Raw genomic sequence first — 57,378 nt, forward strand, 5'->3', positions numbered from 1 at the left:
ACCCTGTTATTCCGCAAAGAGGTGCATAAAAAACACCGGATGCGTTTTGGTTTAAAATAAGGGGGATGAATGAATACCGATCCGGATTCTTTTTCCCGCCGGGTGATCAGTTATCTGCTGTGGTGTATTCCGGTCAGCGTGGTGTTTTTCACGGTTTACCCGCTGATGAATGCATATACGGCCGGGCGCGACAGCCTGTATAGCCTGTGGTTTCCGGCTGAACTTCACATCCCGTTTGTGCCCGGTTTTATCTGGGTGTACTGCTCGTTTTACCTGATTATTCTGATGCCGGTTTTGTTTCTGCCGCGCCGGGAGCACCGGCAACTGGCACTCACCTTTATGGTGATGACATTACTGGGCGGCGTGATCTTTTTTCTGTTTCCGGCACAGCTCGGTTTTGTCCGCCAGGTACCGGAATCGCCGCTGTACCGGACGATGTACACGACACTGTTTGCGCTGGATCATCCGCATAATCTGGTGCCGTCCCTGCATGTGGCCTGGTCGTGCGCGGCGGTGCTGGCCATTATCCGCCATACCGGACGCGGGCTGACACTGTTGTTTCTGTTGTGGCTGGTGCTGATTGTACTGTCTGTGCTGCTGGTTCATCAGCACCATGTGGCGGATGTGGTCACCGGCCTGCTGTTGGCGGTAACGGTTTCATATATGATGAGGAAATAATGATGAAAAGGATAATTATCAGTGCGTTAATGATATTCAGTTTTTCGGTGTATGCACAGCCCGGAGAAGAGGACGGCGCTATCCATGATGAACTGCGGCAGGTGATCGGTACCGTGGAAAATGCTATCAACAGCGGTGATTATGACAAAATGCTGCCGGTGATGAGTGAAAATCTGCGTGCCACGCCCATCACCCAGGAGTTTATCTCCGGCAAAGCAGCAATAAAACCGTATTTTGAATCCTGGTTCGGGCCGGATAAATTCCTGAAAAAACTGAATATCAGTTTTAATGCTGATGTGGTGACGGAGTTATCCCCGGATAAAACCTGGGGTGTCGCCTACGGTAAAGGGATGGAAAAATATCAGCTGAGTGACGGCCGTACCTACGATTTTCCGACCCGCTGGACAGCGACGGTTGCGCTTGAGGACGGCGCCTGGAAAATCCGCACTATCCATATCGGTACCGATTTCACGGATAACCCGCTGCTGAATGAAACCCGCAATGCCTTACAGGGCATGATGTACGGAGCGGGTGGTCTGGTGATTGGTTTGCTGGCCGGTATTGTGCTGTTTCGCCGTAAAAGTGCGGTAAAACCGGAAATGGCTACAGATAAGAAATAAAACCGGCATTTCTTTGCGGAACCGGAGGCGGCTGATAACGGGCAAAACGAAAAGACGCTGTAAATACATCCCTGTAAGCTCAGCCGCGCCATCCATGGCGCGGATGCTTTTCGTTATTCTGCCCGTTATCACCGTTGTACTTAACCGGCAGATTTATTAATAAAATAATGAAAACAGTTTATTTTTCCGGCGGAAACAGAAAATCCAGATCCGCTGCCGCACCCATCTGCGGGGCAGGGCGTACACCATAGCGCCACATAGTGAAATAGACACGCCAGAAGGTCGGACGCGGCTGGTCATCCACCAGCGACGGCAGTTCATACCACGGTGCCTGCGGGTGCTGGTGGTGCGCGAGATGGCAGTGATAATTCAGCGCCAGCCAGCGGGAGATCGGCAGTACTTTCAGGTTCCACGCACCGTTCATCACATCGCGGCGGCTCCAGGCGTGATCCGCATATTGCAGGGCCGACCAGTGCAGCGCAAAAGCCCACAGGCAGAGCAGATAACCGGCCGCACTTAAGTCCAGCGCCCAAAACAGCAGTGCCTGCCAGAGAAATGCACCGAGCAGTTCACTCCAGATGGTCAGCGGCGGCAGTTTTGCCAGTTCCTGCACCTGTGACCCGAACCCCAGTGCCGGGGCGATTTTGGTGACAAACACCCGTGAACGGTACACGCCCGGAGCAATAAACCAGAGAAGATTGCCCAGCAGTACGCAAAAATAGTACAGGCCGAGCAGATTGCCGCCGTACATCCAGATATTGCGCAGCCAGCGCGGCTGGTCTGGCAGGTAATAATCATACAGCTCTTTATCTGTCCGGTTATTTTTATGGTGATTCAGATGCGCACGGCGCTGCAGGGTAAAAGAAGTCGGAAACGCCCACGCGGCAATAATCCCGATGGCGCGGTTACCGGCGGCAGTGCGGGCGGCCACGCCATGTACCGCTTCATGCAGAATAGCGAACGGCATGTTATTAATCAGCATAAAACCGATCAGGGCAGGCAGAGCATAATACCAGGCGAGATGGCTCACTCCCCATAAACAGGCCGCTGCCGCAGTCATCGAAAAAACCAGCAGAATACTGTTGAGTAAAAGACGCATCAGTCTGTTTTCCTTGTGTTATTCGTCACTATTGCTGGGTTGAACAGCCCGCTTTTTTCATGGCGTAACCGGCGGGCGTACAGCCGGAAGCCGAGATTGGCCGCCAGGCGGATAAAACGGCTGCCCGGACGGTGTAATACCCGGCGCAGAATGGCCGTCAGACGGTATGTTTCCCGCCAGGCCTCGTGCAGTAAGGATTGCAGGGTTTCCGGTGACATATTTTGCGGCTGAAAAACCACATGCTCGTTGTCATACAGGCTCAGGTCCTGTGTGATTAAGCGGCCGTTTTCCGCCATTCGCTGCCACAGTCGTGTACCCGGCAGCGGAGTGAGGACAGAAAAACGCACCAGATCCAGCCCGAGAGACGGGATCTGCCGTATCGTATCGCGGATGCTCTCCGGGGTGTCTTGATCAAACCCGAGCACAAAACAGCCGAGTGCGGCAATCCGGTTATCGCGCAGCCGCCGGATCTGACGGCGGTATTCGCTGACCTGGTTACAATTCTTGCCGGTGGCTGTCATGGTCTGCTGACTGAGGTTTTCCAGCCCGATAAGCAGCCCTTCGCAGCCGCTGTCACACATCGCCCGGAAAACCTCGTCGTCATCCGTCACATTGAGGGTCGCCAGTCCCGACCAGCGGATTTTCAGCGGGATCAGTGCCCGGAACAGTTCCAGACTGTACTGCCGGTCGGCGTACAGATTAGGGTCGAGGAATATCCAGCGCTGTCTGCCGCTCTGTTTTATCTCGTTAATCACATCTGCCACCGGACGTGCGGTGCCTTTTCGTCCCCACTGATGCTGCACTGAACAGAATTCACAGGCAAGCGGACAACCACGGTCGGCAATAATAGTGGCGATATTCATATAGGCGCGGGACGGCAGCAGATCATGGCGCGGCACCGGCATCGGCAGAAAGCCGCGCTCAGAGCGGTGCTGATAACGCGGCTGCGGATGTCCGTCAGCCATATCCTGCAGAAACCGGGGCCAGATGAGTTCACCGGCGCCGATAAGGACGGTATCGGCATGCTGTGCGGCTTCATCCGGCTGCAGTGTGACGTGTGCGCCGCCCATTGCGGTTCTTGCCCCGCGTTCGCGCCAGTAGCGGCACAGCGCATAGGCGCGGGGGGAAGAGGAGGCGGTGGCGGTGATCACCACCAGATCAAAATCCCCGGCAGTGACCGGCGGGGAAACGCCTTCATCACAAAGGGTCAGTTCGGCATTCAGATGCGGGGGAACCAGGGCGGCGAGGGTGATAAGGGTCAGCGGGGCATAGCTGATCGCCACGGAAAACGCGCTTTTCCGGTAGCGGTAAGTCCTGTCAAACGGCAAAATCAGTAATATTCTCACCGGTGCTTCCTGCTCCGCAGCTGACATAAGGACTTTTACAATGGCACAGTACGTCCGGGAACGCACTGTGCCGGATCAAAGATCAGGCCGCAACCACTTCAAGCACAGAGATATAGCATTCAGTCGGGATAAGGCGGTTTATTTTCAGTCCTGCTTCAGCCAGCAGAGCCTCAAACTCCGGAATAGTCCGCTCACCGCCGCCGGGCAGAATCGCCATACAGAGAATACCCATACCATAATGCGCCGCCGGATTGGTTTCCGGATGCACAACGGATTCGATGATCAGCAGTTTACTGTCCGGTTTCATGGCCTTGCAGCAGTTTTTCAGTACAGCGAGGGCGTTGGCATCATCCTGATTAAAAATGACTTTTTTCAGCAGATACATATCCGCCTGCGGCACGGATTTAAAGAAGTCACCGCCGTCCAGCGACCAGCGGGAATCGTCACCCAGCTGAGACAGGTATTTGTCTGATATCACATGCGGGCTGTCGAACAGGGTGGCGGTCAGTGTCGGGTCGCTGCGCAAAATCCGCAGCAGCAGTGAGCCTTCGCCGCCGCCGATATCGGCAATATGGCACGATGACGGGAAGTTATAAGCCCGGGTGACAAAATAGTTTTCCATCTCTGACAGGGCGGACATCCCGGACGGAAAATTATAGCTGTCGTTGCGGTTGGGTTTGGTGGCCTGATATTCGTAGAAGGTTTTACCGAACAGCTTTTTAAAGTTCAGTTCACCGCGAACGGATTCATTAAGCTGACCAATGGTTGACCAGTAAGTATTATCGGTCAGTGTCAGAACGGCATCCCGCTGTGAGCAGGGGTGATCACGGCGGAGAAACTCCGCATCAGGAGAGAGCCGGTAACTGTCATCATCCGTACCGGTGAAAATACCGTTCAGTGCCAGCATCCGCAGAATGCGGCGCAGGTTATCCGGATCCGAGCCGGTGCGTTCTGCCAGTGCGGTAACAGAGAGCGGCCCGTCAGCCAGATGGTCGGCAATATTCAGCTCTGCCGCAACCCGCAGACAACCGGGCAGCGCCAGCCCGAGAGTCACATTCAGGATACGGATGACAGATTGCTCTTCCGCCGGACTCATCAAATCCGGTTCAGTATAAGACATAGCGGTAACTCCTTTCTGACATGAATAACAGGGCTGGTCAGAGTGCCTGATGCGGCATACAGCACTCTCTATGTTAAATAAAACTAAACAATAGAGGGAGGGTAGCTCAGCAGCAGAAAATTACCGTATCGGAATATGAAGTATTATTAATTAATGATAAGTGAATCAAATATTCACTGATGAATGAGCCTGTTTCTGCTGATCTTCAGGCCGCGCATCATACACAGCCAGGCGCAGGCGGAAACACCAATCAGCAGCAGCCACAGGGTATTTGGCGGGAAATAGGTCAGCACACCGCCGGTCATCAGCGGGTTAAAGGCACCGCCGAGCCAGCCGAGGGATTGAGCGGAAAAGTAGCTGGATTTCATGCCGTCCGGCGCAATGTTGTCGATCAGCATATATTCACCCGGCGCATAAATCAGTTCACCGAGGGTAAAAACAAAGGCGGCTATTCCCCAGAACACAAGATTGCTGCCTGACATCATAAATCCGGCCAGTCCGGCCATAAAAAAGAGTGTACCGAGAGTCATCAGCTTTTGCAGATTGTCTGTGCTGATCCGGCGGCCGACCATATATTGCAGTGAAACCACTACTGCAGCATTGACCGGCAGTACCACACCAATCACTTTTTCTGCCAGTGTGGTATCTGCCACCGTCAGGACATACTGGGAAATACAGGCGGAAAACGAACCAAACACCAGCGATCCCAGAAAGGCGGATAATGTGAACCAGAGCAGGGCTTTATCATGCAGCATGACAGAAGGCTGCCAGGTGGTACTGTTGCTGCCGGAGGCAGAAGGCGGCACGCTGCGGACAAAACGCTGAATAAAGAATATCGGGAATGAGGCGGTGCAGGCCGCCAGCCAGAACGGCAGATCCGCGCTGTACATCAGCAGGCCGGTACCAATCGGCGGCCCGACAGTCCAGCCCATATTGACGAAGGTATAGTTCAGGGAAAAGACTTTGGTTTTGCGCGCCGGTGGCAGTGTATCGGCGAAATAGGCTTTCAGCACCGTAGCAAAAACGGAGTAGGCGCAGTTAATGAGTGAAAAGAAGACAACGACGAGCGCGATATTATGAGTCAGCGGAATAGCGATAAATCCGGCGATATAAACCAGAATTGCCATCAGCATGTAGCGTTTTTTATCAAATTTATCCGCAATGATGCCGAAGCCGAGGCTGAATAACACGCCGGTTGTCAGTGCGACCGTCAGTGCCACCCCGACCTGATCCACCGCCATGTCATACTGACGGCTGAGATAAATCGCCATAAACGGGATAGTGGCACCCCGTCCGATAGTAATTAAGAATGAGGAAGCGAGCAGTGCAATGGTGGAACGGGTGGCGGCTTGCATGGTGACATTCTCAGTATTTTTATTTTATTTTTTATATTCACGTAATCAATATCACGCAAATCAGGCGCTGTACAGCGCCTTCCGGTTACGGCAGCACGGCGTGAGCTTCGATTTCAATCAGCCATTCCGGCAGCGATAATCCGCTGACAATAATCCATGATGAGGCAGGGGCATCATCTGCAAATTTTTCTTTCAGCACATCCGCAATTGCCATTTGTTCATCGTGTGAATCCGCACCGGCACGGATATAAATCCGCAGCATAACCACATCAGACAGAGAACCGCCGGCTGCCGCGAGGGCACGGGCGATATTGTCCACCGATTGTGCGGCTTGTTCCCGCATACCGCCTGCGACTGTCACTTCATTATGATCGACGCCGACCTGTCCTGACAGAAATAACTGCCGGGTGCCGGTTGTTTCTGTGGCCTGACTGAAACCGTATTGCAGGGAATTAAACAGTGAGGGCGGATTAATCCGTTTTATAGTCATAACAGCCTTTTCAGCAGTGAAATAAAAGAAAATGTCGTTTTATCATAGATTATTTCAGACGCTGTAAATTAACTGATTATTAACAGCATTCTTTATTTTCAGTCTCTGTTGCAGGAGCTGAATAAAAGGGGGCTCAGTGAGTTTCTGAGATATACAGGGGGAATATTTTTATATCAGAAAAGGATATTCAACACTTACAGGACCGGCGTCGGAGATTTTTACAACACCGGCTTAATTTTTCTTTACTTAATATAAGAATCCAGCACCTTCAGGACAATATCCAGATCACCCTGACGTTTTTCCTCATCTTCCTCATGAACTACGTGTTCAATCAGGTGACCCTTAATCACTTCCCGCATTAACCCGTTTACCGCGCCACGGATAGCCGCAATCTGTTGCAGCACGGCGGAGCACTCATGCGGTTCATCGAGCATTTTTTTCAGTGAGTTGACCTGCCCCTGAATTTTACTGGCGCGGTTCTGAAGTTTCTGTCTGTCCCTGATGGTATGTGACATGGCAACCCCGTGAAATAAGGTGAAAAGAAAGTGACGGGCAAAATAGTAGCATCTTCGTGATACAAAGAGGTAGTGTAATTATACTGGGGGGGAGTATACTCAATTCACGCTTTCTTCATTCTGAAAACAGGGATCACACGTCATGACCGATTTTGCCTCTTTACTGCAGCAGGGAAATGCCTGGTTTTTTATCCCGGGCGCGATTGCACTGGGTGCGCTGCACGGCCTGGAGCCGGGTCACTCAAAAACCATGATGGCGGCTTTTATTATTGCGGTGAAAGGGACGGTCAGACAGGCAGTAATGCTGGGACTGGCGGCGACGTTGTCGCATACTCTGATAGTCTGGCTGATTGCCCTCGGGGGGATGTATATCAGTACCCGGTTCACGCCGGAAGCCGTAGAGCCGTGGTTACAAATGGTGTCGGCGGTGATTATTCTGGCAACCGCGTTCTGGATGTTTATGCGGACATACCGCGGTGAAAAAAATTGGCTGACAGAAATGCAGCAGGAAAGCCATACACACAGTGACCATCATCATGAGCATGATCATCATCACAGCCATGAACATGACCACGATCATCATCACCATCATGCAGAGCATCACCATGATCACCATGATGACGAATATCAGGATGCGCATGCCAGAGCACATGCGCATGAAATCAAAACCCGGTTTACCGGCGGCAAAGCCACCAACAGCCAGGTGTTACTGTTCGGCCTGACCGGCGGGTTAATTCCGTGTCCGGCTGCGATTACTGTTTTGCTTATCTGTCTGCAGCTGAAAGCTTTTACCCTGGGGGCAACCATGGTGCTCAGTTTCAGTATCGGGTTGGCACTGACACTGGTCACAGTCGGTGTGGTAACCGCGGTGGGGTTGCGCCAGGTCAGCCGCCGCTGGCAGGGGCTGGGTGATATTGCCAAAAAAGCACCGTACTTTTCGGCGGCGCTGATAGCGCTGGTCGGGCTTTATATGGGGATCCACGGCTATATGGGGCTGGCAAACTGATACCATTTGCCGGTGTGGTAGTTTGAGGTGAATCAAAAAGAGCTTGCCGGATAACAAAATATATGGCTTAATATTGGCATTGGTTTGGAAGTACAGACCTATTTATGTCAGTCCGATTTTAAGTTGTTCTCCGTCAAGCGTTATCCAAGATACCACTTCATAGCGAATTCCTTCTGATAGTTCCCATAAGTAAAAACGTAATCAAACCGCTTATATGCCTTATGGCAACAAAATCAATTTAAAGGAAATTCATATGTCCGCAACAATTACCGGTACTGTAAAATGGTTTAACGATGATAAAGGTTTTGGCTTTATCACTCCTGCTGACGGCAGCAAAGACGTGTTCGTTCACTTCTCTGCAATCCAGAGCGACAGCTTCAAATCTCTGGCAGAAGGCCAGCAGGTTTCTTTCACCATCGAAAATGGTATGAAAGGCCCGGCTGCAGCTAACGTGGTTGCTCTGTAATCACCGCTGTCAGTAACAGATTTTAAAAACCTCACTCCGGTGAGGTTTTTTTATGCCTGCAGAACAGAATCGTGGCGGAAACCGGCAAACTATGAATATAATTTGCTCGTTATTTAAGGAGTAAGTTATGTCTCAGAATATTTATGATAATCCTGATTTCTTTGCCGGTTATGCCACGCTGCCCCGCTCAGCAGAAGGACTGGACGGCGCGCCGGAGTGGACTGCCATGCAGACATTGCTGCCGTCACTGGCCGGGAAGTCAGTGATCGACCTGGGGTGCGGATATGGCTGGTTTTGCCGCTGGGCAAAAGAGCAGGGTGCTGACCGGGTGACCGGTTTTGATCTGTCTGAGAAAATGCTGGCGAAAGCCGCATCGATGACCACGGATCCGGATATTACCTGGCTGCGTGCTGATCTCGAGACACTGCAATTACCGGCGGCACAAAGTGATGTGATTTACAGCTCACTGGCACTGCATTATCTGCGTGATATCCCGGCACTGTTTGCCACGCTGTTTCAGGCGCTGGTCGCGGGCGGCAGTCTGATTTTTTCCGCAGAACACCCGATCTACACAGCTCCCGTCATTCAGAACTGGTGTACGGATAGTGCAGGTAATAAAGCCTGGCCGGTCAATCAGTATCAGCAGGAAGGCGTCAGGATCAGCAACTGGTTTGCCGACGGTGTGGAAAAGCAGCACCGGAAATTATCCACCTGGATAAATGCACTGATTACAGCCGGTTTTGAAATCACCGCCATGAATGAGTGGGGACCGTCAGCGGCACAGATTGCCGCCAACCCGGCACTGGATGAAGAAAAAGAACGGCCGATGATCTTTCTGCTCAGCGCCCGCAAGCCGGAATAGTGGCTGACGGGCGGGTTTGTTCCGCAGTTTACAGCGTGAATTTATGCTTTCTTATCAGCACAAACAGACCGGCAACCGCCGCGAGGATAAGGAACCAGGCAAGGTAAGTATGCAGCGGCAGGGCAAGGATTGCCGCGCTGATAAAATACCCCGCAGAGACAATAACGCTTCCCCATAGTGCTCCGCCGAGAATATTCAGCACAAAAAATTTCAGCGGATTAATACCGGCGGCGCCGATAATAACGGGGCCGATAGTCCTTAATCCGTAAGCGAAACGTATTCCGATAATAATCAGGCTTTCACGGCGGTGAATTATCCGTTGCAGACGGGCTATTTTATCCGCATGTTTATGAATGCGGGGAAGGATCCGGTTTCCGGCAAAATAACCGGTAAAAAACAGAACATTGTCACTGATAATTCCGCCCAGTGCGGCCACCAGCATCACTTTCGGATAGGATAATAACTGATGGTGTGCAGCAATGCCGGACAAAAATGCAGCGGTTTCCCCTTCGATCATGGTACCGAAAAAGGTTGCCCAATAGCCGTATTCTGTAATCCAGTGTGTCAGTAATGTTTCCATCCGCCACTCCGTTTAAAATAAACCGGCGGAGATATTAATACATAATCCCAGTATCGCCATATTAAAAACAAAAGAGACGACGGATTGCATTAATACCGCGCGGCGCATCGGGGAGGACGCGATTTCGACATCGGCAGTCTGTGAGGCGACGGCAATCGTAAATGAGAAATACATAAAATCAGAGTAAGCAGGTTCAGCCGGTCTGTCCGGAAATAATAACCACGGTTTTTCCTGTTGCGGGTTGGTGTAATAAAGGTGCGCATAGTGCATGGTAAATCCGGCCGGTAATAACAGCCAGGAAGACACTAATGTGGATGCGGTCAGAATATATTGGAAAGCTTTATCATTACCTGTCAGATTACCGTGCCCGCCGAGGGCAAAAAAGAGCACCAGTAAACTGACACAACACCCGGCCAGCAGGAAAAACATCACCATGCGGGCGCTTTCATCCTCAATTTTAGTCAGTTTACGGATATCTTTTACTTTCTTATTAATGATCCGCTCAAAAAGAAACAGCAAATACACCCAGGAGAAGGCATTCCAGCTGAGGATCAGGCACATCAGTGCACTCTGTACGGGCAGCAGAGCAAAAAAAGTCACAAACGCGACCATCAGAGAGATAATAAAACGCGGACGCGAGTGAAAGGCGTGCCGGAAAATATGAGTAATGCGAATACCATAGCGCAACATACCAGTATCCTGTTCAGAAAGATGACATTTTATTATACCAAATATCCGGCAGCAGGGGCGGCATCACTTTTTCGGATGCGTGCTTTTTATATACTGAATATCCCTGCCATTTAAAGTGTCTTTCCATGAGCATAACATTTCTTATTGTCATGTTTTTTGTCGCCGTGGCCGCCGGATTTATCAACGTGGTGTCAGGCGGTGGTGGTTTTCTGTCGATTACCGCACTGCTGATTTCCGGGTTACCGCCTGCTAACGCACTGGCAACAAATAAGATGCAGGCACTGGGCAGTTCATTAACATCCGGTATTTATTTCTTGCGTCAGGGGCGGATTGATTTAAAGAATAATAAATGGGTATTTATTGCGACATTCTTCGGTGCCGCATCCGGCACGATTTTTGTGCAGTTTATTGATCCGACTTTTCTGAAAAAATTACTGCCGGGATTAATTATCAGTGTCACGCTGTACTTTATTTTTGCACCCGATATCACTAAATCCAAAGAAAAACAGCGTGTTTCTTTTTTCCTGTTTTCATTTATCTGCGGCGGCGGTGTCGGGTTTTATGACGGATTCTTAGGTGCCGGTGCCGGGACATTTTATACCATCAGTTATATGCTGCTGTTAGGATACCGGATAGATAAAGCACAAATTCACTCCAATTTCCTGAACCTGGCCTCCAATACCTCGTCCGTTATCTTTTTTATCGCAGGCGGTAAAATGATGTGGTCGCTGGGATTACTGATGTTTGCCGGACAAGCTATCGGGGCGCGGCTGGGGGCCGGTGTGGTACTGAGCTCCGGGCTGAAAGTCATAAAACCGATGATTATTCTGGTCTCTGCCGGGATCAGCACCAAAATGTTATTTGATATGTATTTTTGACAGGGACAAAATCACCGGAAGAGTACGACACACTTCAGCGATGATCATTAAAAATGAGAGTCAGCTGCTACCGCACCGGGTTGATCCTTTCACCGTTCTGACGGAAGTCACCCGGAAAGATAACGTGATTATCCTGAATTATCAGGTTACTGGTCTGCCGCCGGAATTATTCAGAGAAGAAAAATCGGTAAATAAAATGCAGGGCATTCTGACAGGGAAATATTGTCAGGACTCGGCCATCATGCGGTTATGGCAACTGGCGTTCCCGTCGGGGTTACAGCATAACTATTTTTCGGACGGCACCCGGGTGATGCAGATAAATATTAAACCATCAGATTACGGGGCGTAAATTTGTCAGTGTGTTTTCTGTATTTTTGGTTATTTTTACCGGATAGGCTCTTCCCGTGGTGTCTGTCCGGTAAATAAGATGAATTTCACCGTCGCCGGGCTGTCCGGCAATATCTTCAGGGGTTAACTGCCCGCTGTATTTACACTGTCCGATAGCTGTAATATCAATTTTTGCCTGTGCGGCAGACATCGTTATTAAAAGCAAAAGCAGGGAATATCTCAGCAAAATGATCTCCGTCAGCAGGGGGTAACTATATTGCCATAATCTGTTTTTTTATCCGCAGATATCCCGGTAAACCGCATCCGGACCGGATAACAGCGGAATGATTTATTTTACTGTCCAGGCTTCAGAAAATTCCCGCTCAGAAAATAGTTCAGCCAGACCGCTGATTTGCTTAAGCCGTAATACTTCATCCGGCGACATTCCCAGTTCCTCTCCGATTCTTTCATCGCTCCAGCCCAGTCGTGATAAGTCCCGGACAATATCTGACATCGCGGTAACCTGATGCTGTCCGCGGGCCCGGTTATGGCGGATAGTAACGGCCATCTGTTCAGCAACTCCGTGATTTTCCGTATCGAGCAGCGTTACCGGCAGGTATCCGTTAAGTCGTTTTTTCAGTGCATTTTTCCGGCTTAATAAATAACGATGATAGCCATCAACCACCTGCAAGTCTGAGCGGTCGTGCGGAGATGGCAGCACAACAACCGGCTGGGTATAACCGTCTTTGGTCAGAGACGTTTCCAGCAATTTTTTCTCCGAGGGTGACATCACGTTCGGATTATAATCATTTGCGGTCACCTGTGCCCGCTTTACCCACAGCACACAATCGACCGGTTCATCTTTAAACGGACTGCGCTGATGTAAAAAAAGTTTTATCCGGTTGAGTGCCTCAATTGTTTGTTCTTCATTATCCAGTCCGTTCAGATAGTTTTCCAGTAAAGAGAGTACTGTTTTCATATTTATGTTATCCGTCTGCTATATCAGTTGCCAGTCTTTGCGTTTTGCCTGTATGCGCCTGCAATACTTGTCGTAGCAATGAGATTTGGTCGGGCTGAATGCCAGTGAGCGGCACCAGAAATCATTACGTAAAAGGGTTTTGCAGATCCGTCGCCAGGACGGAATATCTTTACTGCCTGTATCACCGGATTGTTCATCCGGGATCCCGTCCGGATAATCCCGCTCTGCATACCAGTGCAGATAGACCGCAATTTTGTTCCGGTAGTGTTCTGCGGTTTTTTCCGGCAGGCTGGCCAGTAAAAAACGGGCGTAGGATTTCCAGGTATGACCGGCAGGCTTGCTGATTTGGCGGGAACCGAAAAAACCGGCTTTATTTCCGGGTCGTGTGTACAACATACCGGCATCCGCACCACTGACCCGCGCACAGGCAAGGCTCCATGTTTCCGGCTCCAGGACATGATACAGCCACAACCCTCTGCGCTGTTCCGGGCCGAAGGGTTCACAGATCCGCATTTTACTGAGACTGACACCGGCCTGATGCATCAGATCATAAATCGTATTGTAAGGAAGTCTGCTGCGGGAAATATAAGTCCAGATATCTTTCACATGCCAGTCATAAATCGGGTAACCCATATAATAGAATCCTTCCGGTGATGCGGTTGTCCACGGGATATCATCGGCATAACGCAGTTTCCGGTTATTACTGATGGCGAGAAACCGGTTTAATGATTCATCGGCGCGGATCCCCAGCAGTATGACAGAGCTGTGATGATCTCCGGTGATCCACTGATTAAATGAGGGAGTAAAATCTTCAAAAATAATCCCCGGATGATAGAAGGGAAAGAAATCAGGGTCAGTAATGGCATCTTCCGGTGGTTGCCGGACCCATTTTTTACCGGGTTCCCAGGCCGTCCAGGCCGGTTCATACTGGGAAATACCACTTTCGGTGGTGACAGGCAGCGCTATCCAGTAAAACCGCTGAGTACAGTCGGCATAGAGTGATTTCATGGCAGCAACATGGCTGATAGTAGCGGAATACTGTACTTCCCAGTCGAGAAACATGACATTGAATTTCCGGTGCCGTCTTCTGGCCTCTGCTGCAACCAGATGAAAAAGAACGGTGGAGTCTTTGCCGCCGGAAAAGGAAAGGGTGATTTGTTCAAAAGTATCAAACAGCCATTCAATCCGCTTTTGTGCTGCATCCAGCACGTTTTCTCCGAGCGGAATTTTACGTTTGCAGGACATCTCGATTACCGGAATATAGTTAGTTAATAATATTAATATCTAATCATATTTTGATGATAACAGTAAATTATGGTGTCAGGCTATTATTTAACCGGAATTTCGGTTGGCAGGTAAGAGGGTGCCTGAAGATTACGCCGGATCTCAGCCAAAGGCGTGGTCTGCGCGGGCATTGTCCTTTATACTGCGCGCTGTAATGACTCAGCAACAGATGATTAAGCAGGTGGTAACGGCGATGAACGGAACAATCACAACATGGTTTGAAGATAAAGGTTTTGGGTTTATCAAAGATGAGAACGGGGATAACCGTTATTTTCATGTGGTTAAGGTCGCCAATCCTGACCTGATTAAGAAAAATGCCGCCGTGACATTTGAGCCCGGCACCAATAATAAAGGGTTGTCAGCCTATGCGGTAAAAGTGGTGCCGGAAAGTAAATATGTTTTCATCGCCGGTGAGCGTATTAAGCTGACGGCCATTAAGTCCTTCGTGGTTTACAGTGAGGAAGAAGCGGCAGATACCGGGATTGATAAAGAGAACGCGGTACTGTCTGTCGGCGTGCTGATGAACAACATCAAACCAAAATCCGCCGGTCCGGCCGAAATGCGCACACTCAGAAAACTGGCGATCACCACACAGCACGGCACTACCCTGATTTTCTCAGAAGATGAAATCGATATCGATGAAACGGTGAAAATGCTTAAGGTGTGATGGCTTGTGGATTACAGGCACAAAAAAACCAACCCTAACAGGTTGGTTTTCTTATAAAAACAATGGTCGGCATGACAGGATTTGAACCTGCGACCCCCGACACCCCATGACGGTGCGCTACCAGGCTGCGCTACATGCCGAATGTTATCTATACTACTGTTTTGTTTGGTTAAAGCAAGACGCTACTGTATCAGTTGCGCTTTTTTTATCCCGGGCTCAGTGGGTATCGATAAAGCGTTTCTGCTCTGTCAGAACCTGGAGTAATTCCGCCATATCCGGCTTGGCGTTGCGGATCTTCTCATTATTCTCATCAAAGCGCTGGTATTTACCCTGAGCGGTCAGCAGTGATGCGGAATCCGGCTTGATAATGACCAGATTGCTGTTATCGCCGGTGAATATCCGAGGTTTACGCCGCGTGGTAGTGAACAGATCATCACCCTGAGTGTATTCTCCCGGCGGATTGCTGACGTGCAGCAGTCTCTGCATCAGGGTAGCCATAATATCCGGATGTGCGGTCAGTTTGCTGATGGTTTGTGCCGGGGTATCCGGCCAGTGAATAATCAACGGCACGCGTAACTGGTCGCGGTTAAATTTGCCGTCGGTGACCCAGTTATCCTGTAATTTGGTCATGCTGTGACCAGCACCGGCGGTGATGACAATCACTGTTTTATCCCACTCACCGCGCGCACGGATATCCTGAATCAGTGTGCCCAGCGTGTTATCAATATCTGTCATATCCGGGGCGGAATGACCATCCGGTAATGGTGTGCTGAGGTTAATTAGTGCAAACCACGGCTGATCTTTGCGGGTCTGTTTCAGCCAGAGTGACCAGCGATCTGCCACATCCGCAGAGGCGGTAGCTGTTCTGTTATTGTCCTGTCCGTCACGCAGCGGCGGCAGGCTGTAATCCGCCAGCAGGGCATAGCGGAAGAGCGGGGAGGCAAAGTGTTCTGTGGAGAAGAACCCTGACTGATAATTCTGTGCACTCAGCGCCGTCATCAGTGCGGACGGAATGCGTCCGTTGAGAATACCGTCATAATAGGTACCTGAGATGCCGTAATAGAGCCCGAACTGTGCCCGTTCCGGATTAATTTCACTGCTGTAGTGCTGTGTGAATTGCGTGCTTTCCTCTGCAAACCGGTTCAGGTTCGGCATTGCCTTATCAATATCTTCCCGGCTCAGTGAGGTGAGGGTGATAAGCAGCAAATTGTAGCCGCTGCCATTGTCTGCATAGGTCAGTTTGTTGATCGGGTACTCAACACCCTGGGCGGTCGGGTCGCCGTGCAGAAGCAGTTGCTGCTCATAACTGGTGCTGTCGAGCAGGCCGTGACGCTCCAGGAATTTGCGGGCGGTCATCGGGTAAGAGACCGGCAGGTTATAGCGCTGCATCGTCACCGGGCGGTAGAAATTGGCATCCGCCCAGATATACATAATATGAGAGGTAATAAAGGCGGTGATAAATACCACCGCAACAGGTTTACCGAATTTTTGCCGGTTCAGGCTGCGCAGTTTTTGCCAGCTCCAGGTGCCGAACAGCATTTCGATCAGGAAGATAACCGGGATCGCAATAAAGATAAACTGCCAGCGCCGCGCCATTTCCCCCTGTTCAGGGTTCACGACTAAATCCCACACCACCGGATTTAAATGCAGGCGGAACTGTTCATAGATGCCGATATCAAACAGCAGCAGTGTCAGCCCGGCCGTACCGAGGGCAGCGGATAAAAAGCGCAGAAGCCGTTGTGACATCACCACAAAGGTGAGCGGGAACACAATCAGCAGATAGAGGGCGAATGCCAGGAAACTGAAATGTCCCAGCCAGCTGGTGATGGCGTAAATGCGGCCAATCAGCGTGTCCGGCCAGTCAGAAATAAACAGGTAACGGCTGCTGAGTGCAAGACTCAGCAGGATATTAAACAGGGTGAACCAGTGTCCCCAGCTAATCATCTGGGAAACTTTGTCACCGTATTTCGGACGATACGTTACCATAGAATTTCGTCGTCAGCCGGAATGCGGTCAGTGCGCTTTATCTTCACTGACGGAAGATTGCAGGGCGCGGGCGAAGGATTCAGCAATATGAGCGCGTTGTGACGGCGCTACACTGGTATTGATGAGATTGGTCACCATATTTCCTAACACCATAAGAGAAAGGTCGGTCGGTGTCCGGTTTTTTTCCAGCACACTGACCAGCTCAGCCAGTAACTTTTCAACGTGTTCATCACTGTAGCGGGATGATTGCGGCATAAACGTAGATATCCTGATTGTACAAAGCTCTATATCATAACTGATGAGCGGCCGTATTTCTGCTTTTTGCGGAAAATTATTTCAATTATGGATCCGGTTACGCAGGGAATACGCCATTTTCAGTATGCACGCCGCTGATTATCCTGTCTTGTCACATTCTCCTGTGATTGTGACTTGCGCACAGATTACAACGGTGTTTGAATACGCGCAAACGAGGCCGAAGGAGTAAAAGATGAGTCTGGATATCATTCAGATTGCGTTGCATCAATTGATTAAACGCGACGAACAGACACTGGAAGTAGTGCTGCGGGACACACCACTGGAAAAAACCGCCATTGTTGAGGAAATGATGGCTGAACTGCACCGGGTCTACAGCGCGAAAAGCAAAGCGTACGGTGTGTTTAATGAAGAGAGTGAACTGTCAGAAGCACTGCGTCTGCAGCGGCAGGGCGAGGAAGAGTTTCACGCCTTCACCCGTGCGGCAACCGTCCGCCTGAAGGATGAGCTGGCAAAATACCCGTTTGCCCAGGGCGGCGTGGTGTTATTTGCCCATTACCGCTATCTGGCGGTGGAGTATCTGCTGGTGGCGGTACTCGACAGCTGCCAGAGCATGCTGGTCAACGAGAGCCTGGAGCTTAACAGCACCCATTATCTGGATATTCCGCATGCGGATATTATCGCCCGTATTGACCTGACCGAATGGGAAACCAATCCGGAATCCAGCCGTTACCTGACCTTCCTCAAAGGCCGTGTCGGTCGCAAAGTCTCCGATTTCTTTATGGATTTCCTCGGTGCCGCTGAAGGCTTTAATGCCAAAATCCAGAACAAAGGCCTGTTACAGGCACTGGACGATTACTGCGAGGAGGCTCAGGCGGACAAACAGGAGCGCCAGTCTTACCGCAAACAGGTGTTTGATTACTGCACAGAGCAATTACAGAGCGGTGAAGAGATTCAGCTGACAGAGCTGTCTGCGGAACTGCCGCCGCTGGGTGAGCAGAGCTTTGCGCAGTTTACTCAGGAAAAAGAGTACGGACTGGAGGATTCTTTCCCGGCGGACCGCAGCACATTACGTCAGCTGACAAAATTTGCCGGCAGCGGCGGTGGGCTGACCATTAATTTTGATGCGATGTTACTGGGGGAGCGGATTTTCTGGGATGCGGCCACGGATACCCTGACGATAAAAGGGACACCGCCGAATCTGCGGGATCAGTTACAGCGCCGTGGTAATAAAGGATAGTGAGAGCAGAAATAAATAACGCCGCAAAAGCGGCGTTATTTACTCGGCGTCCCGATTAAAGCTCGATAGGTGGCGTAATTAAGCGCGCAGGAAATCGATGTGTGTCAGTTTTGGCTTGAACGGATGACGCTGTACAGCCTGTACTTTCACTTTGGTTTCTTTACCATCGATAACCAGGTTCAGAACTTCGTAAAATTCTGGTTTAGCTTCCTGGTTGATCAGGACGTCGTGGTCCAGTTCGATGGAAACAGGTTCCTGGTTGCCACCATAAACGATAGCAGGGAACTTGTTTGCGCGACGCAGGCGGCGGCTCGCACCCTTACCCTGCTCTTTACGTAATTCAGCATTGATAGTTAACATAACTTTTCTCTTTAACAAGAGTAAAAAAAATCTTTGCTACAGGCGACCCAGCAGCAAAGTCGGTATTTGGCTTCAGCAGGGTTACCCGTGGTGAAGCGGCGTGCATTTTACCGAAAATGCGGACAAACGGCAAACGAAACCCGGTATAAAACCAAAAAAGCAGCACTCAGGGTTATGCCAGACTGTCAGATTTGCGGAATCGCCCCTGATAATCAAAGATTTTTTCGCGGATTTGCCAGTAGTTCTCTTTTTTGCGTGAGACAACAAAATCCGGGTAACGAAGCAGTACCTGCTGACGGATCACGGATTCTGCATCCTGCCACTGAAAGGGCACACCGGGTGCGCGCAGATGCTGTGCCAGAAACTGTTTTTCAAAGACAAAACGCTGTGCCGGGGTGGTCAGGCGGAAACGTTCGCTGACAGTGGTGCCGTCTTCGTCGTAATAATTGATGGTCAGCCATTCACCGCGGTTATCCTGTCCGGCAGAAAGCGCCATACCGCCGCAGCGCAGCACCAGAGCATCTTTCAGGCGCAGTGCGGCTTTCAGCATGTCGTCCGGGTCACTGAGGACTTCATCACAGTGGCAGCAGCGCCGTGCGGCAATATCATTTTCCCCGTTACAGGACGGGCAGAGTTTAAAGCGGAAACGGAAATCACACTGATGACGGGCAGATTCATCATCCGCATCAATAATTCCCTGACAGCGGCGGCCATAGTGCTCGATGATATGCCCGTCGTCGGTACATAATCCCCAGAACAGATTGGCAAAACCGCATAACGGGCAGAATACCTGCACCGGCTGGCTTTTGCTGTTGGGTTTGTGATTACCGACTTCCGGCATATAAAGGTCGTGCGGGTTTCCGGCGTAATCGAGGATCAGACACTCCGTTTTTCCGGGAGACAGGCGCAGCCCGCGGCCGGCAATTTGCTGGTAGAGGCTGACTGACTCTGTCGGGCGCAGAATGGCAATCACATCCACATGCGGGGCATCAAACCCGGTGGTGAGCACGGAAACGTTGACCAGATAATGCAGCTCCCGCGCTTTGAAATTCCGGATAATCGTTTCCCGCTCTGCGGACGGGGTATCCGCACTGACCAGTGCCGCTTCGCCCGGCGGCAGCAGTGATACAATTTCAGCCGCATGTTCCACAGTGGCGGCAAATATCATGCAACCCTGACGGGGCGCGGCATACTCAATAATCTGGCGGACAATACGCGGTGTGATCCGCTTTTGTTTTTTCACTTCCCGCGCCAGCACCTGCGTGTCAAACATCCCGGCGGCGCTGACCGGTACCTGTGAGAAATCATATTGCAGCACCGGCATATCCAGCCGCTGCGGCGGCACCAGATACTGATGGTTGACCATATAACGCAGCGGCAGTTCATAGATACAATCGCGGAAGAAGCATTCATGATCGCCGCGGATCATGCCATGATAGTGATACTGATAGATCCAGCCGCTGCCCAGCCGGTACGGCGTGGCTGTCAGGCCGAGAATGCGCAGGGCCGGGTTATTTTTCTGCAGATGCTGTATCACCTGCTGATACTGACTGTCTTCGCTGAGGCTGATACGATGGCACTCATCAATAATCAGCAGGGAAAATTTGCCGTCAAAGTCCGCTGTATTACGGGCGACAGACTGCACGCTGCCGAAAATGACTTTTTGTGAAGACTCTTTTTGCGATAATCCGGCGGAATAGATACCGGCATCTAACCCGTAAGCCTGATATTTACTGTGATTCTGCTCTACCAGCTCTTTGACATGCGCCAGCACCAGCACACGGCCGTGTGCCAGCCGCGCCAGTTCGGCGATCACCAGGCTTTTTCCCGCCCCGGTAGGCAGAACAATCACTGCAGGCGTGGTATGTTTGCGGAAATAGAGCAGGGTGGCATCAACAGCCTCCTGCTGATAAGGGCGCAGGGCAAACGTCACAGAAACTCCGGCGGAACAGACAAAATCAGGGCGTCAGCATATCACACTTTGGGCGCGACAATTGACTGCATGACGGCGGATAAACAGCGGAAGCGCCGTCAGAAAGGCGCTGTGATGTTGACGGTTTGTTGTTATAATGATTACTGTGGTTATTATCAAACAAAATTCTTTCATTTTATCTGCTTATCAGCCGGCAGTATGCTGCGGGCGCGTCAGGTTTAAGAGACATTCATGCGATTAGATAAATTTCTTGCCCATCAGATGGGCATCAGCCGGAACCTTGTGGCCAGAGAGCTGCGTGCGGGGATGGTGACTGTGGATGGTGAGGTCGTGAAAAACGGCGCACTGAAAGTCAGCGCGGAGAACGAAGTGGCGTATGACGGCAATGTGATGACACACGTCACCGGGCCGCGCTACTTTATGCTGAATAAACCGCAGGGCTATGTCTGCTCAACGGATGATCCGGTTAACCCGACTATTCTTTATTTTATCGATGAGCCGGTTGCCCATAAACTGCATGCCGCCGGACGGCTGGATATTGATACCACCGGGCTTGTGCTGATGACTGACGACGGGCAGTGGTCGCACCGCATCACCTCACCGAAACATCATTGCGAGAAAACCTACCGCGTCACCCTGGCGGAGCCGGTGGCGGACACTACCGCAGCGCTGTTTGAGCAGGGTGTGTTACTTAACGGCGAACAGCACCCGACCAAACCGGCAAAACTCGAGATTATCACCCCGCAGGATGTGCGGCTGACGATTTCCGAAGGGCGCTATCACCAGGTCAAACGTATGTTTGCCGCTGCCGGTAACCATGTGGACGAACTGCACCGCGAGCGTATCGGCGGCATTGTGCTGGATGACAGCCTGGCGCCGGGGGAATACCGCCCGCTGACTGATGAGGAAATTCAGTCGGTTCTCTGAACACCTTTTTTACTGAATCCAATACGGAGTAACAGGCGTGCAAGTGCAACGTTCGGCCTATTTCGGCCTGATTTTTATCCTGGGGCTGTTATCGATGCTGATGCCTCTGGCTATCGATATGTATCTGCCAAGCATGCCGACCATCGCCCGTGACTTTGGTGTCACTGAGGGCGATGTCCAGATGACACTCAACAGTTACCTGATCGGTTTCGCCGCCGGGCAACTGGTATACGGTCCGATGGCGGATGCGCTCGGCCGCAAGCCGGTGATCCTCGGGGGAACACTGATTTTCGCCCTGGCCTCCGCCGGGTGTGCGATGTCTCAGGATATCGGTACCTTTATCGGGATGCGCGGGCTGCACGGCTTTGCAGCGGCTGCGGCAAGTGTGGTGATCAACGCCCTGATGCGCGATATGTTCACCAAAGATGAATTCTCCCGCAGTATGTCGTTTGTGGTGCTGGTAATGACAGTGGCACCGCTGCTGGCACCGATCATGGGCGGTATGATGATGCTCTGGTTCAGCTGGCACGCGATTTTCTGGACCATCATGATTGCCGCGCTGATCGCTGCACTGCTGGTGCTGTTCTTTATCCGCGAAACCCTGCCGAAAGAGCGGCGTCAGCCGTTCCGGCTGCGGATCATGCTCGGCCAGTTTGTTACACTGTTCCGCCAGAAGCGGGTACTGTGTTATATGGTGGCATCCGGCTTTTCATTTGCCGGGATGTTTTCGTTTTTATCGGCCGGGTCATTCGTTTACATTCAGCTTTACGGGCTGACGGAGCTGGAATTCGGTTACTGCTTCGCGCTGAATATTGTTTTCCTGTTTATTATGACCACCATTAACAGCCGTTATGTCCGCCGTTTCGGCGCACTGAATATGCTGCGCACCGGACTGGTGGTGCAGTTGCTGGCCGGATGCTGGCTGGTACTGGCCGCATCCGCCGATCTCGGCTTTGTGGCTCTGATGATAGGTGTGGCCTGCTATGTGGGGAATATTGCCATGATCACATCAAATGCCATGGCGGTGATTCTGGATGATTATCCGCATATGGCCGGTACCGCCTCATCACTGGCCGGTGTGCTGCGGTTTGGTATCGGTGCGGGTGTCGGTGCGGTGGTGGCTTCATTTAACATGACAACGGTCTGGCCGATGGTCGGCGCGATGGCGCTCTGTATTCTGATTGCCGCCTCTCTGGTGCTGTACGCACGGCGTTTTGCCTGATTTCCTTTCCCTGTTGCCGGTCCGGGTGTCTCCGGGCCGGTCATTTCCCGAATATCAGTAATAGTCGAATGATTACTCCGGATAACTACTCAGTCGTCATTTGGTTGATCTGAGTCATGAAAAGTTACACTAATGTGAATTCTGTTTCACGGCAGAAAGTAACGTATAATATCGTACGCCTTTCTCTTAATTATATAATTAACTGATATTTCATCGTATTTACGGGTATACGGGTCATTACAGCGCGGAATTATATCCTTCTTCATTCAATTTAAGCTATATGATATAAAATAAATCAGTTGAGAAAATTAACAAAACAGTATACAAATAGAGGTAATTGGATTGATGATGTTAACATCCGGCGAAAGAGCACAATGTGTTTTATTACCGGATCGGGAGTAAATCACCGGCGTTTCATCATCCGTGAACACAGAATGTTCGTTAATTCCGAAGGATTGGGTCGGAAAATTTATTTCAGATGATTCACCGGCACAGTAAGACAGGATAATAGTGTGAATAGTAATGCGCTTTCAGTTGTTTCCCGCCTGCCACAGCATTACCGGCTTGCCGGTCATGATGACGGCCGCCGGTTAGAGGCGTTACCGGAATCTTTGCAGAGCAGGGAAGACAGCCTGACCGGTTTAAAATTACTGAGTCACGGCCACCATTCAACATACGACGCACTGTGCGCCATCCGGTCGCACCTGGAAGGATTACAGATTGATAGTCTGATCCTGACCTGGGAAGGGGAGCCGTGCCTGTTTTTACACAGTGATGATGAAAGTACCGCACTGTGTGCCCTGAAAACCGCAGGGGCGGCAATTGCGGAGAATATTTCTGCCCGTTACCCGTTCTGACAGGTAACACTGCCGTTCTGTGTGACGGATTCTGATAAAATGCAGACATAAAAAAAGCTTCCTGAAAAGGAAGCTTTTTCTTGTTAAATAATACACTGCAAGGGAGTGAATGTATTATTTAATTAAACGGCGTCCGTCGTAATAACGGTTGTTCCAGTATTTATCCGTCATGTTTGAGACGATAACACCGTTTGAAGTGGATGCATGGACAAATTTGTCATTGCCGACATAAATACCGACATGGCGCTGACGTTTTCCGGTTTTAAATAACACCAGGTCGCCGGCCTGTAATTTAGCGCGTTTTACGCTGGTGCCGACAGACTGCTGCTCTGCGGTTGAACGCGGCAGTTCCATACCGAACTGGTCAAGGAAAGTCTGACGGACAAATGCGGAGCAATCAATACCGGAGCGGGTGGTGCCGCCGAGGCGGTAAGCAACGCCTTTCCAGCTGGCATACTGAGACATCAGTTTGGATTTAACATCAACATTATTAACTAACTGTTCGAATTCATCCTGAGACGCTTGCAAGATAAAGCTGTTTGTACGGGTTTCAGATTGAACTTGACGGGCTGAATTTGGAGATGTACTGCATGCTGACAATGTCGCCGCGATAATCAATGCCGGAACAATCCGGGTGATATATCTCAGAATTGGTTGAGATGTGACCATGTGTGAGTTTTCCCTTGCAGTCCTTATGTGACAAACGTCACTTTAAAAAACAAAACATATCAACACTAATTAAATCTGTGTATGTGCACAATATGTTTATTCTAAAAACGTGCGGAACGGCACGTTTAATATCCATGAACAATTACTGAGGAAAAATTAATCAGTCATCCGTAAAGGCGTAATTATCGGTGAAATTAATCAATTCCTAATAATCGGACGGATTGATACTACATAAAGGTGCCGGAAATGGCGAGTGAAAAAACCTGTTATTTACAAAACATTAAATTTGTCAGCGAAACAATCAGGATGTGATGTCAAATATGTTTAACTAATGTGAAATTTTCTTTGTAATATCGGATAAACGGGGCATATGGCGTACCAGAAAATTTACACACTGATCACTCAGCGGTGTCAGTAAAATCCAGGGAACCGTGATCAGTGCCAGTGACAGCGAACCGGCCATAATATCGCTGAACCAGTGTGCACCGGCCATTATCCGCGGTAAAGAAAATATAATTGTCAGCAAAACTGCTGCCGCAAAATAACGGAATCCGGCATAACGCCAGACAAAGGCGGCAAAAATGATCAGCATCAGCCCGTGGTCGCCCGGAAAACTGCTTTTTGAGGCATCTTTTGTAAAGATCCCGGTGATATCGCTGACACGGTGAACAGCGTCCAGTTCCAGTGTCGGGCTGAGGCGGTTAAAAGGAATTGCCTGTCCGGCCTGATTAATCAGTACCGCACTTATTACCATCACCACACCTGCCATTACCAGACGGCGTTTACCGTCGCTGTCCTGTTTGCGGAAAGCCGCATAATAGATAAGTCCCATCAGCAGGAGTGCTGCCAGATCAAATGCCCGGTTGTTAATAACCGCAATAAATACAGCCAGTGAATGATTACCGGCGAGCGGGGTATTGAAAAAACGGAAAACAGCATGGTCAGGTAGCGCCCACCAGCCGTGATCAACCGGCAGGTACCAGGAAAGAAACAGCATGATACCGGCGAGGCTGATAAAAAGCGGAAGTGTGATGCGTTGTACTGCCATGACAAAACCTGATGATAATAAAATATTATTACGGAAATAGTTCCGGATAGTCTGACAGAAATACGGATAAGGGTTTATACAGAAAAAGGGAAATAACGCATGTTATTTTTATGTAAAAGTTGTTGGTTTCGTGGTGGCGTCTATAATCATAAGTGAAGAGAGTGATGTAGTTAATAAAGCCGAATGCATATCATAAAATAAGGAATTTCAGATTATAACGCTGAAGGTGTACTAAAAATACGGCTGTTTGTTATAGCGCAGTAAAGATTAGTGACCTATTGTCGATAAGGAATAAGCGAATATTTTTCATCCCGGCGGTAACGGATTGCCTCCGTGAATACTTATCTGAAGAGGTACGTTATGAAAAAGCTACAGTTCTTTATCGCTGCTGCAGGCTTATTAATGAGCAGTTTTGCTCCGGCAACTGAAAGTAAAGGCCAGACAGCATCGGGTGTGATCATTTTTCATGGTGCGATTGTTGAAGGCCCCTGTGCAATGGACTTTCAGACCAATGACATCAGTTCCCGCTGTTACCGCTCCGGGATGAAAAAAGAGCGGCTGAATACCCAGACTATTACCCGTAATACCCGGTCAGTTTCTGATTTGATACCGGCCAATATGGGTGATGCAAAACTTCACTGGATGGATGACAGTAAGCTGATAGCGATGGTTATTGTCAGTTATCTTTAATGCAGACTGAGAATCACAATTAATGCATTCAGAGGAAACCGGAAAAATCGTGTGACGTATCACACCACGATATCTGTTTCCTCTTCTTTTTTTGTGTCCGGCGCGTTATAACAGATACAGCGGTAACGTTAACACGCTGGTCGTCAGTCTGACGAAACAACAGTGAGGTGCCTGTGATGAATCATCTTAAGGCTATTTTCAGTGGTATGTTGTTAAGCTTGTCAGTTATCACACCGGGTGCGGCAGCCGGTGTCAGTGAAGGGACGATTCTGCTGTCCGGCAGTGTGGTGAATGCCGCCTGTGAGGTCAGTGTCCCGGCGGCGGAACAGCCGCAGAACAGTCAGCCGTCATTTGAATATCGCTGCCTGCGCAACGGAGAGCCTGCCAGTGTGCAGGACAGTATCGCTGAAGGTGAACTTGTGCAGGGGCGTCTGCCGCAGTCAATGGGGCGTACGTCTTACTCGGTGCTGAATGAAGAGCGCCGGGAAGCGTATCTGCGGGTGGATTATTTCTGAAGGACGGGAAAAGAACGGCGGGTCAGCCGGTCTCCGCAATGTGCAGAAAACCGGTAACCCGGTAACAGGCAGTTTTTACCGGCTGCGGGAATTAATCCGCGCGGCCCATATAACGGCGTTCCGCGATATGAATGCGGATTTTTTCACCGTTACTCAGGTATTCAGGCACCTGAATCACCAGCCCGGTCGGCATGGTTGCCGGTTTGGTCCGTGCACTGGCGGATGCACCCTTGATGCCCGGGGTGGTTTCAACGATTTCCATATCGACAGTCTGCGGTAACTCCAGCGCCAGCACCTGGCCATCCATTGTCAGTACCTGCATACCCGGCAGACCTTCCTCGGGAATAAACAGCAGTTCTTCTTCGATCTGATCTTTTTTCATCGGATACGGCGTGAAGTCTTCATCATCCATAAAGACATACTCATCACCATCAACATAAGAGAGCTGAACAGCGCGGCGGGTTAAGGTAATGGTCTCAATAATATCATCGCCTTTAAAACGCTCTTCCACTTTCTGACCGGTACGGACATCAGTAAAACGCATTTTATACAGGGTGCTGGCCCCGCGGGCACTTGGCGTCTGGACATCGATATCTTTGACCATCAGCAGCTTGCCGTTATAGCTCACTGCGGTTCCGCGTTTAATTTCATTGGCTTTTGCCATAATTTGTCCCGTTACATAATGAACATCAATAGTAAAGCAGGCCTTAAAGCCTGCCGATTGGCGACAAAATTACTCGCAGTTTTTCCAATGTGCAAGCCCAAATTATCACACCCGCCTGCAGAAATGCAGCGGGTGTGATATCCGGGTGAAATCAGCGGTAAACCGGCAGGAGATCCATCATGGATAAAATATGTGTGACGGCGTTGAGAAGCCCGAACAGAATGATAAAGATGATCATCGCATTGCCGCCCGGCACACGGTAGGCTGCCTGCGGGAAGCGGCGACGGGTGGCTTTTGCCATCAGCGCCGGGACAATCACCGCCCAGATGGTTGCTGCCAGCCCGGCATAACCGATGGCATACAGGAACCCGTCCGGGTACAGCACTGCCAGAATCGCCGGCGGAACAAAGGTAAACACGGCGGATTTCAGGCGTCCGGTGCCGTTATCCTTAAACTTAAAGAAGTCAGCGATGTAGTCAAACAGTCCCAGCGACACCCCGAGGAAGGAGCTGGCCAGCGCCATATAACTGAAGGCATTGAGTAACTGCACCGTAGTGTCACTGTTGATAGCGGCTTTCATCTGGCTTAACAGCGCGGTGATATTGCCGCCTTCCGCGATAACCTGCTTAAAGTTTTCACGCGGGACGTTACCCTGGGCGGCCAGCTGCCATAAGATATAGATCACCAGTGAAATCAGGGAGCCGATAAGCAGACTGCGCACGACGGATTTCGCGTCATTACGGTAATATTTCACCAGACCCGGCACGTTACCGTGGAAGCCGAATGAGGTCAGCAGGAACGGCAGCGCCACCAGTGCATACGGCAGATAACGGGCTTCCGGCTCTTGTGTGTTAAATAATACCGCGGTTTTCACTTCTGTGATCATGCCGCCTGCGGACATCACAAATGCAATCACCATCCCGCCGATTAAAATGGTGCACAGACGGTCAACGGCTTTGGTGGAAATCCAGACAATCACGGCCACCACGGCAGCAAAGAAAATCCCGCTCATCGCCGGGGTGATATTGAGTCCGCGTGCTGCCAGGTTCTCCTGTAACATCGAACCACCGGCCGAGATATATGCATAAGTCAGAATATAGAGCACAAAGGCGATGGAGAGCCCGTTAATTACTGACCAGCCGTTACCCAGCAGATCTTTGGTAATGGTGTGAAAGCTGGAGCCTGACGGATAATTGAGGTTTGCCTCGAGGATCATCAGCCCGGAGGTATACATACAAAACCAGGTGTAAATCAGCAGCAGAACGGAGCCGGTAAACCAGACACCCGCTGTCATCACAGGGATGGAAAACATGCCTGCACCGACAGCGGTACCGGCGATAATCATGGCACCGCCCAGGACGGAAGGGCGTTTGGTTTGTGTTATTGCGTCGCTGCTCATTAAATAAATCCTCCGGTTACTCAGCTCCGTGTACTAGCTTGATGATACGGCGGCAAAAAAAGGTTGTAAAGCAGATAAACTGATAAATCCGCGTAATTGTGTGTGATTGAATGATAAATGAGCAATTGCCGCCCCGGTATTCAGGCGCGGCATGTAACGGATTATTTTGTCAGATAAAACTGATTGGTCTGCCACAGGTGAATGGCATTGCGGCTGGCTTCAAAATGCGGTTCGGGCAGATTATCCGGAGAGCACCAGATAATGCCGTCAAATTTATCCGGCTCCCGGATCACCGGCAGCGTATCGCTGTCATAGTGTGCCAGCAGGCAGACTGATACCGTGTGCTTGCCTTCCTCCCGGTATGTTTCCAGGTTATTGCACAGACCGATAACCTTCGGATCAGTAAGGGTAATGCCGATCTCTTCCTGAATTTCACGGATAGCGCAGGCTTCAAAGGTTTCACCGGGATCAACATGTCCCCCGAAAATGGACCAGTATGGCGCATGTTTGCCGCTGCGTTTACCCAGCAGCACCTCACCTTTGCTGTTGACAATAACCACCCCGGTACCAACGACGACTGACATTATTTTTTCCTTCTTTTTAATCAGATTGCGGGCGCTATGGTACACTTCCGTGCGCCGGAGTGACAGCCTGTCTGTTTTTGACAATATCTTCCTGCAAAATGAATGATTCAGAGCATAGAATATCTGCCTGTCTGTGTTATAACTGAAACGATTCAAAAGCAGCTATTGTATCATGCTGCATTATATTACTAATGATTATAACCCGTTAGCCAAAAATAACAGAGGGAGCACCCGGCTGATGACCCGTCGAGTAGCCACAATTACCTTAAATCCGGCCTATGACCTTGTGGGAATGTGTCCGTCCCTTGTCCCGGGCGAGGTGAACCGTGTCAGAACGGTTGGGTTACATCCTGCGGGAAAAGGCATTAATGTCGCCAAAGTTCTGCGCGACCTCGGGGTGGATGTAACTGTCAGCGGCTTTCTGGGGAAAGATAATCAGGAAGAATTTCAGCATTTTTTCAGTGAAAACGGGCTGGCAAACCGCTTCCATGTGATCCCGGGGCGCACCCGGATCAACGTGAAACTGACCGAAAACAGCGGCTCGGTGACGGATCTGAATTTCTCCGGTTTCCGTATCACCGAGAGCGAATGGCAGAAGTTTATGGCCGATTCACTGACCTGGCTCGGGCAGTTCGATATGGTGGTGGTCAGCGGCAGCCTGCCGGAAGGTGTGGATCCGGCGTGGTTCACCACCTGGATGAGCCGCCTGCGCCAGCTGTGTCCGTGCATTATTTTTGACAGCAGCCGTGAGGCGCTGGTGGCCGGTCTGAAAGCCACGCCGTGGCTGGTGAAGCCCAACCGTCATGAACTTGAGATCTGGGCGGGTAAACCGCTGCCGGAACTGAAGGATGTGATTAACGCCGCCCATGCCCTGCGGGACAAAGGCATTGCCCATGTGGTGATTTCGCTGGGGCAGGAAGGGGCGCTGTGGGTGAATGCCTCCGGTGCCTGGCGTGCACTGCCGCCGCATTGCGAGGTGGTGAGCACCGTCGGGGCAGGGGATTCAATGGTCGGCGGCCTGGTATACGGCCTGCTGATGAGCCAGAGCAGCGAACACACGCTGCGGATGGCGACAGCGGTGTCTGCACTGGCAGTGAGCCAGCCCGGTGTCGGTGTCCGTGACCGCGCCGAACTGGCGGCAATGATGGCAAAAATTAAACTCAGCCCGGTGGTATAACCCGGGTTATTTTTCCAGCGATTTCAGCCAGGCAATTTCCTGCGCCCAGATATCCGGATTCACGGTTTCCAGTACCATCGGGATGCCGTCGAACCGTTTATCTTTCATAATAAACTCAAACGGCGCATTGCCGATTTTACCCTGACCGAGACTATCGTGACGGTCAACGCGGCTGGCGAACTCACTTTTTGCATCATTCAGGTGCATGCCCTTCAGATACTCAAACCCGACAATGCTTTCAAAATCCGCAAACGTGGCTTTGCAGGTTTCCGGTGTCCGCAGATCATACCCGGCGGCAAACGCGTGGCAGGTATCGATACAGACACCAACGCGGGATTTATCCTCCACGCCCTCAATAATGGCGGCCAGCTGCTCAAAGCGGAACCCGAGGTTGCTTCCCTGTCCGGCGGTATTTTCAATCACGGCAATCACACCGCTGGTTTTATCCAGCGCAATATTAATGGATTCCGCGATCCGCGCCAGACAAGCCTTTTCCTCAATCTTATTGAGGTGGCTGCCGGGATGGAAATTCAGACGGTCGATCCCGAGCTGTTCGCAGCGCTGCAATTCATCAAGAAATGCCTCGCGGGATTTTTCCAGTGCTTCCGTTTCCGGATGGCCGAGGTTAATCAGATAGCTGTCGTGGGGCAGGATCTGCCCGTGGCCGTAGCCGTATTTTTTGCAGTTGGCCTTAAAGGCCGCGATGACGTTTTCCGGCAGGGGGGCAGCTTTCCACTGGCGCTGATTTTTGGTGAACAGGGCAAAGGCTGTGGCGCCCAGTTCATGCGCACGGATAACTGCCTGATCAACACCACCGGCGGCGCTGACGTGTGCTCCGACATATTTCATTGGTTTTTCTCCTTCTTTGTGCCGATTATGGCATAAGGAACCGGAGAATGCAGTGACAGGATATCCCGGCCGCACAACCGGGATATCACAGAAAGAAGGGCAGGATCAACCGGTGATCAGCGGGATAAGCAGGTTAATTGCCGCACCGCCGCCAATCAGCCAGCCGAACAGCACCAGCGCCATCAGCATCGGCTTGATACCGGCCTGGCGGATAGCACTGACGTGAGTGGTCAGGCCGAGTGCCACCATTGCCATCGCCAGCAGAATGGTATCGAGCACAATAATCTGGCGGACAATAATTTCCGGGATCAGATGGAAGGAGTTAAATCCGGCCACCAGAATAAAGAAGACGGCAAACCACGGGATAGTGATTTTGGATTTTTCCTTCGCCGCGCCCCTGGTACTGCTTTTCTGACGGCTCAGATACTGAGACAGGATCAGAAGGAACGGCGCCAGCATCATCACGCGGATCATTTTACTGATCACGGCGCTGTTTTCCGCATCCGGGCTGATGGTGTGACCAATCGCCACCACCTGAGCCACTTCATGCACGGAAGACCCGGCATACACCCCGAAACTCATGTCGGTGAACGGCAGCCAGCCCAGCGCGGCATTGAGATGGAACAGCCACGGGTACAGGAAGATACCGATGGTGCCGAAAATCACCACGGTAGAGACCGCAACCGCCACTTTACTTGCCGGGGCTTTAACCACCGGCTCGGTGGCCATCACCGCTGCCGCACCACAGATACTGCTACCGGCACCAATCAGAATGACGGTTTCTCTGTCCAGCCCGAACCATTTACGGCCGATATACATGGCGATCAGGAAGGTGCTGGTCAGCATCACGGCATCAATAATCACGCCGCTGATCCCGACATCGGCAATCTGCTGAAATGTCAGACGGAAGCCGTACAGGATGATCCCCGCCCGTAAAAAATAGTGTTTGGCAAACCCCACCCCGGCTTCGCACTGTGGCTTGATATGCGGGTAAACGGTATTACCGGCAATAATCCCCAGCAGAATAGCCAGTGTCAGTGCGCCCAGCCCGAGGTTGATAAACCAGGGCATTTCCCCGAGCAGCATAGCGGCGGTGGTCAGAACCCCCGCCAGGATAAAGCCCGGAAGTAGTCTCAGCCACATCGGTTTTGCTGTGCAGCGGGCTTTTTCGGTTTTGATATGACTTTCAGACATAAGTAACTCACAAAAAGGAATAACGATGTGCAAAGCATAGCGGAAAGCGTAATATTTTTAAAATTCATAATAATTCTATAATCAACCTAAAAATCAGGTTAGCGGTAATGGCAATGTTAAATTATAAGTATAATGTTAATATGATGATAATAATCGGGATAAAATAAGGGAGCGCTTTGCCATGCGCATCACACTGAGACAGCTCGAAGTCTTTACAGAAGTTCAGAAGTCCGGTTCGACGACACAAGCTTCCCAGCAGCTGGCGCTTTCACAGTCCGCCGTGAGTGCCTCTCTGACGGATCTGGAAAATCAGCTGAATGTTCAGCTGTTTGACCGGGTCGGTAAACGGCTGGTGACCAATGAACACGGACGGCTGCTGTATCCGAAAGCCATTGCCCTGCTCGAGCAGGCCGGTGAAATTGAACAGCTGTTTAAAACCGATGCGGGGGCATTGCGTTTTGCGGCCAGTACCACCATCGGCAACTATATGCTGCCGGAAATGCTGGGGGCATACCGTGCAGTGCATGAAAATACACCGGTTGAATTATTTATCGCTAATACTGAGGAAGTGATTAAAGCCGTGCTGGAGTTCCGCGCGGATATGGGGCTTATCGAAGGGGTCTGCCATTCCCCGGAACTGATTACCGAGCCGTGGCTGGAAGATGAGCTGGTGATTTTCTGCAGCCCGGATAATCCGCTCAGTCAGAAAAGCAATGTGACTCCTGATGATCTGAAAAATGTGGCCTGGGTTCTGCGTGAACGCGGTTCGGGTACGCGGGAAGTGCTGGATCAGATCCTCTTTAACCGTCTGCCGGGTTTCCGCGTGGAAATGGAGCTGGGGAATTCCGAGGCCGTCAAACACGCGGTACGCTTCGGGCGCGGGGTCAGTTGTCTGTCGCGGCGGGTGATTGCCGAACAGCTGAGTAACGGGCTGTTGTCAGAGGTGAAGATTGCCGGGCTTACCCTCAACCGCACACTTTTCCGGATTTATCACCGTCAGAAACATATCTCCAACGCCCTCAATACCTTCCTGACCTATTGCCGCTGACGCGGCATCTGTTTCTTCTGCCGCCGGTTTCCGGCGGGCAGCTGAGGCAAATTATAAGCCGGGTGCTTATAATTCCGCAGCGATTATGCAGGTATCTTATAATGCCGCATATTTGCTGGGTACAGTCCCGGGATTTCGCTACAATCACGCTCAGTGGATGAAAATAACTACATGAAACAGGATTGTAATGTCTCAGCAAGCAAATCAAATCGCGGGTGAACAACCGCAGACACTGCGCCGTGAATTAAAGGCGCGCCATCTGGCGATGATCGCCATCGGCGGATCTATCGGTACGGGGCTGTTTGTCGCTTCCGGTGCCACTGTTGCCCAGGCCGGTCCCGGCGGGGCGCTGTTAACCTATGCCATTATCGGCCTGATGGTCTACTTCCTGATGACCAGCCTCGGTGAACTCGCGGCCTATATGCCGGTATCGGGTTCATTTGCCACTTACGGCGCCAAATATGTGGATGAAGGCTTCGGTTTCGCACTGGGCTGGAACTACTGGTACAACTGGGCGGTGACTATCGCGGTTGACCTGGTGGCAGCACAGCTGGTGATGACCTACTGGTTCCCGGCAGATCAGATTCCGGGCTGGGTCTGGAGTGCGGCGTTCCTCGCCATCATGTTCCTGCTTAACTTTATCTCTGTAAAAGGATTCGGTGAGGCGGAATACTGGTTCTCCTTAATTAAGGTCAGTACCGTTATCCTGTTTATTGTTGTCGGCGTGATGATGATCACCGGCATTATGAAAGGCGGGGAAGGTGCTGGCTGGCATAACTGGACTGTCGGCGAGGCACCGTTCAAGGGCGGGTTTGCCGCGATGATCGGGGTGGCGATGATTGTCGGCTTCTCCTTCCAGGGCACTGAACTTATCGGTATCGCTGCCGGTGAATCCAAAGATCCGGCCAAAAATATTCCGAAAGCGGTGCGTAAAGTGTTCTGGCGTATCCTGCTGTTCTATGTGCTGGCGATTCTGGTGATCAGCCTGATTATCCCGTACACCGACCCGAACCTGCTGCGTAATGATGAAACCGATATCAGCGTCAGTCCGTTCACCCTGGTCTTTGAACGCGCCGGTCTGCTCTCTGCGGCAGCAGTGATGAACGCGGTTATCCTGACAGCGGTACTGTCTGCGGGTAACTCCGGGATGTATGCCTCCACCCGTATGCTGTACACCCTGGCAAAATCCGGCAAAGCACCGAAACTGTTTGCCAAACTGTCCAAAGGCGGTGTGCCGCGTAACGCGCTGATTGCCACGACGGTGATTGCTGCGCTCTGCTTCCTGACATCGATGTTCGGTAACCAGTCCGTGTATCTGTGGCTGCTGAATGCCTCGGGGATGACCGGCTTTATCGCCTGGCTGGGGATTGCCATCAGCCACTACCGTTTCCGCAGAGGCTATATTAAGCAGGGCTATGACCTGAACGATCTGCCGTACCGCTCCGGTTTCTTCCCGGTCGGCCCGATCTTCGCCTTTATTCTGTGTCTGACCATCACCCTCGGTCAGAACTTCGAAGCCTTCCTGCAGGATCAGATTGACTGGGTGGGTGTGGTCGCGACCTATATCGGTCTGCCGCTGTTCTTCGCCATCTGGTTTGGTTATAAAATTGTTAAGCGTACTAAGTTTGTCCGCTACAGCGAAATGGACTTTCCGGCCAGCCATAAATAAGGCTGTGTGACCCGATTTTGTGACATATCACGTAAATTGATAAAAAACCTGACGATCCTGGTCAGGTTTTTTTTATGTTTGTCGTTACAGGCTTCGCGGGGATATCCACGGGTTGAAACTGTGTTTATCCGTTAAGTCAGTCGTTTTATCTGTTAATAATGAATATCACTTACAGATTATCTTTCGATATATCGCTATCACCTGATGATAACGAATATTGTAATGAGGAAGATAATTATTCCGTATTGATAAGGGTTCTTATTTGCTTTATTGTTAACGCCAATTTCTGACAGATAACAGGAGTCGGTAACGTGAAATTAGTATCTGTAGCAAAAGGGCTGACCATGAGCCTGGCAGCAGGGGCTGTTCTGATGAGCAGCGCAGCATGGGCGGAAACAGTGGTTGATGCCGCAGGGCGTACGGTGGAAGTACCGGAAAAAGTGGAGCGCATCCTGTTAGGGGAAGGGCGTATGATCCACGCGGTGGCATTGCTGGAAGGGGACAAACCACTGGCACGTATTGCCGGCTGGCAGGGTGACTTCCGCAAACTCGACCCGCAGTCTTATGCTGTCTACAAAGCTAAATTCCCGGAAATCGACAAGATCCCGCTGATCGGTAACACGACAGAGGACAGCGTCAGTGCAGAAAAAGTATTAACCCTCAATCCGGATGTGGCTATTTTCGGCCTGGCCGGTCACGGACCGGGTAAAAACAGCGAGCTGGTCGGTCAGCTGGAAAAAGCCGGTATCCCGGTTGTCTTTGTGGATTTCCGCAACGAACCGCTGAAAAACACTCTGCCGGGTATGCGTGTGCTGGGTAAAGTGCTGCACCGCGAAGAAAAAGCCAAAGCCTTTGAAGATTTCTATCAGAAGCAGATGAAGTTAGTCACTGACGTGACAGACAAAATCCCGGAAGATAAAAAACCGACCGTGTTTATCGATCTGCGCGCCGGGTCTTTCCCTGACTGCTGCGGTACTGCCGGTAACGGTAACCTCGGTAACTTTATCGATCTGGCGGGCGGTAAAAACATCGCCAAAGACGTTCTGCCGACACCACTGGGTACCATGAACCTGGAGAAAGTGATTGCGGCGGATCCGGATATTTATCTGGTCAGCGGCGCGAAAGCCCCGGGCAGCACCGATGCGGGTGTTCAGCTGGGTGCGCAGGCAACAGAAGCGGATGCCAAAGCCAGCCTGAAAGCCATTACTGAGCGTAAGGGCATTAATACCCTGACCGCAGTGAAAGAAGGGCGTGACTATGCTATCTGGCACAACTATTATAACTCACCTTATAACGTGATTGCCGCGCAGGCCTTTGCCAAGTGGTTCTATCCGGAGCAGTTTAAAGATCTGGATCCGAAGAAAACCATGGATGAAATGTACAGTCAGTTCCTGGCTGTCGAACCAACCGGCACATACTGGGTCAGCGGTAAATAATTTTAAGTAGTCAGCAGGTATTTGAATAATGAGTATTACCACAGAAGCAATGCTACAGACGAAGCCGGAACAGGCAGGCAGTGAATTAAGCTGTGATGTGAAATCACATTACCGGCGTGTACTGCGCAGGCGGCTGATGTGGATGTTTGCGGTGGTTGCGGTAATACTCTGTACCGTGGTGCTCGATTTCACCATGGGGCCGTCCGGGCTGACCCTTGATGCACTCTGGCAGACCCTGGTGTCGCCGGAAAGTGTATCCGCGGGCACCCGTGTGATTGTCTGGGAAATACGTCTGCCGTATGCCCTGATGGCCGTGGTGGTCGGCATGTCTCTCGGTCTTGCCGGGGCAGAGATGCAGACCATCCTCAATAACCCGCTGGCGAGTCCGTTTACCCTCGGCGTCTCCAACGCCGCATCGTTTGGTGCGGCGCTGGCGATAGTCCTCGGAATTGGTATTCCGGGCGTACCGGATCAGTGGTTTGTTTCCGCGAACGCCTTTATTTTTGCCCTGTTTTCCGCGCTGATGCTTGACGGCATCACCCGCTGGACACGAGTGGCAACCTCCGGTGTGGTGTTATTCGGTATCGCAATGGTCTTTACCTTTAACGCACTGGTATCAATGATGCAGTTTATCGCCACGGAAGACACCTTACAGGGGCTGGTTTTCTGGACGATGGGCAGCCTGGCGCGCGCCACCTGGGTGAAACTGGGTGTGATGACGCTGGCCTTTGCCATTCTGCTGCCGATTTCCATGAGTAACTCGTGGAAGCTGACCGCACTGCGCCTCGGCGAAGATCGCGCTGTCAGTTTTGGTATTAACGTGCGCCGTCTGCGTCTCGGTACGTTGCTGCGCATCAGTATTCTGACCGCGCTGGCGGTGGCTTTTGTCGGCCCGATTGCGTTTATCGGCCTGGTCGCGCCGCACATTGCCCGCATGATGTTCGGTGAGGATCACCGTTTCTATCTGCCGGCGAGTGCATTAATCGGGGCGCTGGTATTGTCGATGGCATCCATTGCCTCGAAAAACCTGATTCCGGGCGTGATTATTCCGGTCGGTATTGTGACATCACTGGTAGGTGTGCCGTTCTTCCTGAGCATGATCCTGCGTCATAAAGGGAGCATGTAAGATGGATTTGAATGCAATGTCTGCTCAGAGCGGGTTACAGATTAAACACTTCAATGCCGGTTATCCGAAACGGAAAATCATTGAAGACCTGAATGTTGAGCCTCTGCCGCGCGGTAAAATCACCGTGCTGCTCGGGCCGAACGGCAGCGGGAAATCGACCCTGCTGCGCTCCCTGGCCGGTCTGAACAAGGCGGAGGGGCAGTTACTGCTCGATGGTCATGATCTGACGCGGATGAATTTTGCCGAACGCGCGAAGCAGGTGGTTTATCTGCCGCAGACACTACCTGCCGGGGTGCACCTGCATGTGCTGGAATCCGTGATTGTTGCACAGCGGGCTTCAGGCGGTATTTCTGACCGCGACAGTGAGCAGGAAGTGATGTCTCTGCTGTCACAATTAGGCATTGAACATCTGGCGCTGCATTATCTGGATCAGTTATCCGGCGGTCAGAAACAATTAGTCGGGCTGGCGCAATCATTAATCCGTCAGCCGACACTGTTATTACTGGATGAGCCGTTAAGTGCGCTGGATTTAAATTATCAGTATCACGTAATGGATTTGGTACGCCGTGAAACTCAGCGCCGGAATATTATTACGGTGGTGGTTGTGCATGATATTAATATCGCACTGCGTCACGGTGATCATATATTAATGCTGAAAGACGGGAATTTAATTGCGGAAGGGGATCCGGAAGCGGTTATTACGCCGGACAGCCTGGCAACCGTTTATGGTGTGCGCGGCCGTATTGAGCACTGCTCGCAGTCTGTGCCGCATGTTGTTATTGATGGCCTGGTGCCGCGCGCGGTTGCGGTGCTGGCATAATAAAACCGGTTTATATTACATATTCTTTTTTATTCTCTGCGGAATATATTTCCGCAGAGGGTGATTATCTGCATGCCGCATATGTTTTTATGCGCTGATAATACATTGTTTTCTGTATAATTTATTTTTATAAAAACAAATAACCTTATAAAAGGTAATAATAAAATAATGACGAATGCCTGCAATGGCAGGGTCATTATTATTTAAAAAAAGGGATATAAATCCCTCAGAGCGAATGTCGATTGTCCATAAATATATTATCTCTTGGAGAATCAAAAGAATGGTTATTTTTTCAAAAAGAAAAGTGGCGGTATGTGTTATGGCAGCACTCGCCGCTCAGGTGATGGCTGCTCAGGCTGCAAATAAAGAAGACGTGATTGTGGTTACCACCGCATCCGGCTTCCAGCAGAAAATTGAGGATGCTGCGGCGACTATTTCCGTTGTTTCACGCGAACAACTGGAAGATAAAGCCTACCGCGATGTGACTGATGCCCTGAAAGATGTGCCGGGTGTTGTGGTCACCGGCGGCGGCAGCTCGTCAGATATCAGTATCCGCGGGATGGATCCGAAGTACACCATGATCCTCGTGGACGGGAAACGGGTTGCCAGCCGCGAAACGCGCCCTAATAGTGATAACTCCGGAATTGAACAGGGATGGTTGCCGCCGCTGACTGCGATTGATCGCATTGAAGTGGTGCGCGGACCGATGTCTTCACTGTATGGTTCGGATGCCATGGGTGGGGTTATCAATATTATCACGCGGAAAGCGCAGGGTGAGTGGCATGCGAGCGTCCGGACAGATGCAACCATTACCGAACGCAAAGACAGCGGTAACACCGGGCAGGGCAGCTTCTTTGCCGCCGGTCCGCTGGTGGATAACCTGCTGAGTATGAAAGTGAATGGCCAGTATTCCCATCGCGGTGAAGATAATTTCGCGAACGGCTTTAACCGTCAGATCATGACCAGCGGCGGCGGTACACTGACATTAACGCCGGATGAGCAGAACAGCATCGATTTTGATTTCAAAAAAGATAATCAGCACCGCGATTCCCGTCTCGGGAAAAGTGCCTCTGCGCGCAGCAAAGAGAGCAGCTTCAGCAAGTATGAGATGTCGCAGTATGCGATTACTCATGACGGTAACTATGACTGGGGCAGCATGAACAGCTATGTTCAGCGTAATGAAACCAAAAACCCGGGCCGTAATATGGAGTATTACGACACTATCGCCCGTAACCAGACTGTTATGCCGCTCGGCGACCATATGTTGAGCCTCGGCGGTCAGTACCGTTTCGAAGAGCTGAAAGATCAGGGCAATAAATTAGCCGGCAATAAACTTGACCGCTACAGCTGGGCGCTGTTTGCAGAGGATGACTGGGCGCTGACCAATGATTTCACCCTGACCGGCGGTCTGCGTATGGATAAGGATGAAAACTTCGGTACGCACTGGACGCCGCGTGTTTACGGTGTGTGGCATCTGGATGAGAGCTGGACAGTGAAAGGTGGCGTGTCCACCGGTTACCGTTCACCTGATCTGCGCCAGGCAACGGCTTCATGGGGTCAGGTGACCGGCGGCGGCAGTCTGAACGGTGTTATTTTCGGTAACCCGGATCTGAAACCGGAGAAAAGTGTCACCGAAGAGATCAGTGTGCTGTGGAATAATCAGGATAATCTCAATATGAGCCTGACTGTCTTTAACACTGACTTTAAAGATAAGATCACCGAAATCCGCCGTTGTGGTACAGGAACCGATACTATCTGTACGGAAAAAGATCCGGATAACAAAACCTACGATTTCATCAGTGACCGTATCAACGTCGATAAAGCCAATATGCGCGGTGTGGAAGCGATTATGAACTGGCAGATTGTCGAGTCTGTGGATCTGACAGCGAACTATACCTTCACCGATTCCGAGCAGAAGAGTGGTGCTTTCAAAGGCAAAGCGCTGAATAAGATGCCGAAACATATGGCTAACGCCACGCTGAACTGGGATACCACGCAGGATATCAAAACCTGGAGCCGGATTAACTTCCGCGGCAAAACCTCCGATTATCTGTCCCGCACCAGTATGGCTACAGGAACCGGTTCTTATGCCACGGTGGATGTCGGCGGCAGCTATCAGCTGAATAAAGACCTGAACTTTGTGGCGGGTGTGTATAACGTGCTGGATCGCCGTATCAATAATGAAAACTACGGTGCCACACTTGACGGCCGTCGTTACAATATCGGTCTGAATTATAACTTCTGATGTAACCATCATTCATTATTATGTGCCGAAACACGGCGTCCTTTTCAGGGCGTCGTGTTTTTTTATGGCAGGCAGAGTGACTGGAAAACACACGAACAGCCGGATTTTTTAACGTTTCAGCTATAAATATTCAAAGTTTCATCACAGAAATTCTGCCGGTAAAGCAGTATGTAAAAAAATTACCGGATCAGGGCGAACAAAGCTTGAAATTTATGACTGAGGGGTGCAGAATGCGCCATCCAAAAAAATAACTGATGCATTTATACGCATCGGTTTTTTTTTTGCACTAAAATATTGTCACCGACAAAAAAAGGGGCCGATAGGCCGGATAACTGTTTACTGAATTACACCGGACGATAAACACCGGTATGAGGATGCGATAAATGGCGCAATTTTTCACTTTTGCACCTGTGCCAATCGGCGCTGGCTGCTGCAACGACGACTACGGAGCACGGCGCTCCTGCTCAGCACTCCAAACCCCTTCTTACTTCACTGCCTACAGGCAGATGCGAAGTCTTCCCGGTAACACGCCATCTGATAGTAGTATCAGTATGATTGTCGGTGTTACGGGGGGATTCGCTCATGTCGCATAATACTACCCTCGATATTGGCCTGAATCGTACAGCTGCCAATAACCGCGTACAACTCGCAAAAACACTTACCCTCGTTCAGGTTGTCATGATGGGGCTTGCGTACCTGCAGCCGATGACTATCTTTGATACGTTCGGGATTGTGTCCGAAATTACCAGCGGTCATGTTGCGACCTCTTATGCTATCGCACTGACAGCCATTCTTTTTACTGCGCTGAGTTACGGCAAACTGGTTAAACGGTTCCCGTCCGCAGGCTCGGCGTATACTTATGCCCAGAAATCCATGAGTCCGCATATCGGCTTTATGGTTGGCTGGTCATCGCTGCTGGACTACCTGTTCATGCCGATGATCAACATTCTGCTGGCAAAAATTTATCTTCAGGCAATCTTCCCTGACTGTCCGCCATGGATTTTCGTCGCGGGTCTGGTTTTCCTGATGACATTATTTAACCTGCGCGGCATCAATGTTGTGGCAAACCTCAATACCGGGATTGTACTGGTACAGGTTGCTGTGATGATTGTGTTTGTCGGTCTGCTGGTCCGTGGTGTGTCTGCGGGTGAAGGGGCGGGTACGCTGCTCTCCTTCCGTCCGTTTGCTTCCATTGATGCGGAACTGATCCCGATGATAAGCGGGGCGACCATACTGTGCTTCTCCTTCTTAGGATTTGACGGTATCAGCTCACTGTCAGAAGAAACACCGAATGCCGGGAAAGTGATCCCGAAAGCGATTTTCCTGACCGCACTGATTGGTGGTCTGATCTTTATCGCGGTGTCTTATTTCCTGCAGCTCTATTTCCCGGATGTATCCCGTTTCAACAATCCGGAAGAGTCACAGCCTGAAATTATGTACATGGTGGCCGGTGCCTTCTTCCAGTCCATCATTCTGGTGTTCTCCTGCGTGACCGTACTGGCTTCCGGTATGGCGGCACAGGCAGGGGTATCCCGTCTGATGTATGTGATGGGCCGTGACGGCGTGTTCCCGGAGAAATTCTTCGGCTACGTGCATCCGAAATGGCGTACCCCGGCACTGAACGTGCTGCTGGTGGGTGTGCTGGCGCTGAGTGCAGTCTGGTTTGATCTGGTTACCGCAACCGCGCTGATTAACTTCGGGGCACTGGTGGCGTTCACTTTCGTTAACCTGTCTGTGATTTCACAGTTCTACATCCGCGAGCGCCGTAACAAGACGCTGGGCGACCAGATCAACTATCTGCTGCTGCCGATTATCGGTGCCGCGACAGTGACCGTGCTCTGGTTCAACCTCGATGCGAAATCGATGGAACTGGGTCTGAGCTGGGGTGCACTGGGTCTGATCTATATGTTATGGCTGACCCGCCGTTTCCGCCGTCCGATGCCGCAGATGCCGGAACAGTAAGTCTTTAAGCAGTTATGTCGTGAAAACGGCGCACAGTTTGATGCTGTGCGCCGTTTTTTTATGTGTAATCGCGTATAGTAACCCTCTGAAAGTATAGAAAATGATAATAATTAAGGGATGCAGATGTATATTGAGCACAGTCTGATGGCAGACTATTTTTATGCGGGACTGGCACTGCTGGTCATCGCCTCTTTTGTGGCCGGATATATTGATTCCATTGCCGGCGGTGCAGGGCTGATTCTGATCCCGGCCTTTATGCTGACCGGTCTGCCGCCGCATATGGCGCTGGGACAGGAAAAACTGGTGAGCTCTGTCGGTACGCTGGCGGCCATTTCTAATTTCATTAAAAACAAATCGGTTTACTGGCAGATAATTCCGGCCGGGATTATTTCATCGTTCTTCGGGGCCTGGGTGGGCGCGAAAGCGATTATATATCTGCCGTCTGAAACGATTACCTATATTATTATCTGTATGCTGCCGATCGGCCTGCTGGCGGCCTTTTTTAAAGGAAAACTCGGTGGTGCACAACAGGGCAGCGCCGTGCGCAAATCTGTATGGCTGGTCTTTTTCACCTGCTTTATTGTCGGTTTCTATGACGGCTTTTTCGGGCCGGGTACCGGCAGTATCTTTATTATCTGTCTGTTTCTGATCAATAACCTCGATTTACTGAAATCCTCCGCGACCTCGAAAATCTTTAACCTGGCATCAAATGCCGGCGGACTGGTCGCCTTTATTATGGCCGGGCATATCGCGTTCCTGCTCAGTATCCCGATGATCGCCGCCAGTCTGCTCGGGAATCACCTCGGCAGCCAGCATGCTATCCGCACCAACGGAGAAATTGTCCGTAAAATCCTGATCCTGACAGTCGGGATTATGATGGTGACGCTGCTGATCAACCTGTTCAGATAAGCCGGATTCGTGGTTAATCTGTTAAATTTGTTAAAAATAGTATTTGTATTATAAATAAGATAAGAGGCATAATTACTTAATGAACAATAAGTAATCTGAATCGGGGTAAAGTATGATCAACAATCAACAACCTGACGGCGCACGTCTTATTCAGGCACTGACAGATATTGTCAGTCACAAACACATTTTAACAGAGCCGCGTAAGACGGAGCGATACCGCAAAGGCTTCCGTTCCGGAGAAGGCAGCGCGCTGGCGGTGGTGTTCCCGGGCACGCTGTATGAACTGTGGCAGGTGTTTAAAGCCGCTGTTGAAGCTGACAGAATTGTGATCATGCAGGCGGCCAATACCGGTCTGACCGAAGGCTCCACCCCGAGCGGGGATGATTATGACCGCGAAATTATTATTATCAGCACACTGCGCCTGGATAAAATTCAGGTACTGACAAAACAGCAGCAGGTAGTGGCACTGCCGGGCAGCACCCTGTGGCACCTGGAAAAAGTCCTGAAACCGCTGGGTCGTGAGCCGCATTCAGTGATCGGTTCTTCCTGTATCGGGGCTTCCGTGGTCGGCGGGATTTGTAATAACTCCGGTGGTTCACTGGTGCAGCGCGGTCCCGCTTATACCGAACTGGCGCTGTACGGCCGCGTTAATGCGGACGGCAGCGCAGAACTGGTTAACCATCTGGGGATTGATTTAGGATCCACGCCGGAAGAAATTCTGAATTGTCTGGAATACCGGCAGTATCAGGATGCGGATATTGAGGACACGGATAAACCGGCCTCTGACCATGATTATCATCAGCGTATCCGTGATGTGGATGCGGACACCCCATCCCGTTTCAACGCCGACGAACGCCGCCTGTTTGAAGCCTCCGGCTGTGCCGGTAAGCTGGTGGTGTTTGCAGTGCGCCTTGATACCTTCCCGTCTCAGGGAGAGAGTAAAGTTTTCTATATCGGCACCAATACGCCTTCTGTGCTGGAAGATATCCGCCGTCATATTCTCGCGGAGTTTGAGCATCTGCCGGTGGCCGGTGAATATATGCACCGCGAATGTTATGACATCGCAAAAGTCTACGGCAAAGACAGCTTCCTGATGATTGATAAACTCGGCACTGAAAAAATGCCGAAGCTGTTCACAATCAAAGGGCGGATGGATGCTGTTTTCAATAAAATCCCGCTGCTGCCGAAAAATCTGATTGACCGCACAATGCAGTTATTCAGTCATCTGTGGCCGAACCATCTGCCGCGCCGGATGGAAGAGTACCGCGATAAATATGAGCATCACCTGATGCTGAAAATGGCCGGAGAGGGGATTGATGAAGCCCGTAACTGGCTGAGCACTTTCTTTGACAATGCAGAGGGTGCTTTCTTTGAGTGTGATGCCAAAGAGGGGGCGGATGCTTTCCTGCACCGCTTTGTGGCCGCCGGTGCCGCCATCCGCTATCACGCGGTAAACAGCAGCAAAGTGGAAGATATCCTCGCACTGGATATTGCACTGCGCCGTAATGACCAGGCGTGGCTGGAAGTTTTGCCGCCGGAAATTGAGAGCAAACTGGTGCATAAACTCTACTACGGACATTTTTTATGCCACGTTTTCCATCAGGACTATATTGTGAAGAAAGGCGTGGATCCGCATGCGCTGAAAGAGGAAATGCTGGAAATCCTGAACACGCGCGGGGCGGAATATCCGGCAGAGCATAATGTCGGCCATCTGTATAAAGCGAAACCTCAGCTGAAAGCCTTCTATAAAGCCACCGATCCGACCAACACCCTGAACCCGGGACTGGGCAAAACCAGTAAATTAAAATATTGGGGGGAAGGGCACGAAGGATGTGGCTGCGGAAAGTATAATCAGTAATGTTAATAAGGGATTAAATTCACTATAATCAGCTTTTCTCCCTGTTTACTGATGATTATGTTTAAAAGACTCAAGAATGCCTTCGGCAAAGCGGTTCCGGTCAAGTGCCATAAAGCAGAGGTGCTGCATAACCTCAGCACGGATGAGCGGGCGCTGATTGTGTATATCCTGAATGCCCGTGGTGAAAATGTCAGTATCGGCATTAAGCACAGCAGTGCGGATTCACTGATCACCAAAGGGGTGCTGAAAGAACTGGGGCGGGATACAGAGAGCCGCACGCGGCTGGTCTCTGTTTGTCCGAAGTACAGGGAATCCCTGTGCCGGGTATTCTATACCGCCAATAAAGCGGGATGATTTCACTGCCGGGAGTCTCCCTCCCGGCAGTCTGTTCTGATTACTGCGCCAGGTGCTGCGCGTACTGCACCAGCTTCTTCAGTAATTCTGTCTTGTTTGCATCATGCTGATATTCCTGCATCATTTCACCAATCTGCTCAAAATAACGGGTTAAATTATCCTGATTAAAGACCTCACGGCGATGGGCAAGCCAGCGCTGCTGCTCATGCTCATCCAGTGTGCCGGGGAAATTCCGGGCGCGGTAGCGGAACAGTAACTCCGGCAGACGGGCATCCTGGTAACTCAGCGCCAGTGCCGGCAGATTCTTTGGATCCGTTTCGCGGATAATCGTCATGGCCGCTTTATCCGAATCACTGAAAAAGCCCTGATAAATCATGCGATCCACATCATTCTGCGGCGGAAACTCACGTGGTTGTGCGAACACTGCCACGACTTTTTCGCGGATCTCCGGATGCTGATGCAGCAACTCTGCATTACGGGCACACAGGTCTTTATCCAGCCCGATACGCTGTGCATCCTGCGGGCGCAGGGTATTTTCCGGTGCCAGGATCGGGCACTTATTGATATGCACCAGTTTGAGCGGTACCGGGGACGCGTCTTCCGGCAGTTCATCACGGCGGGTGTACAGGTGTTCGCGCAGCGTATCCGCATCCAGCGTCAGCAGCGGGGTCAGGTCACCGGCGAGATCACACATAATCACGGCATTGCGGTTATCCGGATGCCATGCCAGCGGGGCCACCAGGCTGGTATTGGCACGGACAGCCCCGAACATTCCGGAGATATGCACCAGCGGTTTCATGGACGGAATATCAATCAGTGCCGCGAGTTTGCGTTTATCGCGCAGAGTGAAAAAATAATCGAACAGACGCGGCTGTGCACCACGCAGCTGTTTTGCCATGGCAATGGTGGCATACACATCCGCCATCGCATCGTGGGCATTTTCATGAGCGATACCGTTGGCGGCAGTCAGGTGTTCCAGCTTAAAGCTCGGCAGTCCTTCGTCATTCTCCGGCCAGTTTGTACCGTCCGGACGCAGCGCATAGCAGGCGCGGGTGATATCGATCAGATCCCAGCGGGAATTGCGGTTCATCCAGCTGTAGGCATACGGGTCGTAAAAATTCCGGTAGAAAATATTACGGGTGACTTCATCATCAAAACGAATGCTGTTATAGCCGAGAATACAGGTGTCCGGCTGTGTAAAGGTGTCATGAATCAGCTTAGCAAACTGCGCTTCATTAACCCCTTTCTGCAGGGCTTCCTGCGGCGTGATACCGGTTATCATCACCGCAGCGGGCTGCGGCAGATAATCATCCGCCGGGGCGCAGTAGGCGATTACCGGGTCGGCGATAATATTGAATTCACTGTCTGTGCGGACACCGGCAAACTGCGCCGGGCGGTCACCGGCAGGATCCTGCCCGAAGGTTTCGTAATCGTGAAAGAAAAATTGTGCTGAAGACACCGTATGGCCCGTTTTCTGATAAATGATGGGCTACAGGGTAGCAAATCGGGGAAAAAATACCAATTTCGCCGGTGAATGTTCCGGAGAACGGGATAGCCGGGTTTCAGCATAAAATAACGGGATTTTGTGCGGAATTTACATCTGCTGAAACAATTCCGCTCAGAAATACGCTACACTGAAGAAAACCGCAGAAAACCGGCGGAATTGCTTGTCGGCGGTCATGGTTAACCTGTATTGTTTAATGAATCACATTTCAGATATGACTAAGGGTAGAATAATGGACAACACAACCAAGCCTTCCTTTCACAATGTCCTGGAGTTCGTTCGTATGTTTCGCCGTAAAAACAAAATACTGCGTGAAATAACTGACAACGAAAAGAAAATTCGTGATAACCAGAAACGTGTACTTCTGCTTGATAACCTGAGTGAATACATCAAGCCGGGCATGTCCATTGAAGATATCCAGGCTATCATTGCCAATATGCGCAGTGACTATGAAGATCGTGTGGATGAGTACATCATCAAGAATGCGGATCTGTCAAAAGAGCGCCGCGAAATCTCCAGAGAACTCAACGCGATGGGCGATATCAAAGATATTAAGTAATCGCACAGACTGAACAGCAGAAACCGTGAATTGAATATTCGCGGTTTTTTTTATGACAAAAGATAAAAAAATGGCTCCCGGGGGAGCCATTTTCAGTTCAGTGCGGATTATCAGAGCAGAGTTTTTGACGGCTCTGATGCAGCATGGTTGGTGGCCGCATGACCGCCTGCACCGTGCAGCGCATAGGTTTCACGGGCTTCACGCTGGTATTCGGTGATAACAAAGGCTTCGCCGGTGGTTGCCGGAGCAGGGGCTTTGGTCATCGGTGAATAAGCATGACGGCCGGCAGCAACGACAGTTGTTTCAGTAACCGGAGCCGCAACCGGTGCGGTAACAGGTTCAGCCACAACAACCGGCTCAGGCTCTGCAATAACTTCCGGTTCTGCAACAACAACCGGTGCAACAGGTTCTGTGACAGCAACAGGCTCAGTAACAATCACGTCAGTCACAACAGGCTCATCAGCGATAATGTCAGCGGTTTCCTGTACAGGCTCTTCTGCCGGTACAGATTCAGTAGCAGTATCCGCAACCGGTGTTTCTTCCGGAGCAGTGACCTGAGGAGCCTCAGATGCGACAGTCAGAGAGAACTGTTCTGCCACAACGGTGGTTTCTGTAGTTTCAGCCATCACCTGAGCAACAACGGCGGTTTCGGTAATCACAGCTGTTGTTTCGGTGATTTCCGGTGTCTCAGCTGCGATTTCCTGTTCTGCCTGTGCAGCAGGTGCCACAACCGGATACTGGATCCACACTTTACCGGAAGCCAGTTCAGGGGAGAACACAGCCATTTCCAGCGGAACCGGAGACTGCGTCAGCTGACGGTCTTCACGGTAACGGCGGCGGCGCTGACCACTCACACGCAGATGACGCGGTGAACGGCGGGAGCGGCGCGGCAGGATGTTATCACTGTGTGCCTCATCACCATTGTTTTCAGCCGCTGCCGGTACGTCGGTATCCGCAGCAACTGCCACTGGTGCATTATCGATAATAACCGGAACCGGTGCTGCAACAGCCGGTTTAGTCTGTGTTTCACCATCAGTGATACGGACAGAACCGTTCAGCTGACGGCGGGTACGGCGCTGACGAACCGGTGTCGGTGCATCATCATCTTCCGTATTGCCGTCATTGTTCAGTGCATCCTGATCTTCCTGCTGGGCGCGCAGTTTTTTCGCATCCTGCTGGACACGTTTTTCGTCCTGACGGCGGCGCTGACGCTCTGCACGCTGTTCACGGCGTAACTGCTGCTGTGCTTCGCGGGCGGCCAGTTCTTCCGGTGTCAGATCTTCGTTCGGTGTATTCTGATTACGGCCTTTACGCGGCTCATTCACAGTATCGCGATCGCGTTTGTTGCGCGATTCGTTGTCACTGCGTTCACTGCGCTCAGGACGGTCAGCACGCTCGGTACGCTCGCCGTTGCGATCATTACGGTCACGGCGGTTACGGCGCTGTTTGTTACGATCATTCCCGCTGCGGCGGTTGTTGTCGTTAGTTTGTTTTTTCTCTTTCTGTTCAGTTTCTTCCTGCACAGCAGGTGCGGAGCCGAACAGTTTTTTGATGAGACGGCTGAAGAAGCCACCTTCAGAAGCCGCAGGTGCCTGCTTATCCTGACGGTTATCGCGTTTGCTTTCCGGTTTGCGGGTGGCGGCAGTCTGTGCCGGTACCGGTGCATCGGATGTGATAGCAAAGGCATTGATAGCCGGTTGTTCCGGTGCACGGCGTTCCTGAGTTTCCTCTTCTTCACCGGCAGCGGATTCCGCTTCGTATTTCTCCGGCAGGCGGTAGCTCAGGGTACCGATTTCATCACCTTTACGGACACGGACCACACGGAAGTGCGGGGTTTCCATCTGGTTGTTCGGCACGATAATCACGCTGACACCGGCCTGACGTGCTTCAATCGCACTGACAGCCTGGCGTTTTTCGTTCAGCAGATAAGAGGCGACCGGTACCGGCACAATTGCATGTACCTGATGGGTATTCTCTTTCAGCGCTTCTTCTTCAATCAGACGCAGAATGGAGAGCGCCAGTGATTCGTTATCACGCACAGTCCCGGTGCCGCTGCATCGCGGACACACATGATGGCTTGATTCACCCAGTGACGGGCTCAGACGCTGACGGGACATCTCCAGCAGACCAAAGCGGGAAATGCGGCCAATCTGGATACGGGCGCGATCCTGACGGACAGCTTCGCGCATGCGGTTTTCCACTTCGCGCTGATGACGGACCGGGGTCATATCGATAAAGTCGATAACAATCAGGCCGCCGAGGTCACGCAGGCGCAGCTGGCGGGCGATTTCATCCGCCGCTTCCAGGTTGGTGTTAAAGGCAGTTTCTTCGATATCACCGCCGCGCGTTGAGCGGGATGAGTTGATATCGATAGCAGTCAGGGCTTCGGTGGTGTCGATAACAATCGCACCGCCGGACGGCAGACGGACTTCGCGCTGGAAAGCGGATTCAATCTGCGACTCAATCTGATAGTGACTGAACAGCGGCACTTCGCCCTGATACAGTTTAATTTTGCTGGCAAAATCCGCACGGCCGATAGCAGTGATGTGCTTACGTGCCAGTTCCAGAATTTTCGGGTTATCGATGAGGATCTCACCGATGTCCGGGCGCAGGTAATCACGGAACGCGCGGACGATAACATTACTTTCCTGATGGATCAGGAACGGTGCAGGGCGGCCTTCAGCAACTTTTTTGATGGCTTCCCAGTGCTTGATACGGTACTCGAGATCCCAGCGCAGGGCATCGGCTGATTTACCGACACCGGCGGTGCGGACAATCAGACCCATTCCATCCGGGATATCCAGGGCAGACAGGGCTTCTTTCAGCTCGGTGCGGTCATCCCCTTCGATACGGCGGGAGATCCCCCCGGCACGCGGGTTATTCGGCATCAGAACCAGATAGCTGCCGGCCAGGCTGATAAAGGTGGTGAGTGCAGCCCCTTTATTACCGCGCTCTTCTTTGTCCACCTGAACAATGACTTCCTGACCTTCTCTCAGGACATCTTTGATATTCGGGCGGCCGGAAGCGTGGTAATTAGCAGGGAAATACTCGCGGGCAATTTCTTTGACGGGAAGGAAACCGTGACGCTCTGCGCCATAGTCAACAAAAGCAGCTTCTAAACTCGGTTCAATACGGGTGATTTTCCCTTTATAGATGTTTGCTTTTTTTTGTTCGTGACCGGGGCTTTCGATATCCAGATCATACAAGCGCTGCCCGTCGACAAGGGCAACACGCAACTCTTCCTGCTGAGTTGCGTTGATTAACATTCTTTTCATTATAAGTTACTCAATTTTTTCATTTAATTAGTGCGCTGCGGGCAATTTCGTTGCTACCGGAACCGATGACCTCGTGGCTTTTACCGCACCGTCAGCCTCTCGGCTGTCGATCGTATAGAGGTGCAAATTGTGTCGGTGAGGTTCAGTCTTGTCTGAATCCCCGTTGCCGGCTGAAAATCACGTTTATACGCGATACCGGCCCGGTAAGCTGCAACCCGCAGCCCGCTGATTATCTGACCGGAAATAACGTCTTACGCCATTGCTGCGTTGTCATCGGTCAGACAAAGATAAAATATCTGTTTTGCCAAAATCGGCGCATGCATTATTCCATTGCCGGTGTGGTTATAGCAAGGTGACATTGCATGTTTCGGTGAAAATTATGCAGAAATTTGTTAATGACGTTAATCCTTGGTCTTTTTCCGGAAAAAATGGGAAAATAGCCGCGTAAAACATTGATGCACATTTGCCGCCTGTTTCACCGGAAAAATATACCGGTTTACGGAGCAACGGTTCAGAGGATAGCCCCCCGTTTCATGAAAACTGATAATCAGACAGTTCAATTTGTTGTTGTGTCCGGCGATGAAGCCGGCCAGCGTATTGATAATTTCCTGCTCGCGCGCCTCAAAGGGGTGCCGAAGAGCATGATTTACCGCATCATCCGTAAAGGGGAAGTGCGTGTCAATAAAGGCCGGATTAAGCCGGAATACAAAATCGCGGACGGGGACAGCATCCGTATCCCGCCGGTGCGTGTGGCTGAGAAAAACGATGCCCCGGTGTCGGCGAAACTGGATAAGGTTTCTGCACTCGCAGAGTGCGTATTGTATGAAGATGATCATATTCTGGTGATTAATAAACCGGCGGGTACGGCGGTACACGGCGGCAGCGGTCTGAGTTTCGGTGTGATTGAGGCAATGCGGGCGCTGCGTCCGGAGGCGCGTTTCCTGGAACTGGTGCACCGGCTTGACCGCGATACTTCCGGTATTCTGCTGATCGCTAAAAAACGTTCCGCGCTGCGGGCACTGCATGAGCAGCTGCGTCTGAAACAGATGCAGAAAGATTATCTGGCACTGGTGCGCGGCCAGTGGCAATCTTCAGTAAAAGTGGTGCAGGCACCGCTGCTGAAAAATATTCTCCAGAGCGGCGAGCGCGTGGTGAAAGTCAGCCCGGAAGGCAAGCCATCGGAAACACGCTTTAAAGTGGAGGAGCGGTTTGAGGCTGCCACGCTGGTCAAAGCCAGTCCGGTCACCGGGCGCACACATCAGATTCGTGTGCACACACTGCATGCAGGGCATCCTATTGCCTTTGATAACCGTTACGGTGATGCGCAGTTTGATGCTCAGCTGAAAGGGACAGGGCTTAACCGGCTGTTTTTACATGCGGCGGCACTTGCCTTTACCCATCCGTCCACCGGCGAGGCGATGCGCCTTCAGGCACCGCTGGATGAAAAACTACGCCACTGCCTGACGGTACTGCGGTCGAAACAGGCAAAATAAGCAGAGAACAGAAATAAAGAACCCGCACAGAACGCGGGTTCAGGCCGTTGACAAGCCCGTAAGGGTTGGCGACGACCGACAGAGGTTGTGAAAATAAACCAGGAAAATCAATTCATTGATTTTCGGCTGATAACACAAAGCAGGAAAAACCACGTTTTATCCTGCTTTGTCAGCAATCTCAACCCGCGCAGAACGCGGGTTTTTTCTTATACAGAAGGTATTCTGCGGTTACTGCGGCTGTACACCGATAATCTTTGTGGTACAGCTCTGTGCAATCTCACCGATCGCCTGAGAGTCCTGTTCGGTCAGCGCCTGACCTTTGCGGACCCGGTCATCCAGTTTTTCCAGCCCGTCTTTGCCGAATTTCGCCAGTGAGTTGTCATACACACACTCACAGACCGCCGGGACTTTGCTGCGGTTATCCGGGTTTTTCAGGTTGGTCACAGCACCTTTTGTACAGTCGGCAACAAAGGTTGTTTTATCCGCCAGTGACGGGGCAGCCAGACCGGCAGCACTGAACAGCAGCGTTGCGGCAGCGATCATTTTCAGCTTCATGTCAGTTCCTCAAAATCATCAGATACCCGGCGTGTGTCAGCGGGGGATCCGCAGTGGGTTGTATCCGGCCTGAATCAGTAATTCTGTCAGACGGATCAGCGGTAAACCTATCAGTGTATTAGGGTCATCTCCCTGAAGTTTTTTAAATAAGGCGATTCCTAAACCTTCAGATTTAAAGCTTCCGGCACACTGATAGGGCGTTTCCGCCAGCAGATAGGCACGAATTTCGTCATCATCCAGTGTACGGAAATGCACACAGTAAGGTTCACATATCGTGTGATCTTCCCCGGTGGCACTGTTGTACAGGCTCAGCCCGGTATAAAAGGTGATGCACTGACCGGAGGCTTTGCGCAGTTGTGCAAAGGCAGCATCGTAATGATGCGGTTTGCCGGTGATTTCCCCGTCCAGCACACAGACCTGATCAGAGCCGATAATCAGGCTGTCAGGGTACTGCTGCGTTAATGAACGGGCCTTTTCGCGCGCCAGGCGCATGACCAGAGACTGCGCGTCTTCTGCCGGATGCGGGGTTTCATCCGTACCCGGGGCTGCGGATACAAACGGGATGCCGAGTTTTTCCAGCAGGGCTTTGCGGTACAGGGAGGTGGAGGCGAGAACCAGTGAGATCATAAATATTCCGAAAGTCGTGGTAAAAAGAATAAACTCATTCTAAACTATGCGCCGCTTATTGAGTGTATTTTTAGCGGGAAGGCAGGTTACCGCCCTCTTTGCTGTCTATATTTTCTTTGACTATATCGTCTTACGAATATAAGATGCGCGCCTTATGCAAAAGATAAAATTACCTCTGACTATTGATGCAAAGCGCGCCGCGCAGAAGCGTCTGGATTACCGGGGGTGCTATGCACCTGAGCAGGTTACGCGGTTAGCCGAATCGGTAGTCAGTGTGGACAGCGATGTTGATGTTGATTTGACGTTTGAAATCGACCCGCAGCGTCTGACAGTCATTAAGGGAACAGCAGAAACTGATGTTTCACTTGAGTGTCAGCGGTGTGGTAATATCTTCCCGCTTCATGTCCGCGCAACGTATTGTTTCAGCCCGGTTGTCAGCGATGAACAGGCTGAGGCATTACCGGAAGAGTATGAGCCAATTGACGTAAATGATTTTGGTGAGACAGATTTACTGGCAATGATTGAAGATGAATTAATTCTTTCTCTGCCTGTGGTTCCGGTACATGATTCTGAACACTGTGAAGTGTCCGACGCGGTGAAAGTCTTTGGTGAGCTTCCTCCGGAAGCAGAAAAGCCAAATCCGTTTGCCGCATTAGCCAGTTTAAAGAAAAGTACTTAAGGAGTAAGGTCAATGGCCGTACAACAAAATAAACCAACTCGTTCCAAACGTGGTATGCGTCGCTCTCATGACGCACTGTCAGCAACTCTGGTTTCTGTTGACAAAACCTCTGGTGAAACTCATCTGCGCCACCATGTGACCGCTGATGGTTACTACCGTGGTCGTAAGGTAATCAACAAGTAATCTGCTGCTTTTTAAGCACGTTGATATCTTGACTAATCTAACCATCGCGTTAGATGCCATGGGTGGGGATATCGGCCCCCATGTCACAGTGCCTGCCTCGCTGCAGGCACTGGCATCTAATCCAAAGCTCACCCTGTTGCTGGTCGGGCACCCTGATTCCATTTCTCCTCTGCTTGCAAACCAGAATGCTGAGCTGCTCAGTCGTCTGCGGGTGATCCCTGCCTATGAGACGATTGCCGGTGATGCCAAACCTTCTCAGGCTATCCGCCAGAGCAAAGGCACATCCATGCGTATCGCGCTGGAACTGGTGAAAGAGGGGGAGGCACAGGCGTGCGTCAGTGCCGGAAACACCGGGGCGCTGATGGGGCTGGCGAAACTGATGCTGAAATCGATTGAAGGCATCGAGCGTCCTGCACTGATGACCGTGGTGCCAAATCAGAAGAAAGGCAAAACGGTGCTGCTTGATCTGGGCGCAAATGCGGAGTGCAGCAGTGACATGCTGGTGCAGTTTGCTGTTATGGGCGCGGTGATGGCAGAAGATGTGGCCGGGATCCCGCATCCGCGTGTGGCATTACTGAACATCGGCGAAGAAGAAACCAAGGGACTCGACAATATCCGCGAAGCAGCCACTGTGCTGAAATCGATACCGGACATCAATTATATCGGCTATGCCGAAGGCAACGAACTGCTGACCGGTAAAACTGATGTGCTGGTCTGTGACGGCTTCGCGGGTAACGTTACCCTGAAAACCATGGAAGGGGTGATTCGTGTGATCCTTTCTATGTTTAAATCACAAAATGAAGGCAAATCGTCATCCCTGCTGTACAAACTTGTGAAGAAAGTGGTGACAAAATGGCTGAATAAACGCTTCAGCCACCTGAACCCCGACCAGTATAACGGTGCTTCTCTGTTAGGATTACGCGGCATTGTGATTAAGAGTCACGGTGCGGCGAATGTAAGTGCATTCAACGCTGCCATAACGCAGGCGGTTCAGACTGTTGAAAAGCAGGTGCCTGAACGAATCGCATCCCGTCTCGCTATGGTATTACCCAAGAGTAACTAACTAATATGTATACGAAAATTTTAGGAACCGGGAGCTATCTTCCTGCACAAATCCGCACAAATGCTGATCTGGAAAAAATGGTCGACACAACCGATGAGTGGATTGTTACTCGTACGGGTATCCGTGAGCGCCGTCTGGCCGGTGATGATGAAACCGTTGTTACAATGGGCCACCAGGCAGCACTGAACGCACTGGATATGGCGGGTATTCCTGCCGGTGATATCGATCTGATTGTTGTGGGCACCACTTCTTCCACGCACGGTTTCCCGAGCGCGGCCTGTGAAATCCAGAAACTGCTGGGCATTGACAGCTGTATCTCCTTTGATGTGGCGGCGGCATGTGCCGGTTTCAGCTATGCCATCAGTGTGGTGGATCAGTTCATTAAAACCGGGATGGCGAAAAAAGCCCTGGTGATCGGTTCGGATGTGCTGGCGAAAACGCTGGATCCGGCAGATCGCGGTACGGTTATCCTGTTTGGTGACGGCGCAGGTGCTTTTGTGGTTGAAGCCTCAGAAGAGCCGGGCATTCTCTCCACCCATTTACATGCAGACGGCCGCTACGGCGACCTGCTGACATTACCGAATAAAGATCGCAAAGACAGCGAAAAACCGGCGTACCTGACAATGGCAGGTAACGAAGTATTCCGTGTGGCGGTCCGTGAATTAGCCAACGTCGTTGAAGAAGCGCTGGTGGCGAACAATATTGATAAATCAGAACTCGACTGGCTGGTGCCGCATCAGGCAAACCTGCGCATTATCAGTGCCACAGCAAAAAAATTAAATATGGGCATGGATAAAGTGGTGGTTACCCTGGATCGTCACGGCAACACCTCTGCAGCCTCTGTACCGACTGCATTCGACGAAGCGGTTCGTGACGGGCGCATCAAACGCGGTCAGCTGATTCTGATTGAAGCCTTCGGCGGCGGTTTTGCCTGGGGTTCTGCATTAATTCGTTTTTAATTTTTCAGGAAGCTAAATCATGTCTGCATATGCAATGGTATTTCCGGGACAGGGTTCTCAGTCAGTCGGTATGCTGGCGGACCTCGCGGCAAATTTTCCGGTCGTTGAGGCAACCTTTGCCGAAGCATCCGCTGAACTGGGCTACGATTTATGGGCACTCGTTCAGAACGGGCCGGAAGAAGAACTGAATAAAACCTGGCAGACCCAGCCTGCACTGCTGGCGGCCTCTGTGGCCATCTGGCGTGTCTGGCAGGAAAAAAACGGCGCCATGCCTGCCATGATGGCCGGTCACAGCCTGGGGGAATACTCCGCGCTGGTGTGTGCCGGTGTGATGGATTTTAAAGAAGCTATCAAACTGGTGGAATTACGCGGCCGCCTGATGCAGGAAGCCGTTCCGGCCGGTACCGGGGCAATGTATGCCATCATCGGTCTGGACAATGATGCTATCGCCAGAGCCTGTGAAGAAGCTGCACAAGGTCAGGTCGTATCACCGGTTAACTTTAACTCGCCGGGCCAGGTGGTTATC

At 51.2% G+C, this 57,378-nt stretch carries 58 protein-coding genes and 1 tRNA gene (2 of these 59 cut by a window edge); 33 read left to right on the top strand and 26 right to left on the bottom strand.

Annotated features, from left to right (window positions below; genetic code table 11):
- The 3 genes in view from X965_RS14575 to X965_RS14585 are tightly spaced (at most 9 nt apart) and all read left to right on the top strand, a layout consistent with a single transcriptional unit that may run on beyond the window.
- Window positions 1–60 carry the 3' portion of a B12-binding domain-containing radical SAM protein gene (locus tag X965_RS14575; RefSeq protein ID WP_036418596.1) on the top strand. The gene continues 1,284 nt to the left of window position 1, outside the view, so 60 of the gene's 1,344 nt are visible here — the last part of the coding sequence; its start codon lies off the left edge, out of view; it ends in the stop codon at window positions 58–60.
- 9 nt (window positions 61–69) lie between these two features.
- Window positions 70–678: a phosphatase PAP2 family protein gene (locus tag X965_RS14580; protein WP_036418598.1), complete on the top strand. Its 609-nt coding sequence runs from the start codon at window positions 70–72 to the stop codon at window positions 676–678.
- 2 nt (window positions 679–680) lie between these two features.
- Entirely contained in the window at window positions 681–1,298 is a 618-nt protein-coding gene (locus X965_RS14585; RefSeq protein WP_036418600.1) for a nuclear transport factor 2 family protein, read from the top strand.
- Between the two features lie 178 nt (window positions 1,299–1,476).
- Here X965_RS14585 and X965_RS14590 read toward each other — a convergent pair whose 3' ends face one another.
- The 6 genes from X965_RS14590 to rcnR form a co-directional block, all read right to left on the bottom strand.
- Window positions 1,477–2,397, bottom strand: coding sequence for a fatty acid desaturase (locus X965_RS14590; protein ID WP_036418603.1), 921 nt, complete (start codon window positions 2,395–2,397; stop codon window positions 1,477–1,479).
- Window positions 2,397–3,743 (bottom strand): radical SAM protein, encoded by a 1,347-nt coding sequence (locus tag X965_RS14595; protein ID WP_253280778.1) that lies wholly within the window; start codon window positions 3,741–3,743, stop codon window positions 2,397–2,399. Before X965_RS14595 ends, X965_RS14590 begins: the two co-directional genes overlap by 1 nt.
- An 82-nt stretch (window positions 3,744–3,825) precedes the next feature.
- Window positions 3,826–4,863: a methyltransferase gene (locus X965_RS14600; RefSeq protein WP_036418608.1), complete on the bottom strand. Its 1,038-nt coding sequence runs from the start codon at window positions 4,861–4,863 to the stop codon at window positions 3,826–3,828.
- 173 nt (window positions 4,864–5,036) lie between these two features.
- Window positions 5,037–6,218: an efflux MFS transporter YdeE gene (ydeE, locus tag X965_RS14605; RefSeq protein ID WP_004238004.1), complete on the bottom strand. Its 1,182-nt coding sequence runs from the start codon at window positions 6,216–6,218 to the stop codon at window positions 5,037–5,039.
- A gap of 85 nt (window positions 6,219–6,303) precedes the next feature.
- On the bottom strand, window positions 6,304–6,708 hold the full coding sequence (locus X965_RS14610) for a RidA family protein (RefSeq protein ID WP_036418609.1): 405 nt from the start codon (window positions 6,706–6,708) through the stop codon (window positions 6,304–6,306).
- Window positions 6,709–6,950: 242 nt separating this feature from the next.
- Entirely contained in the window at window positions 6,951–7,223 is a 273-nt protein-coding gene (gene rcnR / locus X965_RS14615) for a Ni(II)/Co(II)-binding transcriptional repressor RcnR (RefSeq protein WP_004238006.1), read from the bottom strand.
- A 142-nt stretch (window positions 7,224–7,365) separates the two neighbouring features.
- On the opposite strand from rcnR, the gene X965_RS14620 reads away from it, so the two are divergent.
- The 3 genes from X965_RS14620 to X965_RS14630 all read left to right on the top strand — a co-directional run bounded on the left by X965_RS14620 (window position 7,366) and on the right by X965_RS14630 (window position 9,557).
- Entirely contained in the window at window positions 7,366–8,229 is an 864-nt protein-coding gene (locus X965_RS14620; RefSeq protein ID WP_036418611.1) for a nickel/cobalt efflux transporter, read from the top strand.
- A gap of 253 nt (window positions 8,230–8,482) precedes the next feature.
- Window positions 8,483–8,695: an RNA chaperone/antiterminator CspA gene (cspA, locus tag X965_RS14625; RefSeq protein WP_004240684.1), complete on the top strand. Its 213-nt coding sequence runs from the start codon at window positions 8,483–8,485 to the stop codon at window positions 8,693–8,695.
- A 127-nt stretch (window positions 8,696–8,822) separates the two neighbouring features.
- Window positions 8,823–9,557 carry a bifunctional 2-polyprenyl-6-hydroxyphenol methylase/3-demethylubiquinol 3-O-methyltransferase UbiG gene (locus X965_RS14630; RefSeq protein WP_036418613.1) on the top strand — a complete coding sequence of 245 codons (735 nt, stop codon included), beginning with the start codon at window positions 8,823–8,825 and terminating at the stop codon, window positions 9,555–9,557.
- A gap of 28 nt (window positions 9,558–9,585) precedes the next feature.
- Here X965_RS14630 and X965_RS14635 read toward each other — a convergent pair whose 3' ends face one another.
- Both X965_RS14635 and X965_RS14640 read right to left on the bottom strand, forming a co-directional pair.
- Window positions 9,586–10,137 (bottom strand): DedA family protein, encoded by a 552-nt coding sequence (locus tag X965_RS14635; protein WP_004238010.1) that lies wholly within the window; start codon window positions 10,135–10,137, stop codon window positions 9,586–9,588.
- 12 nt (window positions 10,138–10,149) lie between these two features.
- Window positions 10,150–10,827 carry a DUF1345 domain-containing protein gene (locus X965_RS14640; protein WP_024473462.1) on the bottom strand — a complete coding sequence of 226 codons (678 nt, stop codon included), beginning with the start codon at window positions 10,825–10,827 and terminating at the stop codon, window positions 10,150–10,152.
- Between the two features lie 125 nt (window positions 10,828–10,952).
- Between X965_RS14640 and X965_RS14645 the strand changes: the two genes are divergently transcribed.
- Entirely contained in the window at window positions 10,953–11,705 is a 753-nt protein-coding gene (locus X965_RS14645; protein ID WP_015422839.1) for a TSUP family transporter, read from the top strand.
- A gap of 124 nt (window positions 11,706–11,829) precedes the next feature.
- Window positions 11,830–12,054 carry a hypothetical protein gene (locus tag X965_RS14650; RefSeq protein ID WP_036423234.1) on the top strand — a complete coding sequence of 75 codons (225 nt, stop codon included), beginning with the start codon at window positions 11,830–11,832 and terminating at the stop codon, window positions 12,052–12,054.
- A 327-nt stretch (window positions 12,055–12,381) separates the two neighbouring features.
- On the opposite strand, the gene X965_RS14660 is transcribed toward X965_RS14650, so the two are convergent.
- Together X965_RS14660 and X965_RS14665 are read right to left on the bottom strand one after the other, a co-directional pair.
- Window positions 12,382–13,011, bottom strand: a complete 630-nt coding sequence (locus X965_RS14660) for a ParB/RepB/Spo0J family partition protein (protein ID WP_004238015.1) — start codon at window positions 13,009–13,011, stop codon at window positions 12,382–12,384.
- 18 nt (window positions 13,012–13,029) lie between these two features.
- Window positions 13,030–14,256, bottom strand: a complete 1,227-nt coding sequence (locus tag X965_RS14665; protein ID WP_032098699.1) for a phosphoadenosine phosphosulfate reductase — start codon at window positions 14,254–14,256, stop codon at window positions 13,030–13,032.
- Between the two features lie 232 nt (window positions 14,257–14,488).
- On the opposite strand from X965_RS14665, the gene X965_RS14670 reads away from it, so the two are divergent.
- Entirely contained in the window at window positions 14,489–14,962 is a 474-nt protein-coding gene (locus X965_RS14670; protein WP_032098716.1) for a cold-shock protein, read from the top strand.
- A gap of 63 nt (window positions 14,963–15,025) precedes the next feature.
- Here X965_RS14670 and X965_RS14675 read toward each other — a convergent pair.
- The 3 genes from X965_RS14675 to X965_RS14685 form a co-directional block, all read right to left on the bottom strand.
- Window positions 15,026–15,102, bottom strand: a tRNA-Pro gene (locus X965_RS14675).
- A 76-nt stretch (window positions 15,103–15,178) separates the two neighbouring features.
- On the bottom strand, window positions 15,179–16,948 hold the full coding sequence (gene yejM, locus X965_RS14680) for an LPS biosynthesis-modulating metalloenzyme YejM (protein ID WP_036418618.1): 1,770 nt from the start codon (window positions 16,946–16,948) through the stop codon (window positions 15,179–15,181).
- Between the two features lie 27 nt (window positions 16,949–16,975).
- The gene (locus X965_RS14685; RefSeq protein ID WP_004238019.1) at window positions 16,976–17,203 is read right to left on the bottom strand and encodes a YejL family protein; all 228 of its coding nucleotides are present in this window, start codon (window positions 17,201–17,203) and stop codon (window positions 16,976–16,978) included.
- A 232-nt stretch (window positions 17,204–17,435) separates the two neighbouring features.
- Here X965_RS14685 and yejK point away from each other — a divergent pair, with 232 nt between their 5' ends.
- Entirely contained in the window at window positions 17,436–18,440 is a 1,005-nt protein-coding gene (yejK, locus tag X965_RS14690; RefSeq protein ID WP_004238021.1) for a nucleoid-associated protein YejK, read from the top strand.
- Between the two features lie 78 nt (window positions 18,441–18,518).
- Here the strand turns inward: yejK and rplY are convergent, their stop codons facing one another.
- Together rplY and X965_RS14700 are read right to left on the bottom strand one after the other, a co-directional pair.
- Complete coding sequence (gene rplY / locus X965_RS14695) at window positions 18,519–18,800, bottom strand: 50S ribosomal protein L25 (protein WP_004238022.1); 282 nt, start codon at window positions 18,798–18,800, stop codon at window positions 18,519–18,521.
- 172 nt (window positions 18,801–18,972) lie between these two features.
- Entirely contained in the window at window positions 18,973–20,733 is a 1,761-nt protein-coding gene (locus tag X965_RS14700) for a DEAD/DEAH box helicase (protein WP_036418619.1), read from the bottom strand.
- Between the two features lie 231 nt (window positions 20,734–20,964).
- Between X965_RS14700 and rsuA the strand changes: the two genes are divergently transcribed.
- From rsuA to X965_RS14715, 3 genes are all read left to right on the top strand, one after another.
- Entirely contained in the window at window positions 20,965–21,660 is a 696-nt protein-coding gene (gene rsuA / locus X965_RS14705; protein WP_004238026.1) for a 16S rRNA pseudouridine(516) synthase RsuA, read from the top strand.
- 37 nt (window positions 21,661–21,697) lie between these two features.
- Window positions 21,698–22,882, top strand: coding sequence for a Bcr/CflA family multidrug efflux MFS transporter (locus X965_RS14710; RefSeq protein ID WP_024473455.1), 1,185 nt, complete (start codon window positions 21,698–21,700; stop codon window positions 22,880–22,882).
- Between the two features lie 512 nt (window positions 22,883–23,394).
- Window positions 23,395–23,739 (top strand): hypothetical protein, encoded by a 345-nt coding sequence (locus tag X965_RS14715; protein ID WP_036418621.1) that lies wholly within the window; start codon window positions 23,395–23,397, stop codon window positions 23,737–23,739.
- 114 nt (window positions 23,740–23,853) lie between these two features.
- Here the strand turns inward: X965_RS14715 and mepS are convergent, their stop codons facing one another.
- Both mepS and X965_RS14725 read right to left on the bottom strand, forming a co-directional pair.
- Complete coding sequence (mepS, locus tag X965_RS14720) at window positions 23,854–24,408, bottom strand: bifunctional murein DD-endopeptidase/murein LD-carboxypeptidase (protein WP_004240669.1); 555 nt, start codon at window positions 24,406–24,408, stop codon at window positions 23,854–23,856.
- Window positions 24,409–24,736: 328 nt separating this feature from the next.
- Window positions 24,737–25,456 carry a phosphatase PAP2 family protein gene (locus X965_RS14725; protein WP_004238031.1) on the bottom strand — a complete coding sequence of 240 codons (720 nt, stop codon included), beginning with the start codon at window positions 25,454–25,456 and terminating at the stop codon, window positions 24,737–24,739.
- Window positions 25,457–25,816: 360 nt separating this feature from the next.
- Here X965_RS14725 and X965_RS14730 point away from each other — a divergent pair, with 360 nt between their 5' ends.
- Window positions 25,817–26,146 carry a type 1 fimbrial protein gene (locus X965_RS14730; RefSeq protein ID WP_004238032.1) on the top strand — a complete coding sequence of 110 codons (330 nt, stop codon included), beginning with the start codon at window positions 25,817–25,819 and terminating at the stop codon, window positions 26,144–26,146.
- A 176-nt stretch (window positions 26,147–26,322) separates the two neighbouring features.
- Entirely contained in the window at window positions 26,323–26,661 is a 339-nt protein-coding gene (locus X965_RS14735; protein ID WP_004240668.1) for a type 1 fimbrial protein, read from the top strand.
- Window positions 26,662–26,752: 91 nt separating this feature from the next.
- Here X965_RS14735 and yeiP read toward each other — a convergent pair whose 3' ends face one another.
- The 3 genes from yeiP to X965_RS14750 form a co-directional block, all read right to left on the bottom strand.
- Window positions 26,753–27,325 (bottom strand): elongation factor P-like protein YeiP, encoded by a 573-nt coding sequence (gene yeiP, locus X965_RS14740; RefSeq protein WP_004238035.1) that lies wholly within the window; start codon window positions 27,323–27,325, stop codon window positions 26,753–26,755.
- A 151-nt stretch (window positions 27,326–27,476) separates the two neighbouring features.
- Complete coding sequence (mtr, locus tag X965_RS14745) at window positions 27,477–28,724, bottom strand: tryptophan permease (RefSeq protein ID WP_036418623.1); 1,248 nt, start codon at window positions 28,722–28,724, stop codon at window positions 27,477–27,479.
- Window positions 28,725–28,885: 161 nt separating this feature from the next.
- Entirely contained in the window at window positions 28,886–29,308 is a 423-nt protein-coding gene (locus X965_RS14750; protein ID WP_036418625.1) for an NUDIX hydrolase, read from the bottom strand.
- Window positions 29,309–29,546: 238 nt separating this feature from the next.
- Between X965_RS14750 and fruK the strand changes: the two genes are divergently transcribed.
- Window positions 29,547–30,485, top strand: coding sequence for a 1-phosphofructokinase (gene fruK, locus X965_RS14755; protein ID WP_036418649.1), 939 nt, complete (start codon window positions 29,547–29,549; stop codon window positions 30,483–30,485).
- 6 nt (window positions 30,486–30,491) lie between these two features.
- Here fruK and nfo read toward each other — a convergent pair whose 3' ends face one another.
- Both nfo and X965_RS14765 read right to left on the bottom strand, forming a co-directional pair.
- A complete protein-coding gene (gene nfo / locus X965_RS14760) occupies window positions 30,492–31,334 on the bottom strand; it encodes a deoxyribonuclease IV (protein WP_004238040.1) in 843 nt (280 codons plus the stop codon).
- Between the two features lie 105 nt (window positions 31,335–31,439).
- Window positions 31,440–32,528: a YeiH family protein gene (locus X965_RS14765; protein ID WP_036418627.1), complete on the bottom strand. Its 1,089-nt coding sequence runs from the start codon at window positions 32,526–32,528 to the stop codon at window positions 31,440–31,442.
- Between the two features lie 181 nt (window positions 32,529–32,709).
- Between X965_RS14765 and yieE the strand changes: the two genes are divergently transcribed.
- From yieE to X965_RS14815, 10 genes are all read left to right on the top strand, one after another.
- Complete coding sequence (yieE, locus tag X965_RS14770) at window positions 32,710–33,576, top strand: DNA-binding transcriptional regulator YeiE (protein ID WP_004238044.1); 867 nt, start codon at window positions 32,710–32,712, stop codon at window positions 33,574–33,576.
- Window positions 33,577–33,763: 187 nt separating this feature from the next.
- Complete coding sequence (locus X965_RS14775; protein WP_036418628.1) at window positions 33,764–35,245, top strand: amino acid permease; 1,482 nt, start codon at window positions 33,764–33,766, stop codon at window positions 35,243–35,245.
- A gap of 344 nt (window positions 35,246–35,589) precedes the next feature.
- Window positions 35,590–36,681 (top strand): ABC transporter substrate-binding protein, encoded by a 1,092-nt coding sequence (locus X965_RS14780; protein WP_004238047.1) that lies wholly within the window; start codon window positions 35,590–35,592, stop codon window positions 36,679–36,681.
- Between the two features lie 28 nt (window positions 36,682–36,709).
- Window positions 36,710–37,807: an iron ABC transporter permease gene (locus tag X965_RS14785; protein ID WP_004238048.1), complete on the top strand. Its 1,098-nt coding sequence runs from the start codon at window positions 36,710–36,712 to the stop codon at window positions 37,805–37,807.
- Window position 37,808: 1 nt separating this feature from the next.
- Complete coding sequence (locus tag X965_RS14790) at window positions 37,809–38,627, top strand: ABC transporter ATP-binding protein (protein ID WP_004238050.1); 819 nt, start codon at window positions 37,809–37,811, stop codon at window positions 38,625–38,627.
- A gap of 280 nt (window positions 38,628–38,907) precedes the next feature.
- Window positions 38,908–40,872, top strand: a complete 1,965-nt coding sequence (locus X965_RS14795; RefSeq protein WP_032098687.1) for a ligand-gated channel protein — start codon at window positions 38,908–38,910, stop codon at window positions 40,870–40,872.
- A gap of 582 nt (window positions 40,873–41,454) precedes the next feature.
- Entirely contained in the window at window positions 41,455–42,834 is a 1,380-nt protein-coding gene (locus X965_RS14800; protein ID WP_004240658.1) for an APC family permease, read from the top strand.
- 123 nt (window positions 42,835–42,957) lie between these two features.
- The gene (locus tag X965_RS14805; protein ID WP_004238053.1) at window positions 42,958–43,743 is read left to right on the top strand and encodes a TSUP family transporter; all 786 of its coding nucleotides are present in this window, start codon (window positions 42,958–42,960) and stop codon (window positions 43,741–43,743) included.
- Window positions 43,744–43,855: 112 nt separating this feature from the next.
- Window positions 43,856–45,601 (top strand): D-lactate dehydrogenase, encoded by a 1,746-nt coding sequence (gene dld / locus X965_RS14810; RefSeq protein ID WP_004238055.1) that lies wholly within the window; start codon window positions 43,856–43,858, stop codon window positions 45,599–45,601.
- Window positions 45,602–45,658: 57 nt separating this feature from the next.
- Window positions 45,659–45,955 (top strand): hypothetical protein, encoded by a 297-nt coding sequence (locus X965_RS14815; RefSeq protein ID WP_225902840.1) that lies wholly within the window; start codon window positions 45,659–45,661, stop codon window positions 45,953–45,955.
- A gap of 40 nt (window positions 45,956–45,995) precedes the next feature.
- On the opposite strand, the gene sbcB is transcribed toward X965_RS14815, so the two are convergent.
- On the bottom strand, window positions 45,996–47,414 hold the full coding sequence (gene sbcB / locus X965_RS14820) for an exodeoxyribonuclease I (RefSeq protein WP_036418631.1): 1,419 nt from the start codon (window positions 47,412–47,414) through the stop codon (window positions 45,996–45,998).
- A gap of 277 nt (window positions 47,415–47,691) precedes the next feature.
- Here sbcB and tmaR point away from each other — a divergent pair, with 277 nt between their 5' ends.
- Complete coding sequence (tmaR, locus tag X965_RS14825; protein WP_036418634.1) at window positions 47,692–48,018, top strand: PTS system regulator TmaR; 327 nt, start codon at window positions 47,692–47,694, stop codon at window positions 48,016–48,018.
- A gap of 110 nt (window positions 48,019–48,128) precedes the next feature.
- On the opposite strand, the gene rne is transcribed toward tmaR, so the two are convergent.
- Window positions 48,129–51,293, bottom strand: a complete 3,165-nt coding sequence (gene rne, locus X965_RS14830; protein WP_036418637.1) for a ribonuclease E — start codon at window positions 51,291–51,293, stop codon at window positions 48,129–48,131.
- A 533-nt stretch (window positions 51,294–51,826) separates the two neighbouring features.
- Here rne and rluC point away from each other — a divergent pair.
- Complete coding sequence (rluC, locus tag X965_RS14835; RefSeq protein ID WP_004238062.1) at window positions 51,827–52,786, top strand: 23S rRNA pseudouridine(955/2504/2580) synthase RluC; 960 nt, start codon at window positions 51,827–51,829, stop codon at window positions 52,784–52,786.
- Between the two features lie 228 nt (window positions 52,787–53,014).
- Here the strand turns inward: rluC and X965_RS14840 are convergent, their stop codons facing one another.
- Both X965_RS14840 and X965_RS14845 read right to left on the bottom strand, forming a co-directional pair.
- Window positions 53,015–53,341: a hypothetical protein gene (locus X965_RS14840; RefSeq protein WP_004238063.1), complete on the bottom strand. Its 327-nt coding sequence runs from the start codon at window positions 53,339–53,341 to the stop codon at window positions 53,015–53,017.
- A 36-nt stretch (window positions 53,342–53,377) separates the two neighbouring features.
- Entirely contained in the window at window positions 53,378–53,968 is a 591-nt protein-coding gene (locus X965_RS14845; protein ID WP_004238064.1) for a nucleoside triphosphate pyrophosphatase, read from the bottom strand.
- 154 nt (window positions 53,969–54,122) lie between these two features.
- Here X965_RS14845 and yceD point away from each other — a divergent pair, with 154 nt between their 5' ends.
- The 5 genes in view from yceD to fabD are tightly spaced (at most 28 nt apart) and all read left to right on the top strand, a layout consistent with a single transcriptional unit that may run on beyond the window.
- On the top strand, window positions 54,123–54,647 hold the full coding sequence (gene yceD / locus X965_RS14850; protein ID WP_004238065.1) for a 23S rRNA accumulation protein YceD: 525 nt from the start codon (window positions 54,123–54,125) through the stop codon (window positions 54,645–54,647).
- A gap of 12 nt (window positions 54,648–54,659) precedes the next feature.
- Complete coding sequence (rpmF, locus tag X965_RS19055) at window positions 54,660–54,830, top strand: 50S ribosomal protein L32 (RefSeq protein ID WP_004240653.1); 171 nt, start codon at window positions 54,660–54,662, stop codon at window positions 54,828–54,830.
- Between the two features lie 28 nt (window positions 54,831–54,858).
- Window positions 54,859–55,893: a phosphate acyltransferase PlsX gene (plsX, locus tag X965_RS14855; RefSeq protein WP_071823274.1), complete on the top strand. Its 1,035-nt coding sequence runs from the start codon at window positions 54,859–54,861 to the stop codon at window positions 55,891–55,893.
- A 5-nt stretch (window positions 55,894–55,898) separates the two neighbouring features.
- A complete protein-coding gene (locus X965_RS14860; RefSeq protein WP_004238069.1) occupies window positions 55,899–56,852 on the top strand; it encodes a beta-ketoacyl-ACP synthase III in 954 nt (317 codons plus the stop codon).
- A 19-nt stretch (window positions 56,853–56,871) separates the two neighbouring features.
- Window positions 56,872–57,378: the 5' portion of an ACP S-malonyltransferase gene (gene fabD, locus X965_RS14865; RefSeq protein ID WP_004238071.1), read on the top strand. The gene runs 426 nt beyond the window's last position; the window shows 507 of its 933 coding nt (coding positions 1–507); it begins with the start codon at window positions 56,872–56,874; its stop codon lies off the right edge, out of view.

This window comes from Morganella sp. EGD-HP17 (assembly GCF_000512315.2).
GTDB lineage: Bacteria > Pseudomonadota > Gammaproteobacteria > Enterobacterales > Enterobacteriaceae > Morganella > Morganella morganii.

Excerpts from the sequence above, each read along its gene's own strand:
- X965_RS14580 (WP_036418598.1), top strand. The coding sequence starts at position 70 with ATGAATACCGATCCGGATTCTTTTTCCCGCCGGGTGATCAGTTATCTG.
- X965_RS14585 (WP_036418600.1), top strand. The coding sequence starts at position 681 with ATGAAAAGGATAATTATCAGTGCGTTAATGATATTCAGTTTTTCGGTG.
- X965_RS14590 (WP_036418603.1), bottom strand. The coding sequence starts at position 2,397 with ATGCGTCTTTTACTCAACAGTATTCTGCTGGTTTTTTCGATGACTGCG.
- X965_RS14600 (WP_036418608.1), bottom strand. The coding sequence starts at position 4,863 with ATGTCTTATACTGAACCGGATTTGATGAGTCCGGCGGAAGAGCAATCT.
- ydeE (WP_004238004.1), bottom strand. The coding sequence starts at position 6,218 with ATGCAAGCCGCCACCCGTTCCACCATTGCACTGCTCGCTTCCTCATTC.
- X965_RS14610 (WP_036418609.1), bottom strand. The coding sequence starts at position 6,708 with ATGACTATAAAACGGATTAATCCGCCCTCACTGTTTAATTCCCTGCAA.
- rcnR (WP_004238006.1), bottom strand. The coding sequence starts at position 7,223 with ATGTCACATACCATCAGGGACAGACAGAAACTTCAGAACCGCGCCAGT.
- X965_RS14620 (WP_036418611.1), top strand. The coding sequence starts at position 7,366 with ATGACCGATTTTGCCTCTTTACTGCAGCAGGGAAATGCCTGGTTTTTT.
- cspA (WP_004240684.1), top strand. The coding sequence starts at position 8,483 with ATGTCCGCAACAATTACCGGTACTGTAAAATGGTTTAACGATGATAAA.
- X965_RS14630 (WP_036418613.1), top strand. The coding sequence starts at position 8,823 with ATGTCTCAGAATATTTATGATAATCCTGATTTCTTTGCCGGTTATGCC.
- X965_RS14635 (WP_004238010.1), bottom strand. The coding sequence starts at position 10,137 with ATGGAAACATTACTGACACACTGGATTACAGAATACGGCTATTGGGCA.
- X965_RS14640 (WP_024473462.1), bottom strand. The coding sequence starts at position 10,827 with ATGTTGCGCTATGGTATTCGCATTACTCATATTTTCCGGCACGCCTTT.
- X965_RS14645 (WP_015422839.1), top strand. The coding sequence starts at position 10,953 with ATGAGCATAACATTTCTTATTGTCATGTTTTTTGTCGCCGTGGCCGCC.
- X965_RS14660 (WP_004238015.1), bottom strand. The coding sequence starts at position 13,011 with ATGAAAACAGTACTCTCTTTACTGGAAAACTATCTGAACGGACTGGAT.
- X965_RS14665 (WP_032098699.1), bottom strand. The coding sequence starts at position 14,256 with ATGTCCTGCAAACGTAAAATTCCGCTCGGAGAAAACGTGCTGGATGCA.
- X965_RS14670 (WP_032098716.1), top strand. The coding sequence starts at position 14,489 with ATGAACGGAACAATCACAACATGGTTTGAAGATAAAGGTTTTGGGTTT.
- yejM (WP_036418618.1), bottom strand. The coding sequence starts at position 16,948 with ATGGTAACGTATCGTCCGAAATACGGTGACAAAGTTTCCCAGATGATT.
- X965_RS14685 (WP_004238019.1), bottom strand. The coding sequence starts at position 17,203 with ATGCCGCAATCATCCCGCTACAGTGATGAACACGTTGAAAAGTTACTG.
- yejK (WP_004238021.1), top strand. The coding sequence starts at position 17,436 with ATGAGTCTGGATATCATTCAGATTGCGTTGCATCAATTGATTAAACGC.
- rplY (WP_004238022.1), bottom strand. The coding sequence starts at position 18,800 with ATGTTAACTATCAATGCTGAATTACGTAAAGAGCAGGGTAAGGGTGCG.
- rsuA (WP_004238026.1), top strand. The coding sequence starts at position 20,965 with ATGCGATTAGATAAATTTCTTGCCCATCAGATGGGCATCAGCCGGAAC.
- mepS (WP_004240669.1), bottom strand. The coding sequence starts at position 24,408 with ATGGTCACATCTCAACCAATTCTGAGATATATCACCCGGATTGTTCCG.
- X965_RS14725 (WP_004238031.1), bottom strand. The coding sequence starts at position 25,456 with ATGGCAGTACAACGCATCACACTTCCGCTTTTTATCAGCCTCGCCGGT.
- X965_RS14730 (WP_004238032.1), top strand. The coding sequence starts at position 25,817 with ATGAAAAAGCTACAGTTCTTTATCGCTGCTGCAGGCTTATTAATGAGC.
- X965_RS14735 (WP_004240668.1), top strand. The coding sequence starts at position 26,323 with ATGAATCATCTTAAGGCTATTTTCAGTGGTATGTTGTTAAGCTTGTCA.
- yeiP (WP_004238035.1), bottom strand. The coding sequence starts at position 27,325 with ATGGCAAAAGCCAATGAAATTAAACGCGGAACCGCAGTGAGCTATAAC.
- mtr (WP_036418623.1), bottom strand. The coding sequence starts at position 28,724 with ATGAGCAGCGACGCAATAACACAAACCAAACGCCCTTCCGTCCTGGGC.
- X965_RS14750 (WP_036418625.1), bottom strand. The coding sequence starts at position 29,308 with ATGTCAGTCGTCGTTGGTACCGGGGTGGTTATTGTCAACAGCAAAGGT.
- fruK (WP_036418649.1), top strand. The coding sequence starts at position 29,547 with ATGACCCGTCGAGTAGCCACAATTACCTTAAATCCGGCCTATGACCTT.
- nfo (WP_004238040.1), bottom strand. The coding sequence starts at position 31,334 with ATGAAATATGTCGGAGCACACGTCAGCGCCGCCGGTGGTGTTGATCAG.
- X965_RS14765 (WP_036418627.1), bottom strand. The coding sequence starts at position 32,528 with ATGTCTGAAAGTCATATCAAAACCGAAAAAGCCCGCTGCACAGCAAAA.
- yieE (WP_004238044.1), top strand. The coding sequence starts at position 32,710 with ATGCGCATCACACTGAGACAGCTCGAAGTCTTTACAGAAGTTCAGAAG.
- X965_RS14775 (WP_036418628.1), top strand. The coding sequence starts at position 33,764 with ATGTCTCAGCAAGCAAATCAAATCGCGGGTGAACAACCGCAGACACTG.
- X965_RS14780 (WP_004238047.1), top strand. The coding sequence starts at position 35,590 with ATGAGCCTGGCAGCAGGGGCTGTTCTGATGAGCAGCGCAGCATGGGCG.
- X965_RS14785 (WP_004238048.1), top strand. The coding sequence starts at position 36,710 with ATGAGTATTACCACAGAAGCAATGCTACAGACGAAGCCGGAACAGGCA.
- X965_RS14790 (WP_004238050.1), top strand. The coding sequence starts at position 37,809 with ATGGATTTGAATGCAATGTCTGCTCAGAGCGGGTTACAGATTAAACAC.
- X965_RS14795 (WP_032098687.1), top strand. The coding sequence starts at position 38,908 with ATGGTTATTTTTTCAAAAAGAAAAGTGGCGGTATGTGTTATGGCAGCA.
- X965_RS14800 (WP_004240658.1), top strand. The coding sequence starts at position 41,455 with ATGTCGCATAATACTACCCTCGATATTGGCCTGAATCGTACAGCTGCC.
- X965_RS14805 (WP_004238053.1), top strand. The coding sequence starts at position 42,958 with ATGTATATTGAGCACAGTCTGATGGCAGACTATTTTTATGCGGGACTG.
- dld (WP_004238055.1), top strand. The coding sequence starts at position 43,856 with ATGATCAACAATCAACAACCTGACGGCGCACGTCTTATTCAGGCACTG.
- X965_RS14815 (WP_225902840.1), top strand. The coding sequence starts at position 45,659 with ATGTTTAAAAGACTCAAGAATGCCTTCGGCAAAGCGGTTCCGGTCAAG.
- tmaR (WP_036418634.1), top strand. The coding sequence starts at position 47,692 with ATGGACAACACAACCAAGCCTTCCTTTCACAATGTCCTGGAGTTCGTT.
- rne (WP_036418637.1), bottom strand. The coding sequence starts at position 51,293 with ATGAAAAGAATGTTAATCAACGCAACTCAGCAGGAAGAGTTGCGTGTT.
- rluC (WP_004238062.1), top strand. The coding sequence starts at position 51,827 with ATGAAAACTGATAATCAGACAGTTCAATTTGTTGTTGTGTCCGGCGAT.
- X965_RS14840 (WP_004238063.1), bottom strand. The coding sequence starts at position 53,341 with ATGAAGCTGAAAATGATCGCTGCCGCAACGCTGCTGTTCAGTGCTGCC.
- X965_RS14845 (WP_004238064.1), bottom strand. The coding sequence starts at position 53,968 with ATGATCTCACTGGTTCTCGCCTCCACCTCCCTGTACCGCAAAGCCCTG.
- yceD (WP_004238065.1), top strand. The coding sequence starts at position 54,123 with ATGCAAAAGATAAAATTACCTCTGACTATTGATGCAAAGCGCGCCGCG.
- rpmF (WP_004240653.1), top strand. The coding sequence starts at position 54,660 with ATGGCCGTACAACAAAATAAACCAACTCGTTCCAAACGTGGTATGCGT.
- X965_RS14860 (WP_004238069.1), top strand. The coding sequence starts at position 55,899 with ATGTATACGAAAATTTTAGGAACCGGGAGCTATCTTCCTGCACAAATC.